Source organism: Dyella flava (assembly GCF_016904955.1).
Lineage (GTDB): Bacteria > Pseudomonadota > Gammaproteobacteria > Xanthomonadales > Rhodanobacteraceae > Dyella_B > Dyella_B flava.
Map to the genome: position 1 here is coordinate 1 of NZ_JADIKE010000036.1, position 57,671 is coordinate 57,671.

General features: G+C 59.6%; 44 protein-coding genes and 1 pseudogene (1 of these 45 running past the window's edge). 18 read left to right on the top strand and 27 right to left on the bottom strand.

The genetic code is table 11. The features are described 5' to 3' along the window. Positions 1–423 precede the first annotated feature (423 nt). The 8 genes from ISP19_RS11535 to ISP19_RS11570 form a co-directional block, all read right to left on the bottom strand. Positions 424–978, bottom strand: coding sequence for a hypothetical protein (locus ISP19_RS11535; protein ID WP_204682213.1), 555 nt, complete (start codon positions 976–978; stop codon positions 424–426). Then, positions 975–3,482 (bottom strand): RHS repeat protein, encoded by a 2,508-nt coding sequence (locus ISP19_RS11540; protein WP_204682215.1) that lies wholly within the window; start codon positions 3,480–3,482, stop codon positions 975–977. Before ISP19_RS11540 ends, ISP19_RS11535 begins: the two co-directional genes overlap by 4 nt. After that, positions 3,460–3,672, bottom strand: a complete 213-nt coding sequence (locus ISP19_RS11545) for a hypothetical protein (protein WP_204682217.1) — start codon at positions 3,670–3,672, stop codon at positions 3,460–3,462. The genes ISP19_RS11540 and ISP19_RS11545 overlap by 23 nt, the downstream gene beginning before the upstream one ends. 66 nt (positions 3,673–3,738) lie before the next feature. Further along, the gene (locus ISP19_RS11550; protein WP_204682226.1) at positions 3,739–3,984 is read right to left on the bottom strand and encodes an antitoxin Xre/MbcA/ParS toxin-binding domain-containing protein; all 246 of its coding nucleotides are present in this window, start codon (positions 3,982–3,984) and stop codon (positions 3,739–3,741) included. An 88-nt stretch (positions 3,985–4,072) separates the two neighbouring features. Then, positions 4,073–4,411, bottom strand: coding sequence for a hypothetical protein (locus tag ISP19_RS11555; protein WP_204682228.1), 339 nt, complete (start codon positions 4,409–4,411; stop codon positions 4,073–4,075). Positions 4,412–4,418: 7 nt separating this feature from the next. Beyond that, positions 4,419–9,839: an RHS repeat-associated core domain-containing protein gene (locus ISP19_RS11560; protein WP_204682231.1), complete on the bottom strand. Its 5,421-nt coding sequence runs from the start codon at positions 9,837–9,839 to the stop codon at positions 4,419–4,421. 59 nt (positions 9,840–9,898) lie between these two features. Continuing rightward, on the bottom strand, positions 9,899–13,951 hold the full coding sequence (locus ISP19_RS11565; protein ID WP_204682233.1) for a beta strand repeat-containing protein: 4,053 nt from the start codon (positions 13,949–13,951) through the stop codon (positions 9,899–9,901). After that, positions 13,951–16,716 (bottom strand): IPT/TIG domain-containing protein, encoded by a 2,766-nt coding sequence (locus ISP19_RS11570; protein ID WP_425489218.1) that lies wholly within the window; start codon positions 16,714–16,716, stop codon positions 13,951–13,953. Before ISP19_RS11570 ends, ISP19_RS11565 begins: the two co-directional genes overlap by 1 nt. A 260-nt stretch (positions 16,717–16,976) precedes the next feature. On the opposite strand from ISP19_RS11570, the gene ISP19_RS11575 reads away from it, so the two are divergent. Both ISP19_RS11575 and ISP19_RS11580 read left to right on the top strand, forming a co-directional pair. Then, positions 16,977–17,483, top strand: coding sequence for a hypothetical protein (locus tag ISP19_RS11575; RefSeq protein WP_204682237.1), 507 nt, complete (start codon positions 16,977–16,979; stop codon positions 17,481–17,483). A gap of 27 nt (positions 17,484–17,510) precedes the next feature. After that, entirely contained in the window at positions 17,511–18,575 is a 1,065-nt protein-coding gene (locus tag ISP19_RS11580) for a cytochrome-c peroxidase (protein WP_204682239.1), read from the top strand. A gap of 77 nt (positions 18,576–18,652) precedes the next feature. On the opposite strand, the gene ISP19_RS11585 is transcribed toward ISP19_RS11580, so the two are convergent. Then, the gene (locus tag ISP19_RS11585) at positions 18,653–19,570 is read right to left on the bottom strand and encodes a LysR family transcriptional regulator (RefSeq protein WP_239556751.1); all 918 of its coding nucleotides are present in this window, start codon (positions 19,568–19,570) and stop codon (positions 18,653–18,655) included. 105 nt (positions 19,571–19,675) lie between these two features. Between ISP19_RS11585 and ISP19_RS11590 the strand changes: the two genes are divergently transcribed. The 9 genes from ISP19_RS11590 to ISP19_RS11630 all read left to right on the top strand — a co-directional run bounded on the left by ISP19_RS11590 (position 19,676) and on the right by ISP19_RS11630 (position 30,150). Next, positions 19,676–20,662, top strand: coding sequence for a 2Fe-2S iron-sulfur cluster-binding protein (locus tag ISP19_RS11590; RefSeq protein ID WP_204682241.1), 987 nt, complete (start codon positions 19,676–19,678; stop codon positions 20,660–20,662). Between the two features lie 16 nt (positions 20,663–20,678). Beyond that, the gene (gtdA, locus tag ISP19_RS11595; RefSeq protein ID WP_204682243.1) at positions 20,679–21,725 is read left to right on the top strand and encodes a gentisate 1,2-dioxygenase; all 1,047 of its coding nucleotides are present in this window, start codon (positions 20,679–20,681) and stop codon (positions 21,723–21,725) included. Between the two features lie 4 nt (positions 21,726–21,729). Beyond that, a complete protein-coding gene (locus tag ISP19_RS11600; RefSeq protein WP_204682245.1) occupies positions 21,730–22,458 on the top strand; it encodes a fumarylacetoacetate hydrolase family protein in 729 nt (242 codons plus the stop codon). Then, on the top strand, positions 22,455–23,717 hold the full coding sequence (locus tag ISP19_RS11605; protein WP_204682248.1) for an aromatic ring-hydroxylating dioxygenase subunit alpha: 1,263 nt from the start codon (positions 22,455–22,457) through the stop codon (positions 23,715–23,717). Before ISP19_RS11600 ends, ISP19_RS11605 begins: the two co-directional genes overlap by 4 nt. Continuing rightward, positions 23,714–24,190, top strand: coding sequence for an aromatic-ring-hydroxylating dioxygenase subunit beta (locus ISP19_RS11610; protein ID WP_204682250.1), 477 nt, complete (start codon positions 23,714–23,716; stop codon positions 24,188–24,190). Before ISP19_RS11605 ends, ISP19_RS11610 begins: the two co-directional genes overlap by 4 nt. Before the next feature lie 2 nt (positions 24,191–24,192). Beyond that, complete coding sequence (locus ISP19_RS11615; RefSeq protein ID WP_204682252.1) at positions 24,193–24,519, top strand: non-heme iron oxygenase ferredoxin subunit; 327 nt, start codon at positions 24,193–24,195, stop codon at positions 24,517–24,519. 37 nt (positions 24,520–24,556) lie between these two features. Then, positions 24,557–25,621: a maleylacetate reductase gene (locus tag ISP19_RS11620; protein ID WP_204682254.1), complete on the top strand. Its 1,065-nt coding sequence runs from the start codon at positions 24,557–24,559 to the stop codon at positions 25,619–25,621. Positions 25,622–26,162: 541 nt separating this feature from the next. Next, positions 26,163–29,222: a sensor histidine kinase gene (locus ISP19_RS11625; RefSeq protein WP_204682256.1), complete on the top strand. Its 3,060-nt coding sequence runs from the start codon at positions 26,163–26,165 to the stop codon at positions 29,220–29,222. Positions 29,223–29,541: 319 nt separating this feature from the next. Next, the gene (locus ISP19_RS11630; RefSeq protein WP_204682870.1) at positions 29,542–30,150 is read left to right on the top strand and encodes a response regulator; all 609 of its coding nucleotides are present in this window, start codon (positions 29,542–29,544) and stop codon (positions 30,148–30,150) included. Between the two features lie 9 nt (positions 30,151–30,159). Here ISP19_RS11630 and ISP19_RS21495 read toward each other — a convergent pair whose 3' ends face one another. Next, complete coding sequence (locus tag ISP19_RS21495) at positions 30,160–31,077, bottom strand: AraC family transcriptional regulator (protein WP_204682258.1); 918 nt, start codon at positions 31,075–31,077, stop codon at positions 30,160–30,162. 280 nt (positions 31,078–31,357) lie between these two features. On the opposite strand from ISP19_RS21495, the gene ISP19_RS11640 reads away from it, so the two are divergent. Beyond that, positions 31,358–31,657, top strand: a complete 300-nt coding sequence (locus ISP19_RS11640) for a hypothetical protein (RefSeq protein WP_204682260.1) — start codon at positions 31,358–31,360, stop codon at positions 31,655–31,657. Between the two features lie 24 nt (positions 31,658–31,681). Here ISP19_RS11640 and glmS read toward each other — a convergent pair whose 3' ends face one another. The 5 genes from glmS to ISP19_RS11665 form a co-directional block, all read right to left on the bottom strand. Then, on the bottom strand, positions 31,682–33,511 hold the full coding sequence (gene glmS, locus ISP19_RS11645) for a glutamine--fructose-6-phosphate transaminase (isomerizing) (RefSeq protein WP_204682262.1): 1,830 nt from the start codon (positions 33,509–33,511) through the stop codon (positions 31,682–31,684). Positions 33,512–33,643: 132 nt separating this feature from the next. Then, complete coding sequence (locus ISP19_RS11650) at positions 33,644–35,014, bottom strand: pyridoxal-phosphate dependent enzyme (RefSeq protein ID WP_204682264.1); 1,371 nt, start codon at positions 35,012–35,014, stop codon at positions 33,644–33,646. A gap of 219 nt (positions 35,015–35,233) precedes the next feature. Continuing rightward, the gene (locus ISP19_RS11655; protein ID WP_204682266.1) at positions 35,234–35,461 is read right to left on the bottom strand and encodes an HP1242/YdcH family protein; all 228 of its coding nucleotides are present in this window, start codon (positions 35,459–35,461) and stop codon (positions 35,234–35,236) included. A 381-nt stretch (positions 35,462–35,842) separates the two neighbouring features. Continuing rightward, a complete protein-coding gene (locus ISP19_RS11660; protein ID WP_239556753.1) occupies positions 35,843–36,478 on the bottom strand; it encodes a hypothetical protein in 636 nt (211 codons plus the stop codon). Continuing rightward, on the bottom strand, positions 36,475–37,206 hold the full coding sequence (locus tag ISP19_RS11665; RefSeq protein ID WP_204682270.1) for a DUF4398 domain-containing protein: 732 nt from the start codon (positions 37,204–37,206) through the stop codon (positions 36,475–36,477). The genes ISP19_RS11660 and ISP19_RS11665 overlap by 4 nt, the downstream gene beginning before the upstream one ends. An 84-nt stretch (positions 37,207–37,290) precedes the next feature. On the opposite strand from ISP19_RS11665, the gene ISP19_RS11670 reads away from it, so the two are divergent. Further along, positions 37,291–38,406 carry a PilT/PilU family type 4a pilus ATPase gene (locus ISP19_RS11670; RefSeq protein WP_284384659.1) on the top strand — a complete coding sequence of 372 codons (1,116 nt, stop codon included), beginning with the start codon at positions 37,291–37,293 and terminating at the stop codon, positions 38,404–38,406. A gap of 253 nt (positions 38,407–38,659) precedes the next feature. Here the strand turns inward: ISP19_RS11670 and maiA are convergent, their stop codons facing one another. Then, positions 38,660–39,331: a maleylacetoacetate isomerase gene (gene maiA, locus ISP19_RS11675; RefSeq protein WP_204682272.1), complete on the bottom strand. Its 672-nt coding sequence runs from the start codon at positions 39,329–39,331 to the stop codon at positions 38,660–38,662. Positions 39,332–39,494: 163 nt separating this feature from the next. On the opposite strand from maiA, the gene ISP19_RS11680 reads away from it, so the two are divergent. Next, positions 39,495–40,673, top strand: a complete 1,179-nt coding sequence (locus ISP19_RS11680) for a phosphoglycerate kinase (RefSeq protein ID WP_204682274.1) — start codon at positions 39,495–39,497, stop codon at positions 40,671–40,673. After that, positions 40,673–41,338 (top strand): HAD hydrolase-like protein, encoded by a 666-nt coding sequence (locus ISP19_RS11685; RefSeq protein ID WP_204682276.1) that lies wholly within the window; start codon positions 40,673–40,675, stop codon positions 41,336–41,338. Before ISP19_RS11680 ends, ISP19_RS11685 begins: the two co-directional genes overlap by 1 nt. Before the next feature lie 185 nt (positions 41,339–41,523). Here the strand turns inward: ISP19_RS11685 and ISP19_RS11690 are convergent, their stop codons facing one another. From ISP19_RS11690 to ISP19_RS11715, 6 genes and pseudogenes are all read right to left on the bottom strand, one after another. Continuing rightward, positions 41,524–42,114, bottom strand: coding sequence for an alpha-ketoglutarate-dependent dioxygenase AlkB (locus ISP19_RS11690; RefSeq protein ID WP_204682278.1), 591 nt, complete (start codon positions 42,112–42,114; stop codon positions 41,524–41,526). Between the two features lie 28 nt (positions 42,115–42,142). Further along, positions 42,143–45,220 carry an error-prone DNA polymerase gene (locus tag ISP19_RS11695; protein WP_204682280.1) on the bottom strand — a complete coding sequence of 1,026 codons (3,078 nt, stop codon included), beginning with the start codon at positions 45,218–45,220 and terminating at the stop codon, positions 42,143–42,145. After that, positions 45,217–46,617, bottom strand: a complete 1,401-nt coding sequence (locus ISP19_RS11700; protein ID WP_204682283.1) for a Y-family DNA polymerase — start codon at positions 46,615–46,617, stop codon at positions 45,217–45,219. The genes ISP19_RS11695 and ISP19_RS11700 overlap by 4 nt, the downstream gene beginning before the upstream one ends. A gap of 147 nt (positions 46,618–46,764) precedes the next feature. Beyond that, positions 46,765–47,364: pseudogene (imuA, locus tag ISP19_RS11705) on the bottom strand (translesion DNA synthesis-associated protein ImuA); the annotation flags it as partial. After that, positions 47,364–47,984, bottom strand: a complete 621-nt coding sequence (gene lexA / locus ISP19_RS11710) for a transcriptional repressor LexA (RefSeq protein WP_204682287.1) — start codon at positions 47,982–47,984, stop codon at positions 47,364–47,366. The gene lexA and the pseudogene imuA, both read right to left, overlap by 1 nt. Positions 47,985–48,137: 153 nt before the next feature. Further along, positions 48,138–49,469, bottom strand: coding sequence for an APC family permease (locus ISP19_RS11715; RefSeq protein WP_204682289.1), 1,332 nt, complete (start codon positions 49,467–49,469; stop codon positions 48,138–48,140). A 362-nt stretch (positions 49,470–49,831) separates the two neighbouring features. Here ISP19_RS11715 and ISP19_RS11720 point away from each other — a divergent pair, with 362 nt between their 5' ends. From ISP19_RS11720 to ISP19_RS11730, 3 genes are read left to right on the top strand one after another with little or no spacing between them, the layout of a single operon-like run. After that, the gene (locus ISP19_RS11720; RefSeq protein WP_204682291.1) at positions 49,832–50,755 is read left to right on the top strand and encodes an ATP-grasp domain-containing protein; all 924 of its coding nucleotides are present in this window, start codon (positions 49,832–49,834) and stop codon (positions 50,753–50,755) included. 31 nt (positions 50,756–50,786) lie between these two features. After that, positions 50,787–51,893, top strand: a complete 1,107-nt coding sequence (gene dinB / locus ISP19_RS11725; RefSeq protein ID WP_284384658.1) for a DNA polymerase IV — start codon at positions 50,787–50,789, stop codon at positions 51,891–51,893. Then, positions 51,890–54,061, top strand: a complete 2,172-nt coding sequence (locus ISP19_RS11730; RefSeq protein WP_204682302.1) for an alpha-glucuronidase family glycosyl hydrolase — start codon at positions 51,890–51,892, stop codon at positions 54,059–54,061. Before dinB ends, ISP19_RS11730 begins: the two co-directional genes overlap by 4 nt. A gap of 21 nt (positions 54,062–54,082) precedes the next feature. Here the strand turns inward: ISP19_RS11730 and ISP19_RS11735 are convergent, their stop codons facing one another. The 5 genes from ISP19_RS11735 to lpdA form a co-directional block, all read right to left on the bottom strand. Beyond that, positions 54,083–55,093, bottom strand: coding sequence for a fimbrial protein (locus tag ISP19_RS11735; RefSeq protein WP_204682304.1), 1,011 nt, complete (start codon positions 55,091–55,093; stop codon positions 54,083–54,085). Positions 55,094–55,537: 444 nt separating this feature from the next. Further along, positions 55,538–56,095, bottom strand: coding sequence for a conjugative transfer signal peptidase TraF (traF, locus tag ISP19_RS11740; RefSeq protein WP_204682306.1), 558 nt, complete (start codon positions 56,093–56,095; stop codon positions 55,538–55,540). Positions 56,096–56,097: 2 nt separating this feature from the next. Next, the gene (locus tag ISP19_RS11745) at positions 56,098–57,111 is read right to left on the bottom strand and encodes a fimbrial protein (protein WP_204682308.1); all 1,014 of its coding nucleotides are present in this window, start codon (positions 57,109–57,111) and stop codon (positions 56,098–56,100) included. Between the two features lie 239 nt (positions 57,112–57,350). Further along, positions 57,351–57,482, bottom strand: coding sequence for a hypothetical protein (locus ISP19_RS21410; RefSeq protein ID WP_275577126.1), 132 nt, complete (start codon positions 57,480–57,482; stop codon positions 57,351–57,353). A 102-nt stretch (positions 57,483–57,584) separates the two neighbouring features. Further along, positions 57,585–57,671: the 3' end of a dihydrolipoyl dehydrogenase gene (gene lpdA / locus ISP19_RS11750; protein WP_204682310.1), read on the bottom strand. 1,722 nt of this gene lie beyond the right edge of the window; the window shows 87 of its 1,809 coding nt (coding positions 1,723–1,809); its start codon lies off the right edge, out of view — the gene reads right to left on this strand; the stop codon is at positions 57,585–57,587.

Here is a 57,671-nt window from a genome sequence, read left to right on the forward strand (position 1 = left end):
TGGCGCCTGCCTCGACTTCTTTGAGGATCCGGACAATCTGTTCTTCGTTGAACTTCGACTTTTTCATGCAGAGCTCCTTGGGGTGGAACTCTACTTCCAACTGGATCGAATCAGCGAGGACGCTTCAGGCTGACCTTATCCCCGTATTTGTAGCGGCCTAAGGTAGAGCCATCGGCAGTTTAGGAGTCATCCGCATCATCTCGGCAAACAGCGCTGGTGGGCTGTTTTCCAACGATGAGTGCGGCTTCCCTGCGTCTCCTGCACAGCGTTAGCACCGTCATACAAAAACTGCGTCGGCGCGCCGCCCTACACTGCTTTGCTGATGCGCCGGCCTAACGCGTCGTAGGCATAGCTCATCTGCGTTTTGCTGCCCTGCGTAATCGCTGTCAGCTGATTGCGTGCATTCCACGTATACGTATTGAACTATGACCACTTACCCCACTTATCCCTGCGCTTATAAACCGCACCAAACTTACCAGCCCGCATTCTCAACAGGCCACACAATCCTTGAAGATCATTAAGGCTATCGGTAAGCCTAAGAACTCGTTTTTCACTCGCATCATAAACCTCCAGGACCTCTTCACCTCGCCCACCCTGGAGCAAAACGATCTTTTTGATCTGATCAAAGCCTACCTTCTTAGCGCCCCATACCGTCTTAATTTCAATCCCACCATCATCGGCCGAAATACAAAAATCCTTCAAATATCTATAGCCGTAAACGAAGTAACAGGAAACAGCAGCAGCAACCAGTGCAACGATCAAAAACTGGATGCCGCTGACATTTGGCCACATCACCACAAGAATAACTAAGGCGGCCACAACAGGCACACCGGAGAAAACCAGCATCACAGGCGCCCAACCTGATTGATACCGGAACTCATCACCATTTCCACTATCGCCTCTGCTCGTTGATCGCATAACCAGCATGATCAACGGGAGAGCAATGGCAACTATCAAATAAGAAAGACCAACAATCATTGGTTACTCCCATCCTCCGCTCTATCAAGCGCAGAATATCCAGCATTACTCGCGCCAGATGCAACGCTACCAGCCCACGTCCCTGGCATCCCGAAGTCATCTGCAGAAAACGCCTGGTGTGCCGCACTCGACGCATCATCCGCAATGCTACCGGCGACGGCACCACCCACTGCATCACCCAAAACACTACCAAACATGGCACCAAGAATGTCGCGGTTTGAAAATTTAATACCGCATCCGTCTATACCTGACGTAACAGCCTCACGAGCAACCTCGGTTCCACCACTCAATACCGCACGCGCCGCTACGCCACCAACCAAACTCATTCCATCCGTCATACCAATCCAAAGTCCCGATGCAGCTCCCGCGCCGCCATCGGCGGCCAGTTTCTCTATCCCGGCCCATCCGCCATTACCCCAGTCGCCCGCTATCACGCCACCAATAATTCCGACAACGAGGCCGACACCAGCTCCAACCGCCGCTTCGGGTATGAACTTACCAGTGGGATCGCGGTACATGACCGGATTTCCTCCGGCGTAACCGTAAAACGTGAGCTGCCCACCAAAAAATCTAGCGGGATCTTCGCTAGTAAATCCGCCCATAAGCGGGCTGTAGTACCGCGCGCGGTAGTAGTACAGGCCTGCGGTATCGGCTTCCCTTCCGGTGTATTGATAGGGGTTCGTGAAACCCGTCGTCGTGTCACTCGGCGTCACGCTGCCATACGGGTCGTAGCTATATTGCTCTTTGACCGCCCCAGTCGGATCGGTCAACGCTATCGTGCTGTTGAGCCCGTCGGCGAGGAAGTACGTCCTTCCCGTCACATCGTTTCGTGCAAAGCGCTCGTCGATCGCCAACCCGGTGAGGATCGGATTGACTGCACTACCCTGAGTCTCCTGCACCGCATTAAAGCGATCGTAGAGGTATTGCATCGGCGTGCCACCCTGCACCGCCTTACTCGTTCTACGACCCATTGCGTCATACGTGTAATTCAGCTGAGCCACACCGTTCTGACTCACCTGCACCAATTGGTTTCTGGCATTCCACGTATACGTATTGGTGCCGTCAAAGGTCAGGTTACCGTCGGCGTCATAGTTCATCGCCGTACCGTTGAAGCTGGTCTCCCGGTCGTTGAGGTCAAAGGTCGGAGCTTGTGTGGTCGGGGTCGGCAGGGTGTCAGTCGCGAAAGTCCCTGTCTTGCTGTTGATGCGGCCGTCGCTGTCGTAGCCATAGACCAGATTGCCCAGCGTGTTGCCATTGGCCTGAGTGTAGGTGAGCCCGGTCAGCTCGCTGGCCACGTCGTAACCGTAGGCGACGCTGATGCCATTGGGCAGCGTCAACGTGGTGCGCCGGTTGTCGGTGTCATACGCCAGCTGCACCGTTTCGCTGCCTTGGGCGATGCCGGTCAAACGGTTGGCGTTGTCGTAGGTATAGCTCGCAGAGGCTTGCGCGGCGGGCGTCATACTGGTGCGCCGTTGCGCCGCGTCGTAGGTGTAGCTGACGTTGCCTTGCGGCGTCGTGGTGGCGGTGACATCGTCCAGGCCATCGTAGCCCCAGCTCAGCGTGCCGTTCGTGGAATCGGCCAGCCCCGTGAGGCGGTTACCGGCGTCGTAGCTGGCCTGGATGCCGGAACCGTCGGCATAGGACACCAAACTGCGTCGGTTGAGTGCGTCATAGCTGATATCAGTGGCCTGACCCTTGCGGTCGGTGTGGCTGAGCACGTTGTTCATGCCGTCGTAGGTCCACGACTCACTCTGGCTCATGGCATCGGTGCGCGTGATGAGCCGGTTGCGGGTGTCGTAGGTGTATTGGATGACCCCGGTATTGGGCAGGGTCACCGTCAACAGATTGCCGTTGCCGTCATAGGTGAGCGCCGTGGTTTGATTCAACGCATCGGTAACGGAAGTCACCCGATCGTTGGTGTCGTACTGAGTCAGCGTCACGTTGCCCAGCGGATCGCGGGTGGCAATACGGCGGCCCAACGTATCCACGGCATAGTTGACGGTGCGGTTCAACGGGTCGGTGATGCTTTGCAGGTCGTAGCCCTGGTAGGCGAAGCTGGCGGCGTTGCCCAACGCATCCTGCACGGCGGTCGGCTGGCCGGCCCCGTTGCACTGAATCGTCGTGCTGTTACCCAGGGCATTGGTGACCTGGGTCAGGCAGCCGTTGGTGTAACTGAAGCTGGTGGTATGGCCCAACGGATCGGTGACCGAGGCCAGCTGGCTGTAGGCGCTGGTGTAGGTAAAGTTCGTGGTCACGGCACTGGACGTACCGGACAGGCGCGTTACGCTCAGCACGTTGCCGAGGGCGTCGTAGGTGAAGGCGGTGGTACGGCCCAGCGCATCGGTCTCGCTGTCGATCAGGCCGGAGGGTTCGCGCACATACGTGGTGGTTTGCGCTAGCGGTGTGCCATAGGCTCGGGTATCCGAAGCCACGTAGCTGCTGACTGGATCGAATGCCAGCTGTTCCTGGTTGCCATTGGGATCAGTCACGGTGGTCGCTGTCACCACGTTGCTGCTGTTGGTGGTGTAGGCAAATTGTCAGCTCCGCAAGCACCTGGCGGTAACCCTCGATGCGCTCCTGGTTAGGGCAACCGCTGCGCGGCTCTTTCAGCAGCTCCGTCGTGATAAACCCGGCGCAGGCCGCCAGGATCTCTAACGCGGTCTCAAGGTTGATGGCGGGGGTCATGGAACTCATCGGCATGCTCCACGTGACATCGGTAGCGCGGCTCAGTTGCTACCGATGTCACGTGCTCGGCAGCACTCAACCCACGTAACCGGATTCGATCGAGGCGAGGTAATGCAACAGATCGTCGGTGCGACCGTCGCCGATCACGGCCAGCGGCGTCTTGCCATCAAACGTAGCAAGGGAGGCTTTCGTTAGCCATTCCAGCGCGCCGTCGTGGTTGCCACTCACCGCTTCGGCAGCGGCAACCACACGCTCTATGTTTTCCACGATGCCGGGTGTGGCGGCAAATTCGGGATGGTCGGCAAGGATGTCGCGATGCATGGGCCGATCATCTCAGTTTTCACATCCTTCGACATCAGAACAAACTGAACCTGGAACCATTATTTTTTCCGATCATCCGTGCCCACCCCTACTCGCTTTTTAGCCTTTCACGAACAAGGTGATCAAGCCTTTCTAACGCTTCGGATGCAAGAGCCCGCACACGAATATCAGCGGTCTCGTCATAGCTTGCAGCCACCCCCCGCTCCTTTCGATCAAGATCCGCTGCCCGCATAGTTTCGAGAGAGCCCCACTCACTGAGGAAATTTTCACTCCAATCATCACTCGGTGATTCCAGCGCTCGATGAAGAGCTTTCAGTCTCTTTACAAGATCACCCAATGAGATTTCTTCGCCTTTGAACAGGGCTATCTCACCAGCCATCATTTGCAGCTGACGCTGATTAAAATCGCTTTCTTCAAAGTTTTTCATAATATTCCTATTGCCTGATTAGTCCGCGCGATACCGTGATAACCCTTCCAGACGCAGTGTCAGTAATCACTGTTATGTTATTGGCTGCATCCAAATACGCAGTTGTACCGGCCTCTTTTCCTGCGACTGGCGCAACATTTTCCACCGCATTTTGAACAACTGACGGCATAATTCCATCACTCTGCATCTCGTCAAATGCATGACCGGAATAGTCGAGGTCACCAACTGATCCAGGTGCATTTGTACCGTCAGCCACATCCAGTGGATTTCCGGACCTTCCAATGGGAGTGGAGGCCGCCACATCTGCATCAGTATCAATAGCAGTGTCAGCAGCCAACTCTTCCCAAGCCGCTATATCACCAATCGGATCCTCAGGGCCACCCATAGCCATGATCATTGCCATAGCAGCCAAAGCCTTCCCAGCACCGCTGTTACCGCAACCACACGGTTGCGTGCACTCCGGAATCGGAGCAGAACAACCTGCCCATGCCGCCGTTGAGTTGTTGCTCATACCGCAAAATGATCGCGCGGACTCCAAGCCTGACGGATCAATGTTACCTACTGGATCGCTACCGCCATAAGCCGTGAAGCTAAGCTGCCCGCCACCAAAACCCAGTGGATCTTCACTAATAAATCCGCCCATCGGCGGGCTGTAGTAACGTGCCCGGTAGTAATAAAGACCGGGGCTATCCACTTCACGTCCCGTGTATTGGTACGGATTGGTAAAACCGGTGGTTGTGTCACTCGGTGTCACGCTACCGTAGGGGTCGTAACTGTACTGTTGCCTTATCGCTCCGGTCGGATCAGTGAGAGCGATGGTGCTATTCAGACCATCGCTTAGATAGTACGTGCGACCGATCACATCGTTGCGTGCATAACGCTCATCGATACCTAGACCAACCAAGATTGAATTGATAGCGCTTCCTTGCGTCTCCTGCACAGCATTGAAACCACTGTAGAGAAACAGCGTCGGCGCACCATTCTGTACGGCCTTACTTATTCTTCGCCCCGTTGCATCGTACGCATAGCTCAGTTGAACGACACCATTCTGGCTCACCTGCGTGAGCTGGTTTCGCGCATTCCACGTATACGTATTGGTGCCGTCAAAGGTCAGGTTACCGTCGGCGTCATAGTTCATCGCCGTACCGTTGAAGCTGGTCTCCCGGTCGTTGAGGTCAAAGGTCGGAGCTTGTGTGGTCGGGGTCGGCAGGGTGTCAGTCGCGAAAGTCCCTGTCTTGCTGTTGATGCGGCCGTCGCTGTCGTAGCCATAGACCAGATTGCCCAGCGTGTTGCCATTGGCCTGAGTGTAGGTGAGCCCGGTCAGCTCGCTGGCCACGTCGTAACCGTAGGCGACGCTGATGCCATTGGGCAGCGTCAACGTGGTGCGCCGGTTGTCGGTGTCATACGCCAGCTGCACCGTTTCGCTGCCTTGGGCGATGCCGGTCAAACGGTTGGCGTTGTCGTAGGTATAGCTCGCAGAGGCTTGCGCGGCGGGCGTCATACTGGTGCGCCGTTGCGCCGCGTCGTAGGTGTAGCTGACGTTGCCTTGCGGCGTCGTGGTGGCGGTGACATCGTCCAGGCCATCGTAGCCCCAGCTCAGCGTGCCGTTCGTGGAATCGGCCAGCCCCGTGAGGCGGTTACCGGCGTCGTAGCTGGCCTGGATGCCGGAACCGTCGGCATAGGACACCAAACTGCGTCGGTTGAGTGCGTCATAGCTGATATCAGTGGCCTGACCCTTGCGGTCGGTGTGGCTGAGCACGTTGTTCATGCCGTCGTAGGTCCACGACTCACTCTGGCTCATGGCATCGGTGCGCGTGATGAGCCGGTTGCGGGTGTCGTAGGTGTATTGGATGACCCCGGTATTGGGCAGGGTCACCGTCAACAGATTGCCGTTGCCGTCATAGGTGAGCGCCGTGGTTTGATTCAACGCATCGGTAACGGAAGTCACCCGATCGTTGGTGTCGTACTGAGTCAGCGTCACGTTGCCCAGCGGATCGCGGGTGGCAATACGGCGGCCCAACGTATCCACGGCATAGTTGACGGTGCGGTTCAACGGGTCGGTGATGCTTTGCAGGTCGTAGCCCTGGTAGGCGAAGCTGGCGGCGTTGCCCAACGCATCCTGCACGGCGGTCGGCTGGCCGGCCCCGTTGCACTGAATCGTCGTGCTGTTACCCAGGGCATTGGTGACCTGGGTCAGGCAGCCGTTGGTGTAACTGAAGCTGGTGGTATGGCCCAACGGATCGGTGACCGAGGCCAGCTGGCTGTAGGCGCTGGTGTAGGTAAAGTTCGTGGTCACGGCACTGGACGTACCGGACAGGCGCGTTACGCTCAGCACGTTGCCGAGGGCGTCGTAGGTGAAGGCGGTGGTACGGCCCAGCGCATCGGTCTCGCTGTCGATCAGGCCGGAGGGTTCGCGCACATACGTGGTGGTTTGCGCTAGCGGTGTGCCATAGGCTCGGGTATCCGAAGCCACATAGCTACTGACTGGATCGAATGCCAGCTGTTCCTGGTTGCCATTGGGATCAGTCACGGTGGTCGCTGTCACCACGTTGCTGCTGTTGGTGGTGTAGGCAAATTGGTAGGACGTGTTGTCGGCATAGGTCTGCTGAACGACACGTCCATTAGTGTCGTATTGATTGGTCACCCACACCGTCCCACGCCGATCCCGCATGGTCAGCATGTGCTTGTTACTGTCGTAGGTGTATTGCTCGGTGGTCTGGTCCGGATAGGTGACGGTAGCCAGACTGCCGGCGCTGTTGTACGCATAGCTGACAGTGCGACCACTGTTGTCCACCGCAGTCGACACACGGTTGCTGCTGTCGTAGTTGAGGGTGATGGTGCGGCCGCTGGGCGAGACGACCTGGTCAACCAGACCGCCGTTGTAGTTGAGCAGGATTTCATTGCCGAAGCGGTCCTGGATCCACTTCAGCTGGTTGGGCACGTCACTTTCGAAGCCGTATTCGGTGCCGTCCTTCATCGTGATCTGCCAGTACTCACCAATGGGCGTACCGGTGAAGAACTGTAGGGTCGCACCGTAGAACGCGGAGTTGGTGCCGGTGTGCTCCCACACATCGCCCGTGAGCGGCCAACTGGTGGAGTTACCAGCGATCTGGTTGAAGGCAATGGCCTCGCCGCAAGGAAGCACCAATTGTGGCGTAGTGAAGTTGCTGCTGGCGCTATACAGATGGATGCCAAAATTGGAGTTTCCGCCGACACCGAACATGTGCGAGTTGCTGTCGTCGGAGGTATAGGCCCGCGTCAGCGTCAATGGCAGGACGTCTTTGATCGCCAGGTCATTCCATTCATGGAACATGATGCCGGTTTGGAGATCGATAGGTTGACCCTTGGTGCAGTTGTTTGGTTTTTGCGTGGTCGGCGCATTCTGGTTACTGGTTGAAACACCCGCGCCCATCGCCCACACCAAGGCCACCCCGGGATCTGGCGCGATCTGCTTGGCATCACGCGTCACATGCCCGCCGCCATACATCTGCCACCCATCCTTGGCGCTGTACACCCAGAAGTCACTCGCCGTATTGGGCTTGTCGTGGCCGTAGTTCGGATACACCACCCGGATGCCCTTGGCCGCATCCGGCGTCAGCCCCTGTACCACCGCATCACCCGGCTGGATGGTGAAGTACATCGGGAAGTTGTCTGGCAGCGGGAACGGCGCGTGATCCACCGGCGTCGGCACGATGGCGATGTGCGTGAGCACATGGCCGTTGCGATCCTTGAACACGGCGCCAGCCGGGATGTGCAGTTCCAGCCCCGGCATATCCGGATGACGCAGCACCACTTCGCGCGTGGTCGGCGCGGGCAAGGTGATTTCATCGCGCGGCAGGATGCGCGGTAGATACATCACGAACGGCATGTGCGTGACGGTTTTGGCTTTCACATCCGCGCCGACCAGGAAGCGACCGTATTTGATGTCGCCATGACCGGCCGAACCGCCATCGACGAACACTTGTTGCCGACCCGCCGCAAGTCCCTTCAGCACGAACACGCCTTGCGCATCGGTCTTCACCACCTGGTCGCCGATGCTGACCTCGACATTGGCGACCGGGGTTTCATCGATCTGGCGAACCTGGCCGATGAGGGCGGTGGCACCTTTAGGTAGCGCGGCTTCTAATGCGTGTGTGTCGGGCAAGCTTTGGTACTTGGCGTACAAACGCCAGTGGCCCCCGGTGGCATCGGGCGCATTGTTCTGGCCCGGATAGAACGCGCCGTCACGCACGAAGCTGTGGGCGCGGCACAGTTGATCCTTGGGGTTGCTGCATGCCGCTGCTTGGCCGCTGCCGGCCATCAGGTACAAGGGCGGCTCGCCGGTCGTGGTGTCATCAGAAGTCGCAAGATGCGGGACTGGCAGGGCTCCCTGCCCAGCCATCACGACGCCGATGGCAGCAGTATGCGCCGTGGTGAAGCCGAGCACCGTATAGGGCACCGGTGCGCCTTGCACGGTGTGCAAGCCTTTGACGAACAACGTGTAGCGCGAACCGGGATAGAGATCGTCCGGCAATTGCACGAAGGCCTGGCGACCTTCGTTGGTGCCAACCACGCGGATCGGTACCGCACCTTCCGGACCGAGCAGCGTGACGGTCTTAGGGTTCAACGCACGCAGGTCCATCGCGGTGTTGAAGCGCAGCGTCAGCGGACCGGTAAGAGGTGCGGCCTGCGTGTCGACGCCGGGTAGCGAAGTGATGGCGGGTTTGACGGCGGCCGCCGTTGTGGCGGTCGCCGTAACGGTGTGGAACTGCTGCTGCTCGGGATCGAAACGCACAGCTGTCGACAGTGCCAAGCCTTTGGGATCGACACCGCCGCTGATGCGCACACTGCCATCGGGCTGCAAGGTCGCAATTGCCTCCATGCGTGGCGTCTGGACATCAGTCAATGGGGTGAGCTCGTGCGACTTCGGTTCCCACACCACGGACTGTGTGGCAGGTGTGCCATCGCTGGACCAACCGCCCGTCATCAGCAACCGACCATCGCTCAACACGGTGAGGGTGTGGCCCGCACGGGCGGGCAGACCCAGCACGCCGGTATGTACAAAACGGGCGCTCGCCGGATCAAACCACTCGCCGGCCTCGAACACTTGGCCGTGGTCGTCGATGCCGCCCCATAGCAGCACCTGTCCACCGGGAAGCACGGTGACGGAGGCGAAGCGGCGGCGTTCGGGCAGTGTCAGTGCGTGGCGTGTACCGCCATCCATCAGATAGGCCACGCCTTCGGCACCATGCAACTCAAAGGTGCGGCCGTCGGGGAGCAACACGTCACTGACTTCGGCAGACGGCGGCAGGAAGTAGGTGTGGTCGGCGCTGTGGATGCGTTCCGGCGTGGTAGCTGGGGGAAGCGCCAGTGCGATAGCGCTCAGCATGGCGATGCCAATCAGGCTGACCAGTCCCACACATCCGATGGTGATCCGTTCTGCCTTCATATCCCCTATTCCTTTTCAAAACACAATGGCGTTGCATCCGTTACAACAAACTGTCGTGACTACTGCGTGGCGTAGGAAAGCTGCGCACTGGCAGGAATGCCGGTGCCCGTCCGGATCACGGCGGTGTAGGTGCCGCTTACCGGCAGGTTCGTCAGGCTGAGGCTGTTGGAGCCGGACGTTTCGAAACTGCCGTAGGCATCGGCTGTGGTGATCTCGCCCACATCCGGCTCATACACATCCACATAGAGGTTCTGATTGGCCGGCGTGGTGCTGACACCGGCCAACTGCAGCACGATGTTGCCGCCCTGGTTGGCGTTGAAGGTCACGCGTTCAGCCTGGCCTGCTGCCAAGCTGATATTAGCTGCGGTGCCAGCACTCAAGGCTGGACCGACAAGATCGGGCGAGAGCTGCGCACTAAAGCTGATCGTCCCGCCGAAGACCGGCACAGCGGAAATGGAGTAAGTGCCTGCGATCAGATTCCAAAGCGGCTGCGCGCAGCTTGAACCAGGACTGCTTGCATAGCAGTAGAAGTTGGCAACTTGCGATCCATTGGGATCGGTCACAAATACTTCGAAGCCATTGGTGCTAGCACCCGATGCGTTGACGTTGCTTAGTGTCAGCTCCAAATTGGACCCGGCGGCAGCGTAGAACGTCATGGGTACCTCATCGCCCGCGCCACTTGCCGCAAAATTCCCTATGGAACCGGTTGTGGAAAGTGTTCCGGTCGTATTGGGCAACAGAGCAAGCTGTGCGGCGGCGGCAGGACCTGCCGTGTAAACGACAACGGTGTAAGTACCACTAGCGGGCAAATTCGTAAGGCTGATCGTTTGCGAGCTGCTTGTATTGAAGGTCGTGTAGTAGTTGCCGGTGGTGATCGCCCCTGTATCAGGGCGGTACACGTTGGCGTACACAGGACCGCCCGTCACTCCTGACAACTGCAGCGCATAGGTATCCCCGGCGTTGGCCGTGAAGGTGTAGCGCTCTACCTGGCCCGCGCCGAGATTGACGGTCACCGGTGTATTCGCCGTAAGCGCGGGACCAATGATATCGGGCTGAATTTGCGCACTAAAACTGACAACACCTGTCGACCCTGACGGGCTCACTACCACCGTGTAGGTACCAGCCGGCATGTTCCACAAGGCAAACCGGCAATCGCTAGAGAAGCACGGCTGCAAGCCACTGATATTGACACCACTTGCATTGTAGATATTGATCTCGAACTCCGAGCCATTCGTCACGCTCACATTGCTAAAATTGAATTCCAGGTTGTCGCCCTGATTAGCGTTGAAGGTCACATAGGCATCCTGATTGCCCACTGTGCCGGCAAAGTTCTCAATCGCGCCGCCACTGTTAAGCGTCCCCGCTGCACCCGATGTCAGCATCAACTGCGCGCTCGCCGCTGCCCCCCCGGAATAAACCACGACGGTGTACGTGCCGCTGACGGGGAGATTCGTCAGATTGATCGCTTGCGAGCTGCTTGTATTGAAGGTCGTGTAGTAGTTGCCGGTGGTGATCGCCCCTGTATCAGGACGGTACACGTTGGCGTACACAGGACCGCTCGTCACTCCTGACAACTGCAGCGCATAGGTATCCCCGGCGTTGGCCGTGAAGGTGTAGCGCTCCACCTGCCCCACCCCGAGGTTGACTGCCACGGGGGTATTCACCGTGAGTGCGGGACCAATGGTATCGGGCTGAACCTGTGCGCTGAAACTGATGGGGCCAGTCGAACCTACCGGACTTGCCACCACTGTGTACGTACCGGCTGCCAGGTTCCACAGGGAAAACCGACAGTTGCTACCTGCAAAGCATCCCTGCTCACCGCTGATATTGGCGCCACCTGAGTTGTAGATGTTGTAAAGAAACTCTGAGCCACCTGTCACACTGACGTTGCTGAAGCTCACCTCCAGATTGTCGCCCTGATTGGCGTTGAAGCTCACATAGACAGACTGCCCACTCACCGGGCTGGCATAGTTCTGAATTGCTCCGCCACTGGTCAGCGTCCCCGTTACACCCGGCGCCAACGTCAACTGCGCAGTAGCGGGAGTCCCCCAGGCCACTCCCCCGGTATAGATCACAACGGTGTATGTGCCACTGACAGGCAGACTCGTCAGATTGATCGTTTGTGAACTACCTGTGTTGAAGGTCGTGTAGTAGTTGCCGGTGGTGATCGCCCCGGTGTCAGGACGGTACACGTTGGCGTACACAGGACCGCTCGTCACTCCTGACAACTGCAGCGCATAGGTATCCCCGGCGTTGGCCGTGAAGGTGTAGCGCTCCACCTGCCCCACCCCGAGGTTGACTGCCACGGGGGTATTCACCGTGAGTGCGGGACCAATGGTATCGGGCTGAACCTGTGCGCTGAAACTGATGGGGCCAGTCGAACCTACCGGACTTGCCACCACTGTGTACGTACCGGCTGCCAGGTTCCACAGGGAAAACCGACAGTTGCTACCTGCAAAGCATCCCTGCTCACCGCTGATATTGGCGCCACCTGAGTTGTAGATGTTGTAAAGAAACTCTGAGCCACCTGTCACACTGACGTTGCTGAAGCTCACCTCCAGATTGTCGCCCTGATTGGCGTTGAAGCTCACATAGACAGACTGACCACTCACTGAGCTGGCATAGTTCTGAATTGCTCCGCCACTGGTCAGCGTCCCCGTTACACCCGACGCCAACGTCAACTGCGCAGTAGCGGGAGTCCCCCAGGCCACTCCCCCGGTATAGATCACAACGGTGTACGTGCCACTGACAGGCAGACTCGTCAGATTGATCGTTTGTGAACTACCTGTGTTGAAGGTCGTGTAGTAGTTGCCGGTGGTGATCGCCCCGGTGTCAGGACGATATACGTTGGCGTACACGGGGCCGTTCGTCACTCCTGACAACTGCAGCGCATAGGTATCCCCAGCGTTGGCCGTGAAGGTGTATCGCTCCACCTGCCCCACCCCGAGATTGACTGCCACGGGGGTATTCACCGTGAGTGCGGGACCAATGGTATCGGGCTGAACCTGTGCGCTGAAACTGATGGGGCCAGTCGAACCTACCGGACTTGCCACCACTGTGTACGTACCGGCTGCCAGGTTCCACAGGGAAAACCGACAGTTGCTACCTGCAAAGCATCCCTGCTCACCGCTGATATTGGCGCCACCTGAGTTGTAGATGTTGTAAAGAAACTCTGAGCCACCTGTCACACTGACGTTGCTGAAACCCACCTCCAGGTTATCGCCTTGGGTGGCGTTGAATGTCATGGTGACACTCTGGCCAGCACTAACCGAACTTTCACCTTGAGTCGCACCGCCAACCGCGAGTGTGGGCGTGCCATACGTCGGCGCCGCCCCGGCCGTATCGGACACCACGCTGAATTGCGCAGCGGCGGGCAACCCGTAGTTCGGCGACACGGTTACCGTATAAGTGCCAGTCGCCGGCAAATTCGACAGATTCACCGTCTGTGAGCTGCTTGGACTCAAGGAGGCAAAGGACGATGTGTTTGTTGTGATCGCCTGGCCAACGCCCGGGCTGTATACCGTAAACGTGACGGGTTGGCCTGAAGGTGTAGTCGTTACGCCTGATACGTCCAACACCACCGTGTCTCCGACGTTGGCATTGAACGTCAACCGATCAACCTGTCCTGCGCCCAAGCTGATGTTGGCTGTACTGCCTGTCGCTACCGCCGGGCCGATCAGATCGTCCTGCAGCAATGCATTGAAATTGATCGCGCCCCCGTAGTTCGGTGTGGCAACCACGGTGTAGGTACCGGCCGCCAGATACCACAAGTGTTGTATGCAGCTGGCACCCGGCGAGGTGCCCGAGCAAGAAAAGCCCGCAATCTGACTACCTGCCTGGTTATAGACATTCACGTAGAACTGATTGGAGCTTCCTCCGGTCACATTGACGTTGTTGAACGCCAGTTCCAGGTTCTCGTTCTGCGTCGCCGTGAACGTCATATACACGTTCTGACCTGACACATTGACTGCGTAGCTTTGTGACGCACTGTTGCTGACAAGTGTGCCCGTGTCGCCCGGTACCACACTGAACTGCGCCGTGGCTGGCAGCCCGTAGTTCGGCGACACAATCACCGTATAAGTACCGCTTACGGGCAAGTTCGACAGATTCACTACCTCTGAGCCACTTGGACTGAAGGAGGTATAGGACGATGTGTTAGTCGTGATCGCCTGGCCCACGCNGTACCGCTTACGGGCAAGTTCGACAGATTCACTACCTCTGAGCCACTTGGACTGAAGGAGGTATAGGACGATGTGTTAGTCGTGATCGCCTGGCCCACGCTCGGGCTGTATACCGTAAATGTCACGGCCTGGCCTGGCGGCGTCGTCGTGATGCCCGATACGTTCAAGGCCACCGTTTCGCCCACGTTCGCGTTAAACGTCAACCGCTCAACTTGCCCCGCGCCCAGACTGATGTTGGCCGTACCGCCCGTCGCTACCGCCGGGCCGATCAGATCGTCCTGCAGCAATGCATTGAAATTGATCGCGCCCCCGTAGTTCGGTGTGGCAACCACGGTGTAGGTACCAGCCGCCAGATACCACAAGTGCTGTATGCAGCTGGCACCCGGCGAGGTGCCCGAGCAGGAATAGCCTGCAATCTGGTTGCCTGTCTGGTTGTAGATATACACGTAGAACTGATCGGAACTTCCCCCGGCTACGCTGATGTTGTTCAAGGTCAACTCGAGGTTTTCACCCTGTGTCGCTGTGAAGTTCAGGTATGCATTCTGGCCCGACACATTGGCTGCGTAGCTTTGTGACGCACTGTTGCTGACAAGTGTGCCCGTGTCGCCTGGTACCACACTGAACTGCGCCGTGGCTGGCAGCCCGTAGTTCGGCGACACAATCACCGTATAAGTACCGCTTACGGGCAAGTTCGACAGATTCACTACCTCTGAGCCACTTGGACTGAAGGAGGTATAGGACGATGTGTTAGTCGTGATCGCCTGGCCCACGCTCGGGCTGTATACCGTAAATGTCACGGTCTGGCCTGGCGGCGTCGTCGTGATGCCCGATACGTTCAAGGCCACCGTTTCGCCCACGTTCGCGTTAAACGTCAACCGCTCAACTTGCCCCGCGCCCAGACTGATGTTGGCCGTACCGCCCGTTGCTACCGCCGGGCCGATCAGATCGTCCTGCAGCAATGCGTTGAAGCTGATCGTGCCACCACTATTGGGAGCAGCCACCACCGTGTAAGTACCGGCCGCCATGTACCACAAGTGCTGCATACAACTGCCACCAGGATTGCTTCCCGCACATGAGAAGCTGGCAATTTGGCTGCCGGCTGCGTTGTAGACATAGACATTGAGCTGGTTGGAGCTACTACCGGTCACGCTGACATTGTTGAGTGTCAGCTCCAGGTTCTCCCCTTGCTTGGCAGTGAATGTCAAATATGCGTTCTGACCTGACATATTGGTCGTATAGCTTTGGGACGTCGCGCTCAATGCACCTCCCACACCAGGCTCAATCTCCACTTGCATCGTGCCGGTCACCCCGCTGCCTGGCGCAACAATCACTTGGTATGTGCCACCCGTGGCCAAACTGCCGAAATTGATCACCCCCGTACTGGCCGTGGACGTACTGGTATAGCTCGCGCCGCTTGGCGAATAGACGGTGTAGGTGACGCTATGCCCGGACGGGTTGGTGCTGGTGCTGTTGATCAGGAAGGCCAGGTTCTGTCCCGCCGTGGCCTGGAACAATACGCGTTGGCTGGCTCCCGCCACCGAAGTGGCTACCGTGGCCTGCACACTGCTGGTCAACCACGCATTCGTTTGGACGCCCATCGTCAGCTGCGCCCCGGCACCGCTTGGCGTGAACAACGCCAGATAAGTCGATCCTGCCACCAGATGCGGCAGATGGATGGATGGCGAGGAGGTCGAGATACTGCCCTGCTGAACCACGGCGTTGCCCGGTCCATACACCGTGTAGCTGATGCTGCCAGCCGTCGTCGTGATCGCACTCGCCTGCAAGCTGACCCAACCACTTTGGGGCGCGATGAAGGTCATGGCGCCGATTTGACCTGACGCGCCGATGTTCAAATTGATACTCGCGCCATTGACAGTGGCGTTAGCCGTGCTGACTACGCTAGATGCACTGACCCCAGTGGGCAGCACAATCTCGGGTGTAGCACTGGTTGCTGTTCCATAAGGGGTTTCCACCGTCATGTAACCGCTGCTTGCATTACTTGGCACGGTGTACTGCAGCTGCGTCTCGGCGACTGAAGCCAGCACCATGCCCATGCCGTTCATCTGCAGTGTGGTGTTGCCCGAGACCGGGTTCAGGTTGGTACCGGTGACAGTCACTGTACTGCCGACCGATGCTACCGTTGGGCTGACCTGCGTAATGCTCGGCGGCACACCCGTGTCGTCGATCACGAAGGGGGTGGCACTGGTCGCCGTCTGACCATCCGCTGTCACACTGATCGGCCCAGTGGTGGCCCCACTCGGCACTGTCGTCACCAGCTGGGTTGCCGTGGCGGAAAGCACCGTTGCCACCGTGCCGTTGAAGCTCACCGTATCGTTGGCTACGTTGCTGTCGAAGCCTTGGCCTTGAATCGTAACTTGGGTGCCCGCTTCACCATGAGTGGGCATGAAGGCGAAAATGGCCATCTGTCCGGGCGCAAGCGGGGCACTGACCTGGCTGGTATGACCTAGCGTGTCATAGCCGTACTGGACGCTTGTCCCATTGGCCGAAGTCACCGCAACGACGCGACCGTTGGCGTCGTAGACATAGCTGGTGGATTGCGCCTGGACCGTACCGGCCCAGAGCAACGCGCTGCATAGCAGCCAAAGAGTCCAAGTGACCAGCGATAGCCCACCTCGCTGCTTCAAGCCGAATCCATGGAGATGGCCTCGACCTGCTCCGTTGCGCTGCGACTCCATACGCACGTCCCTTAGGCCGCTCACTCAGGAACGGCTGGCTATGTCACGCGTGATGCCCCTGTAGGCGCCGTTTGTCTTGCGGTGTGGTTAGCACCGCAGACACTGCGCCTTCTATACCATCACAAATCCGCGTGACGATTTTGTGAAGAAACACCTAGTAGCCATTTCTACCGTCCTTCGGCTCTAATGACATGCGTGGGTGTGAAAGCGAATGGATCCGACGGATTCATTTACAGGGGTCATTGCTTATGAGGGAACACATGATTCGGTCAGGACTGCTGGTTTGCGTAGGTGCGTTAGTGGTGGCATTAGCCGGTTGCAATCACTCGACTTCCACGAATGCTGGTTCAAACACGTCGGCTTCCGCGCCGAATGGACCGGCGAAGCCGGCGACCACGGCGGATGAAAATACTTGGGGTAACTACCTTGCTGCGCAGGGCAAGTTGCACGGCAAGGATGTGGGCATGAGGCCCTATATCTACGTCATTCCCGGGGGCGATAGCGTAGCGGCCAATAATCGGCGCCAGAACGAAACGGATTCGGTAGTGCACAGCATTGGGCCGATCCTGATGCCGGGCGGCATGTTGATCTTGGGTGGACCGGATCCTGCACAGACCACCGTGTTTATCACCGGTGTGTCCAAGCAGCTGAAGACAGATGTGCTCAAGGGCATCGTGGTGATGGTGGTGAGCGACCCATCCGAACAGGCTGCCGACACCGCTGCACTCAAGGTCAGTGGAGCTACCGTGCGTTTTGTCACCATGTAAGCCTGGTAGGTCTGCGCGGACTGCACGATGCCGGTCTATTCAACCTCGCGCATAATTCACCTGACAGGGTTCATTGCCCTGTCGGGGTGCGTCGTGCTGGGGGCGCTGATGATCCATCGCGCGTCAGGCCATTATTCCGATGCAGCAGCACTTACTGCACAACGCATTGCCTTGGGCAAGGCACTCTTCAACGACCCGCATCTGAGTGCCGATGGCACGATTCGCTGCGCGTCGTGCCATATTCCTGAGAAGGGCTACACCGATGGACGGCGGGTAGCGGTAGGTGTCGAAGGGCGCGCCGGAACACGCAACACACCCAGCTTGGTGACGATCGGCGTCGCACAGGAAACCTCCTTCTTCTGGGATGGCCGACGCAGCGCCCTGGACCAGGCCGTGCTCGACCCGCTGACCAACCCCGTCGAAATGGGATTGGATGACCAGACTGAATTGCTGCAGCGAGTGCAACAAAATGCTGGCGATAGACAAGCTTTCGCGCAAGCGTTTCCTGACGCCAAACAAGCTGTCACGCTTGAGCAAATCGCCACCGTACTCGCAGACTATGTGCAATCTCTGAAACTGCCGGAAAGCGCTTACGATCACTACGCCTTGCATGGAGACAAAACAGCCCTGAATCAGCGCGCCTTGCTGGGTCTGGCCATCTTCAAGGGCAAAGGGCGTTGCGCCGAATGTCACCTGCTGCAAGGCACGCCAGCCATGCTCACCGATCATGCGTTTCACCGTACCGGTATCGGCCTGGATGCCATCGCGCAGGACCTTCCACGCCTTACCCAGGGAGTGATCCAGCGTTCGCTGCAGGGTGCCGCGATTGGCAATCGAGTGGCTACGCATGCCGATGAAGCACAGCTGGGTCGCTTCAACGTTACCCAGGATCCAGCCGACATCGGTCTGTTCCGAACACCTTCGCTACGCGATGTGTCCCAGACCGCGCCGTATATGCATGACGGCAGCGTCGCCACACTGGACGAAGCCATTGATCGCGAGGTGTATTACCGCAGCTTGCAGGCCGGTCATCCACTGCAACTTACAGTAGAGGAAAGGAAAGACCTCAAAGCCTTTTTAGAAACGCTGTAAAAGCCCTACTGTGATTGGCATGACCTAATAAAAATCCAATCGGGGCTGCGCGGAAAAGTCGCGACATCGAAATTGCCTCACAGGCTCCCGCTTTCCGAATACATATCCGCAATCAAATTGCGCAACCATTGGTTGCCCGGCTCCTTGTGCGCCTTCGCGTGCCAGAAGATGTTGATGCCGATCCTCGGTAACTGGACCGGGTGCTTGACGTAGGTCAGCTTGAAGGGCTCCAGGCACGCCATGGCGTACTGTTCGGGAACGGTTGCGATCATGTTCGTCTTCGCGAGGATGTGCCCGACGGCGACGAAGTGCGGCACGGTCAGCCGGATGTTTCTGCGGATGCCTTTACGCTCGATGATCTCGTCCATTTTCGCGTGCCCGGTTCCCTCGGAGACCACCACGACGTGATCGGCTTCGGTGAACTGTTTGAGGGTCATCCTTTTCCCTTGCAGCGGGTGACCCTGGCGAAGCATGCAGACGTAGTCTTGCTGGAACAGGCCGCGCTGGAAAAATCCAGCCTTCAGTTGCGGCAGCAAGCCCATGGCGAGATCGACCTGCCCTGCTTCCATCGCATCCTTCAAATTGACCGCGGTGTTGCGCACCGTGCTCACGGAGACGCCGGGGGCAACGCGCGCGAGCTTGTCCATCAGCCTGGGCAAAAAATAGATTTCTCCCAAATCGACCATGCCAATGGTAAATTTTCGCGTGCTCGTAGCCGGGGCGAACTCAGCATGCTGATTCAATGAGTTTCGAATCGTGTTCAACGCGAAGCTGATGGGTTCGGCAAGCTGGCTCGCGTAGAGCGTCGGCTCCATCCCTTTGGGAGTGCGCAGGAACAGTTCGTCCTGCAGAAGCTTGCGCAAGCGGGCAAGCGCATTGCTTACCGATGGCTGAGTCAGATCCAGCTTGTCGGCCACTTTCGCCACACGGCGCTCGATGAGCAGTTCGTTGAAAACGACGAGCAGGTTCAGATCGATGTCATTCAATTCCATCATGTCATTCACCTTATGAATGTTGATAATTCATGACATTGCATTTACCAATGTTAGGCCGATTCGTAGGATTCATCTACCTAAGGATTTTCGGGTGGACCGAATCCCATGCAGCTGGTTATTCATCCCATTGATCGCACGCTGTCCGTATCGCCGGGCGCCAATCTGCTGGAGGTACTGCGCGAGCACGATGTGCCGATCTCCTACAGCTGCACGGCTGGGCGATGCGGCACCTGCCGCTGCAAGGTCACTCACGGCAGCGTGCTCGAATTGGGTTCACAAACGCAGGGCACCCGCGTGAATCAGGGCCAGCACGTGCTGGCCTGCATGAGCGTGTTGACGGAAAGCTGCGAAATTGAAGTACCGGAGCCCGATGAAGTCGTCATTCATCCGGCGAGGGTGCTGAAGGCCACGGTGACGGCGATCGAGGACATGACGCACGACATCAAGCGGATCGTGCTGCGGCCGGCAAAACCGTTGTCGTTCTCGCCCGGGCAATACGCACAGATTCAGTTCATGCCTGAGCACATCCGGCCGTATTCGATGGCCGGTCTTCCGTCCGATGAAGAACTGGAATTCCACGTGCGTCTCGTTCACGACGGCCGGGTGTCGGGTTATATCGCCTCCGAGCTTGCGGTCGGTCAGTCGGTGCGTGTGAGCGGCCCGCTCGGCACCGCCTATCTGCGTGAGAAACACACTGGGCCGATGTTATGCGTCGCAAGTGGAACCGGGCTCGCACCGATTCTTTCCATCGTTCGCGGTGCGCTGCAAGCGGGCATGACCAATCCCATTTATGTGTACTTCGGCGCGAGATCGCCGCGTGATGTCTATGGCATGCACTGGCTGGAAGAGCTTGCGCACGATCACCCCAATCTGTCGGTGCAGGTAGTCACGACCTCGGGTGCGACCGGGCAAATGCGCAGCGGCCTGGTGACCGAGGCGATCGCCAGTGACTGGGGCAACAACCTGAAAGATTTCCGCGCTTACCTGTGCGGCTCACCGTCCATGGTGGAGGCCGCCACCTTGCTCCTCAAGCAGCGCGGGATATCGCCCGAGCACCTTTACGCGGATGCGTTCTACCCGATCGGCCAATAATCCGGAGGCAAGCTGCATGCAAGCTCACAGCATAGAACCTGCACAGGCGCAGGCACGACGCGACTACTACGAGCGCATCGACAAACAGAACCTGACCCCGTTGTGGGAAGTGCTCGGCCGGCTGGTTACATCGACGCCGACGTCGCCCGCCGTGGCGGCGCTGTGGCGTTACGCGGAGATCCGTGAGCCACTGTTGGAAGCAGGTCGTCTGATCAGTGCAGCCGAGGCGGAACGTCGCGTGCTGGTGCTGGAAAACCCGGCATTGCGCGGGCTTTCCGCCATCACGCAATCGGTTTATGCGGGCCTGCAGCTGATCATGCCCGGAGAAGTGGCCGCTGCGCATCGCCATACACAATCGGCGTTGCGACTTTTGCTTGAGGGCGACGGCGCCTATACCGCGGTGGATGGCGAACGCACCACCATGCGCCGCGGCGATTTCGTCCTCACCCCTGGCTGGACCTGGCACGATCATGGCAACCCCGGCAAGCAGCCCGCCATCTGGCTCGATGGGCTCGACATACCGTTAGTGCGCTTTTTCGATGCGAGCTTCTCGGAGCATTCGAGCGTGGCTACCCAGATGCAGGCGAAGCCCGAAGGGGACAGCCTGAAGCGATACGGCACGAACATGCTGCCAGTCGATTACCAACCTGCCCGCGTTTCACCGAGCCCCGTATTCGTCTATCCCTATGAACGCTCCCGGGAAGCGCTGCTGGGAATTTCCCACGGCGAGCCCGACCCGCACCTCGGTTTCAAGCTGCGTTATGTGAATCCGGCCACCGGCGGCTCACCGATGCCGACGATCGGCGCCTATGTGCAGCGGCTTCCCCGAGGCTTCGAAACCCGGCCTTATCGCTGCACTGACGGCACCGTCTACGTCTGCCTGGAAGGCTCTGGCTACGCCGACATCAACGGGACCACGCATAGCTTTGGTCCCAACGACATCTTCGTTGTTCCTTCCTGGAACACGCTGCGCATCCATGCAACAGCGGATACGCACCTGTTTAGTTTTAGCGACCGTCCGGTTCATCAGGCGCTCGGCCTTTGGCGCGAAGCGCGGGAGTAGCAGTATGAAAATCGTCACCAACTTCGCCGTTTCACCTGCCCCGATTTATTCGCTGACCGTGCATGGCCGCGAGCAGCGCTTTCCGGTCAACCGCATCTTCTGTGTTGGACGCAACTACGCCGCGCATGCACGCGAAATGGGCAAGGATCCGGATCGGGACCCACCGTTCTTCTTCATGAAGCCGGCCAGCGCCACCGTGGACGCCGCGGACCCCACGTCGATCCCCTATCCGTCGAAGACCTCCAATTACCACTATGAGATCGAGCTGGTGGTGGCGATTGGCAAGGGTGGCTTTGAGATTCCGGTGGACCGCGCGCTTGAGCATGTATTTGGTTACGCCGTTGGTTTGGACATGACCCGACGGGACCTGCAGCTTGCCGCCCGCGACGCAGGGCGGCCCTGGGAGTTCGGCAAGAGCTTCAGCGATTCGGCGCCGATGGGTGCTTTGCATCCTGTTGAAGAAATCGGCCATCTGGACGCCGCGGCCATCGAGCTGACCGTCAACGGCGTGACGCGGCAAGCATCCGACATCGCAAAGCTTATCTGGTCGACCGCGGAATGCATCGCACACCTGTCGCTTTATGAAGCCCTGCGTCCCGGCGATCTGATCATGACCGGAACGCCCGAAGGTGTCGGCCCGGTGGTGACCGGCGACGTGATGCGCGGCCAGATCGACGGACTATCGGACGTGATCGTGACCGTGGTTCCGTACATCAAGGAGGCCGCGCCATGACGTCGACCGTATTCCCCGAGACCATCGAGTGGGAGAACGAAGGCACCAGCCGCATCCCGTTGATGGCGTACACCGACGAGGCGATCTACAGGAAGGAGCTGGAACGATTCTTCTACGGTAAGCATTGGTGCTATGTCGCACTGGAAGCGGAGATCCCGAACCCCGGCGACTTCGTTCGCACCTCGATTGGCGAGCGGTCCGTCATCGTGGTTCGCGGCAAGGACGGCAAGGTCAATGTGATCGAGAATGCATGCGCGCATCGCGGCATGGCATTCTGCAGGGCACGTAACGGCAACCAGAAAGACGGGTTTACCTGCCCGTACCACCAGTGGAATTACTCGCTGGAGGGCGATCTGCAGGGCGTTCCGTTCCGGCGCGGCGTGAAGCAGGACGGCAAGGTGCACGGCGGCATGCCGCCCGACTTCAGCATGCAGGACAACGGCCTGACCAAGCTGAAGGTCGCTACGCGCGGCGGGGTCATCTTTGCGTCTTTCGACCACGAGATCGAATCGTTCGAGGATTACCTGGGTCCGACGATCCTGCATTACTTCGACAGGACGTTTAACGGCCGCCAACTGAAAATTCTCGGCTATAACCGGCAGCGCATCCCGGGCAACTGGAAGCTGATGCAGGAAAACATCAAGGACTCGTATCACCCCGGTCTGCTGCATACGTGGTTCGTCACCTTCGGCATCTGGCGTGCCGACAACCACTCGGCGCTGAAGATGGATGCGCACCACCGGCACGCCGCGATGATCACCACGAGAGGCAATGCGCTCAAGGCGTCGGAAGTGTCGAAGGTTGCAAGCTTCAAGGAAGACATGCGGCTCAACGACGCCCGCATCCTGGATGTCGTGATGGAACCGTGGTGGGACGGTGCGACCACGGTGATGACGACCATTTTCCCGAGCGCCATCCTGCAGCAATCGGTCAACAGCCTCTCGATGCGACAGATCCAGCCAAACGGATTCGGCTCCTTCGATTTCGTCTGGACGCACTTCGCGTTCGAGGACGATTCCGAGGAGATGATCCAGCGACGACTGCGGCAAGCCAACCTGTTCGGACCGGCGGGCTTCGTTTCGGCCGATGATGGTGAAGTGATCGAATTTTCCCAGTCATCGTTCGAAACCAGGCCGTCTGAGCAGGCACTGGCCGTGCTGGGCGGACATGAGATCGGCGACACCGACCACATGGTGAGCGAAACGCTCATCCGCGGCATGTACCGCTACTGGCGCGAAGTCATGGAGGCATCGGAATGATGACGAACTTCAACGACTGGATGGCGCTCACCCGACTCTACGCGGACTATGCGAGCGCCGTGGACTCCGGCAACTGGAACCTGTGGCCGGAATTCTTCACCGAACAGTGCGTCTACCGTGTGCAGCCACGGGAAAACTTCGAGCGCGGATTTCCGCTGGCGACACTTGCCTTCGAAAGCAAACAGATGCTCGAGGATCGGGTCTACGGTATCCAGGAGACGCTGTTTCACGATCCGTACTATCAGCGGCACATAGTGAGCGCCCCACTTCTGCACAAGGTCGATGACGGCCGCATCTACAGCGAAGCCAACTACGTCGTGATCCGCACCAAGCTGAGCCAGCTGTCGACCGTGTTCAACGCGGGCCGCTATCTCGACGAAATCGTAGCGACGCCCGACGGGCTGAAGTTCGCCTCGCGCCTGGTGATCTACGACAGCGAGATGATTCCAAACTCCCTTATCTATCCGATCTGACCATGAATACCAACACAACTTCTTCGTGGCAGGACGCTATCGCAGTCGATGACGTGCCGGCCGATGATGTGGTCGGCGTGATCGTCGCCGGAAAGGATGTCGCCATCTACAGCGTGGACGGCGAGATCTTCGCCTCCAGCAACCTGTGCACGCACGGTAACGCCCGCCTTTGCGACGGCTTTCTTGAAGGCCACGAAATCGAATGCCCCTTGCATCAGGGAAAGTTCGACGTTCGCTCGGGCAAGCCGACTTGCGCCCCGGTGACCGAGGCTATCCGGACTTATCCCATCAAGATCGAGAACGGCCGCGTTTACGTCGCTTTTGAGTAGGCATGTGCTTCGCCCGGACACACACGAGAGGGTTTCGATGCCATCGCACTTTGATTTCTTCTGCCATTCGCCCACCGTCATGTTTGGTGCCGGCCGCGCGACCCAGGTGGCTGCACGACTGCGCGAACTGGGGCGCTCACGGGCGCTCGTCGTCACCACCGATTCGGGACAGCGGCGTTACGCGCCGGTGATCGAGTCGCTGCAGGACATGGCCAAGGCGAGCTTTGCCGGCGCGCAGCCACACTGCCCGATTGAGGTGGCGAATGCGGCGCTCGATGTGTTCCATCAACGAGCATGTGATGCCGTCATCACCATCGGCGGCGGTTCGACCATCGGCCTCGGCAAGTACATCGCGGTCGAAACCGGTGCGCCACATATCGCATTGCCGACTACGCTCTCGGGGTCGGAGATGACCCCGCTGTTCGGCGTGCTGGTGGACGGTGAAAAGCGCAATCGGCGCGAATCCAGGGCGCTGGCCAACACCGTCATTGTCGATCCGATGCTGGCGCAATCGCTACCGATCCGCGAGACCGCAACGACCGGCATGAATGCGCTCGCGCATTGCATCGAAGCACTCTATGTTCCCAAGAGCAATCCCCTGACCAGCCAGCTCGCGCTGACCGGGATCGACATGCTCTACCGCGCCCTGAAGCAACTGGCGATCGAGCCAAGCAGCCGGGAAGCCCGCACCCAGGCTGCCTATGGCGCAACGATTGGCGGCTTGATGGTCAACTCGGTGGGCATCGGCATGCATCACCGGATCTGCCACATACTGGGTGGGCGCTTCAAGCTACCTCACGGCGAGTCCAACTGCGTTGTGCTGCCGTATGTGCTGGCCTATAACGCGTCGGCAATCGCGGAAGCCTGCACGACGATGGAGTCGCTGATGGGCACTCATCCCGCCGTGGCGCTGCATCGGCTCGCGCGCGAGCTGCGGGTTCCCACCTCGCTACGTGAACTGGGCGTTCCGGCCGACAGTATCGCCGTTATAGCCGCCGAGTCTTTCCACCACATTGATCACAATCCGTTGCCTGTTGACGAGGCGGCTGTGTTGAAGTTGCTGCAAGCTGCATGGACTGGACAGGAGCCGTCCGTGATGTAAGCAAGCCGTTGCAAAGTGCGGAGGCCTATCCCCGCCTATGCGGGGATAGGCCTCTCGCGGAACGCGCCTCTTCTGTGGGATGGGGGATGGCAGAAGCGGCTCGTTCGTAAACAGCTCGTTGGATTGCATGTCCTGTCGTTGCATGCAACCCCTTCGCTATCGGTCCATGACCTTGCCTTGCTTAATGACTCGCCAGTCGATGGATGCACGACGCTGCGGGGCGTCCGGTACGGCACTTAGTTTGCCGTACCGCTCGCCATGGGTCTTGAGCAAAAGTGGCGACTTTTGTGCGAAATGCGCGGAAGCGCTGCCCTCCTCCCGGCATGCCATGCGTCTGCATACCCGGTTTACCCCCTCCAGCACTCGCAACGCCCTTGAAGCATGCGTTTGCACTTGATGACCAAGGACAGGTGAAATCTCTAAATCTTTGTAGTAAATGTTTGTAATACCTATGAGTTTCAGTCTGGCGTCGTGATCAGGGGCAAGCGTCGACACTTAACGGGCCGCTAACTACAACACGAAGACCCATTGGGAGTGGACGGTGGCGAATCGGATCCGGCTGGGTATGGTGTGCATGCTGTGCGAGGGATGGCTATGTGCTGTCGCCGCTATAACAGGAAGCACTGCGGCAGCTCATCCACCAAACAGCGAATCCGATGACTCCCATCGTGCGCTGCAACAGCGACTCGATCGTCCTTTAATCGACTTTTCCGACACGCTTTTCACCCCCCAGCAGGGGACCCCCACCGATATCGACCAAATCGCGCAGACACCAGACGGGTTCCTCTGGCTTGGTTGCGCGGAAGGGCTCGTACGATTCGATGGCGTCAATTTCGTCAGGGATTTCGGCACCACGCTGCCAAACCACGCCGTTTCCTCGATGTTCGTCGATAAAGATGGCGACTTGTGGGTGGGCTTTTTATACGGCGGCATCGTTCGCCTAAGCCACGGCAAGTTCGAGGCATTCGATGCGGGCCTGCCACCCGGGCACATCATTTGGTCAATCGTGCAGGATCAGCGCGGCGTTCTCTGGGCGACCTCCGGATTCGGGATCTATCGCCTGACAGGCCATAGATGGACCGAAGTGGGAAGCAACATAGGTCCGAGCACCCACTCCGTATACGGCCTGGCGGGGACGCTTAATGACGGCAGGCTGTGGGTCGCCAACAACAAGCGAATCTGGTTTCAAAAACCGGGCACCGATCAATTTGAGCAAGGCGACAAGGACACGTTGTGGAAATCGAAACTGGGCTTCGACTACACCAAGCTGCCGAAGGAATCGGCCGATGAGATCGAAAAAATCGTCGCGTCGCCGTCGGGCGTGGGCTTGCGCGCCGTTACGCTCGATGCGAGCGGGGCGCTGTGGTCCGCGTTTAAAGATCCATTCACGCGGTTCCGCTGGGTGACGTCCCCCGGCGGCAAAAAGGAATACGTGATGGAACCTTTGCCGCACGCCAACAACGCCATCTATACGCCGTTTGCGGATCGCGCGGGCAATATATGGCTTGGTGAAGTCGGTGGCCTTGAGCGACTAAGGCCCAATAAAGTGAACGTGCTCGCAGCACCGAACGACATCATCGGTGTGGAAATGAGTCCCGCCCCGGATGGCGCAATCTGGGTCGGTTCAAATCAGAATTATGGGGTTTATCAGATCAAGGGCGACTCAAGGGTCGCCTGGCCAGCCCTGGGCACGGGCTTGTCGGCCATAAACCTGGACAAGGCAGGAAATACCTGGTTTCTCAAAGCCACGCTGGATCCGGCCGAGGATGACATCCGCGTTTTGTCGAACGGAGTCATCAAGCGACTCTCCTATCCGGCGGGCGTCGCCGGCAGTACCACGATAGGTATCGTGGATGATCCCCTCGGGGGCCACCTGCTGGTGACATCAGTAGGCTTCTTCAGATTGAACGGCGACACATGGACACCTGGCTCAGGTCGGAGCGGACTGCCGAGCGATATGCCGAACCACGTCTATGAAGACGCAAACGGTCGAATCTGGTTGATGTACGCAGGCAACCGCCTGGCTGTAATCGACGGCGCACACGCTTTTACGTATACCGCTGCGGATGGCCTTGCTGTTGGAAACGTTTCCTCGGTGGATATCAAGCCCGATCATTTTTGGGTAGCTGGCGATGATGGTGTTGCGCGATGGGACGGCAAACGCTTTGTCGCGATCACGCTGGCGGGCAACATACCGTTGCGAAACGCAACGGGGGTAGTGGAAACCCCGCAAGGCGATCTTTGGGTAAACGCCGTAGCCGGTCTATACAAGATTTCCAGCGCCGAGCTCGACCGGGCGAAGGCCAACCGGGATTATCACGTCAACGCAAGCATGCTTGATCAAGATGACGGCTTGCAGGGTGGAACACAAAACCTGCAACACGGCCAATCGCTCCTGCAGGGCTCCGACGGCCGCCTGTGGGCCGCCCGGTCTGAAGGCGTTGCATGGATCGATCCATCGCGCATGATGATCAACCCAGTCGCACCTCAAGCCATCGTGCTGTCGATCAGCGCCGACGGACACGATGAGAGCATGGATGCCTTGTCGCTACCGGCTCTCACCCACGTTCTCCGCATTGCCTATACGGCCCCATCGTTGTCGATGCCGGAGCGCGTCACCTTCAAGTATCGACTGGATGGTGTTGACCAGGACTGGCAGGACGCAGGTACACGGCGAGAGGCCACCTATACCAATCTCAGATCAGGCAACTACCACTTCCATGTCATGGCGGCCAACGAGGATGGGATATGGGGCCAACAGGATGCCGTCATACGTTTTCACATCGCCCCCGCCTACTACCAGACCTGGTGGTTCATGGCCCTTTGCGTGATTGCGTCGGCGCTGCTTGCCTCGCTTCTTGTCGCATTCCGTATTCATCAACTACAAGCCAGGCTACGCTTGCAGCTCACTGCCAAGCAGGACGAGCGCGAGCGCATCGCGCGGGAGCTGCATGACACGCTCATGCAGGCCATGTATGCACTCGTACTGCAGGTGCAAACCTGGTCGGATAATAGACTTATCGATATCAAGCTTCGTGAAGACATGAGGCATGTCACCGACCTGACCAACAAAATGCTGACTGACGGCCGAGATCGCATCTTGGCATTGCGGGATTCATCGGAACTGGAATCCGATCTTGCGCGAATGTTGCGCGAAACCGGTGACGAATTATCTAGGCTCTTTTCCAGCAGATTTTCAATCAGAAAATACGGTAACAGCCTGGGTCTACGGTCAGACGTTTTGCACAACGCATTCGAAATTGGCCGGGAAAGCATCCGTAATGCGTTCCTTCACGCCGAAGCCGGCACCGTTACCGTCATCCTTCGCTTTGACAAGCGCAACTTGACGCTGGTTGTGTGTGATGACGGTATCGGCATCCCGGAGGACATCCTTGCTACCGGAGGCAGGGATGGTCATTGGGGGCTTGCCGGCATGCGCGAACGAGCACAGAGCATAGGAGGCAAGTTGAAGATTGCCCGTGGCAGTCATCGTGGCACGGAGGTGACATTTACCGTTCCAGCTCGCCACGCCTATGGCACGTTGACGGCTCGATTACGAAGGCATCTGCGTTGGAAACTCCGTCCAGGAGGCCCATCGTGATGGCCCTATCAAGCATTCAACTGGCGGTGTACCCGGAATTATTCAAGACTCGCCTGGTTAGTGCCAATTAGCAATAAGGCAGGCATCTGAGTTCGATAATCCTCATCAATTTTCACAAAATGTGCACGTATGTGACATAGATAACTCGTTGAGCCATATCGATTCCGCCTCCTATGGCACAACCTACCCGAAAGGGCTATTGCTCCGCCCTACCCCGTATACGATAGTTGCCCAAAACTCAATATCGGCCTGCATATCGCAGCCAACTTAAAGATGAGCAGAGCAACACGCCTTGGAGCAAGGTACGCACCCTATTCGAATTCTTATCGCTGACGACCATCCCATGATGCGCGATGGTCTGCGCAGTGCCATTACGCTTGAAACAGACATGGAAGTTGTCGGCGAAGCCATCGACGGCAACGAGGCCATTGCGTTATTCAAAACATTTCGGCCGGACGTTACGCTTATGGATCTGCAAATGCCGAATGTTGATGGCTTGCAGGCGATTACGGCCATTCGCCAATTCGCACCGGAAGCCTCGATTATCGTATTTACGGTATATCCCGGAGATGCTCGCGTTACGCAAGCACTAACACTGGGCGCGACATCTTATTTACTGAAATCCGCCAGCCGCCAGGACATCATCGTCGCCATACGCGCGGCGGCCGAAGGCCGGCAAATCATTGCCAAGGAAATCAGTGCCGATCTTGCAAATCACCGCGGCACTGCGGGGCTGACAGTGCGCGAACTGAGTGTCTTGCGGCTGGTCAAGTCAGGGATGAGCAATCGCGCCATTGCAGACTCACTGTTTGTGTCTGAGGACACCATCAAGTCGCACATGAAAAGCATCCTTTCGAAACTCGGTGCGTCGGATCGCACACATGCCGTGACCATCGCCGTCAAACGCGGGTTTCTCGATTCGCTATAAAAACAGGGACTAAGCCAACTGCGCACCGCGCGCTCGCCGGTAAGCACCCGGGCTGGCACCCATCCTGCGAGCAAAGATCCGCGTAAAGTGACTTTGGTCTGCGAATCCCGCCGCTAGCGCAACGTCCGCCAACGACAGCTCTTGATCATCAAGCAGTTCAACCGCGCGCTCTACACGCCGGGTCAATAACCATTGGTGTGGCGTAATACCCAAGCTCTTCTTGAAGGCGCGCACAAATGCGCTAGGTGATAAGCGGCAGGCGTCCGAGATCTTTGCCAACGAAACGCCTTCTACAAGATTCTCACTCATAAGCTCCTTCGCGGCCCGCTGTTGCCACGGCGCCAATCCACAGCGCCTCGCTACCAGGCCCCGGCGCACCCCGCCGTAAGTCAGCAGCAGGTGACCCCGCAGCGCGAGCAGCAAAGAATCGACCACCAGACCATAAGCACGACCGACACAACCGAAATAGGGAGCAAGTGATAAGCCTATGTTTCGTATGATGGCGTCGTCTGCAACCTGCCCTTGGCGGATGTCCAGCCTCTTGGGGATCTTCCATGAATCGCCATCATCCAGACCCGATAAGGATGCTCGCGGCACATGGAAGTAAATGGCATGAAACGGTTCGTCAAAATAAAGAGCCGGCCCCTGGGCAAGGTCATAGAAGCAACTGTTGCCGCCACTGATGGATGCCGAATGAGTCAAGCCATTCCGCAACCAGACCTCGTGATGACGTAAATTCTTTAGATGCAGCGCAATCAGGTAGGCGTCGTCATCACCGACGCGACCGGTAAGCCCGAGACGATAATTATCGATGCGAATTTCCGTCGCAGCGAGGCCAAACTCTCCTGGGCCTTCGCTGACTAGCGTAGGTGCATCATTCAGACCGAACGCGCGCGCCAACCGCGCCCCATAGGCACCCTCAACCACGATCGTAACCTCCACATTCGAGACGAAGGTCTAGCCATACCCCTGACTTCGCAAAGGCGAGTCTATGTTGAACTTACCGACAGCCGTGAGTAACCACTCAATAGGGTGAAATTAGATGGAACGTAAGCCGTGAGTAACCACACGCAACCTAATGCCATCTGCGGCCATCGATAATCCGGCGCCCCCCGAAATCGGGTAATAACTCCCAAAAAATGCAATACATGTGCGCAGGATATTTATAGCGTGATCTGCACGCCTATAACGACAAAGGTTATCCGCCATGCACGAGGACGTTCGCCTTTCCAGGGCGCTTGAACGCGTTATTCAAGCGCAACAGACTCTCGAAGAAGCCGAATTCTCTTCGTTTTTGGTATTCGAATCATGCCACTCCATGCTTGCACAAGCACTCGCGGAGTGGATGGGCGACAAGAAAAAGGCGGCCCATTGGATGATGATTCGCCGCAGCACTTTCCAGGGAAAGTCCGGTTTCGAATTAATCATTGAAGGCGATATCGACAGACTATGGGAGCACGTCAATGTCGCAACCGCCCTGCAATGCAGATCGTATAAGGCGTATTAATGCATCGAAACACCAATGCAATCGTTATTCCACCGTCACCGATTTCGCCAGGTTACGCGGCTGATCCACATCAGTACCGCGCAACACGGCAACGTGATACGCAAGCAACTGCAATGGCACGGTAAATACCGCCGGCGCGATGAACTCGCCGCCACCGTCGATACGCAGGATGGCGCCGCGCGTGGCATTGCCATCAATGTGCGCAGCAGTGTCGGCAAACACGATCAGCTCGCCGCCACGGGCGCGCACTTCCTGCAAATTGGACTTGAGCTTGTCGAGCAGCGGACCGTTCGGCGCGACCGCGATCACCGGCATGTCTTCGTCGACCAGGGCTAGCGGGCCGTGCTTGAGCTCGCCGGCCGGATAGGCTTCGGCGTGGATGTAGGAGATTTCCTTGAGCTTGAGCGAGCCTTCCAGCGCCACCGGATGATGCGCGCCACGACCGAGGAAAAGCGCGTGATTGCGATGCACGAAACGCTCGGCCAGCTCGATGATTTGCGGCTCCAGCTTCAAGGCATCGTCGATCGATCGTGGCAGATGCAGTAGTTGCGCGCACAGATCCTGATAACGCGCATCATCCATGCCGCGCTGTTTGGCCAGATGCAGCGTGAGCAGCGCCAGCGCGCTGAGCTGAGTCGTAAACGCCTTGGTGGACGCGACGCCGATTTCCGGGCCGGCACGGGTCATCAGCTTCAGGTCGGCTTCGCGCACCACCGATGATTCGGGTACGTTGCAGATGGCCAGCGTGCCGAGATAGCCACGGCGGCGTGATTCGCGCATCGCGGCCAGGGTATCGGCGGTTTCGCCGGATTGCGAAATGGCGATGAACAGCGTGCCTTCCGGCACCACTGCTTCGCGATAGCGGTATTCGCTGGCGACTTCCACGTTGACGGGCAGGCGCGCGTGTTCTTCGATCCAGTATTTGGCCACCATGCCGGCGTGGTAGCTGGTGCCGCAGGCGATGATGTGCAGGCCCTTCACCTTGGTCAGCAGTTCGTCGCCGCCGACGCCGAAGATATTGGGCAGCACGCCATTGGCATGGATGCGTGCTTCCAGGGTGTCGGCCACCGCGCGCGGTTGCTCGAAGATTTCTTTCTGCATGTAGTGGCGGTATTCGCCACGCTCTACCGCATCGGCGGAAAGTTCGCTCTCGTGCATGGCGCGTTCGGCGGGCTTGCCGTCGAGCGTGTAGATGTGCGCGCTTTCGCGAGTGATCTCCGCCACATCACCTTCATCGAGATAGATGATCTTGTTGGTGACCTGGACCAGCGCCTGCGCATCCGAACCAAGAAAGTGTTCGCCGATGCCCACGCCGATCAGCAGCGGCGCACCGCGACGCGCACCGACGACGCGACCCGGTTCATCGCGGCTGATCACCGCGATGGCATAAGCGCCGTCGAGCTCGCGTACCGTAGCAAGTACGGCTTCGCGCAGGCTCATGCCCTTGTCGAGGTTGACGTCGACCAGTGCGGCCATCACTTCCGTATCGGTTTCGGAAGCGAAGACATAGCCCTTGCTTTGCAGCTCCACACGCAGGCTTGCGTAGTTTTCGATGATGCCGTTATGCACCAGGGTCACGCGGCCGACCATGTGGGGATGCGCGTTGACTTCGCTGGGTACGCCATGCGTGGCCCAGCGCGTATGCGCGATACCGGTACCGCCCGGGAAGGGTTCGGCCAGATACAGGGCTTCCATCTCGCGCACCTTGCCCTTGGCGCGCACGCGGTGGACCTGCCCGCCTTCCAGCACGGCCAGACCGGCCGAATCGTAACCGCGGTATTCCAGGGCCTTGAGTCCGGCGATCAGCAGCGGTGCTACATCACGTTGAGCGGCGGCGGCGACGATTCCACACATGGTGATTCCTTAACGACAGCGATGCAAAACGGCGACTGTGCCGGCCTGCCGTTTCGACAGGCTTTCTTGCCACGGGTTCCGGAGCAAGCCCGGGCGTTTGCACCCTTACTGCTCGCCCCTGGCTCCCTGCCCTCAATGCACTTTGCGGCGCAGGTAATTCAACAGGTCGATGCGCGTGATCAAACCCAGGAACTGCTCCCCATCCATCACGATGGCGACGTGGCCGCGGTCGAACACCGGCAGCAGGGACTGGATCGGCGAGCGCACATCCAGTATTTGCAGGTCGCTGATCATGGCCGTGGCCACCGAGTCACGGAAGCGCGCTTCGTCGGCATGCACATGCATGAGCACATCCGATTCGTCGAGGATGCCGACCAGGCGACTGCCATCCATGACCGGCAACTGCGATACGTCGTACAGCTTCATGCGCGTGTAGGCGGTCATCAACAGTTCCTTCGGCCCCACCACCACGGTGTCGCGCTGGGCGAACGGACGCAGCAGCAGATCACGCAGGTCACCGTGCTGCTCGCGTTCGATAAAGCCGTTATCGAGCATCCAGTAGTCGTTGTACATCTTTGACAGGTACTTGTTGCCGGTGTCGCAGACCAGGGTGACCACGCGCTTGGGCTCGGTCTGTTCGCGGCAATACTTCAACGCGGCGGAAAGCAGGGTGCCGGTGGAAGAGCCGCCCAGCACACCTTCTTTCGCCAGCAATTCGCGTGCAGCCAGGAAGCTTTCCTTGTCGGAAATCGCATAGGCTTTTTTGACGCGGGTGAAGTCGCTGATGGTGGGCAGGAAGTCTTCGCCGATGCCTTCGACCATCCAACTGCCGGACTTGGTCGAGAGCACGCCTTCGTTGATGTATTGCGCGAGGATGGAGCCGACCGGATCGGCCAGCACCAGTTCGGTGCTCGGCGAAGCTTCGGCAAAATATTTGGAAAGACCGCTGAGCGTGCCGGAGGAGCCGCAACCCACCACGATCGCGTCGACCTTGCCGTCCATCTGCCGGAGGATTTCCGGTCCGGTGGTTTCGATGTGCGCCTTGGGGTTGTCCGGGTTGCCGAACTGGTTGATGAAATACGCGCCGGGTGTTTCGCGCGCGATGCGCTCGGCCATGTCCTGGTAATACTCCGGATGACCCTTGGCGACATCGGAACGCGTCAGCACCACTTCGGCGCCCATGGCCTTGAGATTGAAGATCTTCTCGCGGCTCATCTTGTCCGGCACCACCAGGACCAGGCGATAGCCCTTGGCCTGCGCCACCAGCGCCAGCCCCAGACCGGTATTGCCGGCGGTGCCTTCCACCAGCGTCGCGCCGGGCTTGATCTTGCCGGCTTTTTCCGCCCCCTCGATCATCGAAAGGCCAATGCGGTCCTTGATTGAACCGCCCGGATTGGCGCTTTCCAGCTTCAGGAATAGCTCGCAATGCCCGGTATCCAGGCGCTGGGCCCGCACCATGGGGGTGTTCCCGATCAGCTCGAGGACGCTTGCGTTGACCGTCATGAAAACTCCGTGCTTGAGGTCTGTGGTGCGATATGAAGCGTAATCATAACGGGAATGGGGGTAGCGGTAGGTGGGCCGGTCAGGGATGAGGGGCCAGTGGTGACGGCGCATGCTCGTAGTCTCACGTCTGTGCGCGAACCTGCGCCCTCGCCCCCATAAAACGCCAACGGCCCCGGCAGCTTCCGCTGCGGGGCCGTGTGTCATGTCAAAACCAGCAGATCAGTTGATGTGATGCGTCCGGCTGTCCCACATGCGCTGCAGCTTCTCCTTCGCGTACAACTTCTCTTTCTTCATCCCTAAAAGTGTCACATCGTCAATGGGAAGCACGCCGATTTCGGCATCGTGCACCTTGCTGTCGAGTTCCTTGTGATGTTGGTAAAGCCGACGAAACTCTGCATCGGCCTTCATAAAGGCTTCGACAGCATCACGCTGCTGATCTTCGAACATGATTCAACCTCCTCGCGGTAAGACTGCGGGCGCAATGACGAGCGTCCGCGAACAGAAGTGAATCGCACGCATAACTACGTCCCAGGCCCTTGATACAGGACACGGGTGCGGGAAGTAGGAGGGGTATGCGCATGATTCAGTCGGTAAGCCGCGACGGCATTGGGGCCGCGGCGACTTCGACCCTACTCCCGGTCGCAGGGGGGCACAAGGGCCCCTCGGGAAGCCGCATGGGAGCGTGGCTGGTAGTCAAAAACCTGTAAAACGGGGTGTTTTACGTCGGGCCGGTTTCAGCTTGCCGCCCGCGGCCAGAGTGCTTGCCCACACTGGCCGGCCCTCCCGCTCCTCCCCGCGTACCTCTTAGCGGAGAGGGCGAGAAAGTGCTCAGTTACCGCCGGGTTGCTGCGCCGGCTGGCTGTCCTGCAGTGCCTTGGCGGCCTGGGCAGCCTTGGTGGCGAGCGCAGCCTGACGCTTGGCGGCCTGGGCAAGCCGGGATTGGGCCGCAGCCAGCTTGCGCGCCTGGTCTGCCTCGGCCTGGGCCTGGGCGGCCTGGGCGGCAGCTTCCTGACCCTGTGCCTGCAGGCGTGCGGTTTCCTGCTGCGCCAGCTGGTATTGCATGCGCTGGATATCGAGCTGCTGCTGCGCGGAGTTGGCGTCGATGCGGCTGCGGTCGAGCTGCAGCTGGGCGTTGTCCTGATCCAGCTGATTGAGCTGGCGCTGCGCAACCTGCAACTCCGCCTCGGCCCTGGCCTGATCGACCCGGCGTTCGGCGATATACAGCGCATGCGGCCGCTCTCGCGAGCCGGACTGGACCAGCTGGCTGATGGCCTCGCGCGCCAGCGCCTGGTCGGCCTGCGCGTAGGTGCCCAGGGTCGGATCGCTGGCCAGCTGATTCAAGCTATTGTTCAATCGGTCGACATCTATGTCGTCCTTGTGCGCCTGAACGCCCGCACTGGCCAATACCGCCAACAAAGAAACGGCAGTGATCGACAGATACTTCATGGAAACGGGCTTTTTCATGGCTGGCCTCCTTGGTTCTGCTGGCCAGAATCAGGCACGGTCTGGAAACCGCCCTGCCCCTGCTGCTGGGTGGGTTGCTGCTGCGTGGGCTGCGGATTCGGGTTGCCGAGTACCGAGGACGACGGCGCGGGCATGTCCTGCTGCACCGGCGCCTGGGCCGGAAGCGCCGGGGCGCTGGATGCCGGCACGGGCGAGGTGGCCGACGAAGCCGGGTTGCCGCCGTTGTCGTCCGAATTGTCCGGATTGTCGCCAGCGGCCTGCTGCTGCATGGAGGCCTGCTGCGCGGCCAGCTGAGCCTTCTGCTGCTGGTAATGCTGATCGTTCTCGGACTGCGCTTCGGCGTTCTGCGCGCGCAACTGACTGTTTGCGTCCGTTTTGGACTGAATTTGGGCACGCGCCGCGGCCAGCATGGCCTTGGTGCGCGCAAGCGTGGCGTCAGCCCGCGACTCATCGGCCAGGTCGGCGGCCTGCGCATATTTGCGGTCAGCCATCGCTACCTGCGCCTGCTGGAACTTGTCCTGGGCGAAGCCGAAATCGACCGGATCGTAGGTATCCGCCCCCGCATCGCGAGCGGACTGCAGCTGCGCCTGGGCCTGATTCATCGCGCTATCCGGCGGGGGAACGCTGGCGCAGCCGCCAAGACTTAACGACACTGCCAACAACAACGCCGGAACCACCGCACGGGTACGCCCCTTGCGTACCTGTAACGGGGAAAATGTGTGCACCATCACTCATTCCTCTCGGAGGATCACGGCGTATTGTGAGCGGGCATAATCCTTGAATGCAATGCATAAAAATCTGGGGTCTTTAAGGTGGATATCGGTTACTTCCTCAAGCTGATGGTGGATAAGGGCGCGTCGGACATGTTCCTGACGACGGGGGCCCCGGTGAACATCAAAGTCGAGGGCAAGCTGTACCCACTCGGCAATACCGGGCTGCCCAGCGGCATGGTGAAAAAGATCGCCTATTCGCTCATGGACGAGGGCCAGGTACCGCAGTTCGAGCGTGACCTGGAACTCAACATGGCGCTGGCGGTGAAAGAAGCCGGCCGTTTCCGTATCAACGTTTTCAAACAACGCGGCGAAGTGGGCATGGTGATCCGCGCGATCAAAAGCGAGATCCCCAGCATCGACCAGCTGCAACTGCCGCCCATCTTCCGCGACCTAATCATGGAACCGCGCGGACTGATCCTGGTGGTGGGCGCCACCGGCTCGGGCAAGTCGACCACGCTGGCGGCCATGCTCGACCACCGCAACAGCAATACCCCCGGTCACATCCTCACCATCGAGGATCCGATCGAATACCTGCACCGCCACAAGAAGTCGATCGTCAACCAGCGCGAAGTGGGCCTGGATACGCACACCTATCACGAGGCCCTGCGCAACGCGATGCGCGAGGCGCCGGACGTGATCATGATCGGCGAAATCCGCGACACCGATACGATGGAAGCGGCCATCGCCTTCTCCGAAACCGGTCACCTGTGCCTGGCCACGCTGCACTCCAACAACGCCGACCAGACGCTGGAGCGCATCCTCAACTTCTTCCCCGAGTCGGCCCACAAGAACGTGCTGATGAACCTCGCCCTCAACCTGCGCGCGGTGATCAGCCAGCGCCTGGTGACCGGCAAGGATGGCCGTCGCCTGCCGGCGGTGGAAGTGCTGCTCAATACGCCATTCATTCGCGACATGATCCGCCGCGGCCAGATCCATGAAGTGAAAGAAGCCATGGACCGCAGCCTGCAGGAAGGCATGCAGACCTTCGACCAGTCCTTGTACAGGCTGTATAAGAATGGCCGTATCGAGCTGGAAGAAGCCTTGTCGAAGGCGGACTCGCGTGATGGCCTGGCGTTGAAGATCCGTCTGTCGGAAGGCGGGAATACCGAGAATGCGGAGCTTGCGGGTAACGATCCGTACGGGCTGGGGTTTTAAGGCCGTGGCCTGAGGCTACCCTGGAAGTGATCCGGGGTAGTTCGAGGGGTCGGATTAGTGGGTCATCTTGCCGGCAGCTGCATCGGAGCCGCGCTTTGATGGCGCTACCCGGCAAGTGCGTCCCCCTCACCCCAACCCTCTCCCCGGAGGGGAGAGGGAGAAAAGCTGGTGCGCGTAATCCTGCTCTACTCCCCCTCCCCTCCGGGGAGAGGGTTGGGGTGAGGGGCCCGCGCTTGCCAGCAACTTCAAACTTCTATGCACTCGGTGGTGGCTGCGCATCCGGCTGCTGTTCCGGCGTCGCATCGTGGAACGCCTGCAATGCCGCGCACGCGGCATCGATGCGCAGAATGGTTGGGTAATCGCCCAACGGCACCTTCCAGCGTCGCGCGTTGTACACCTGCGGCACCAGGCATACATCCGCCATGCCCGGGGTGTTGCCATGGCAGTAATGGCCAGTGTGCTTGCTGTTGGCCAGCATGATTTCAAGCGCACGCAGGCCGATGGATACCCAATGACGCATCCACGCGGCTTTCTGTTCGTCGCTGGCGCCAAATTCCTTGCCGATCGCCTGCAAGACGCGCAAGTTGCCGATCGGGTGAATATCGCATGCCACCGCCTGCGACAGCGCACGCACACGCGCCCTGCCTGCCGGGTCGGCCGGCAGCAATGGCGGCTGCGGGTGGGTTTCTTCCAGGTATTCGAGTATCGCCGGGGACTGCGTCAACACCAGCCCGCCGTCAATCAAGGTCGGCACCAGTTCCTGCGGATTGAGAGCCGCGTAGGCGGGCGAGTGCTGCTCGCCACCGTCGCGCGTCAGGTGGATTGCCCGCGTTTCGTAACGCAAACCCTTTAGATTCAGCGCAATGCGTACGCGATAGGCAGAACTGGAGCGCCAGTAGTTGTAAAGGACGAGGTCGGAGGCCATTAGCCGTTCTCTGATTGAGACGACGTAAGTGTAAGAGCCTGCCTGTCGTCTTGGGATAGCAGGCGTCCTCGAAAGCCTGCCGTTTGCATCAATGCGATGCTGACGGGAAAATATGCGGTTCCGGCCTCGTGGCCGACCTTCTAAAGCTGCCAGGAGTTTTCCCGTGACTGTCACCCGCATGAGCGACCTCGACCTGCGCGGCAAGCGCGTGCTGATCCGCGAAGACTTGAACGTGCCGATCGAAAACGGCCGTATCACCTCCACCCAACGTCTGGATGCTTCGCTGCCGACCATCAAGGCCGCGCGCAATGCCGGCGCCAAGGTCATGGTGATGTCGCACCTGGGACGTCCAAAGGAAGGCCAGTTCGATGCGGAATCCTCGCTCGCGCCGGTGGCGAAGTGGCTGGGTGAGCATCTTGGTACACCGGTGCGCCTGATCGCCGATTACCTCGGCGGTGTCGATGTCGCCGAAGGTGAAGTGGTGGTGCTGGAAAACTGCCGCATGAATGTCGGCGAGGGCAAGGACGATGAAGCGCTCGCGAAGAAATATGCAGCGCTGTGCGACGTGTTCGTGATGGATGCCTTCGGCACTGCACACCGCGCCCAGGCATCAACCCATGGCGTCATCAAATTCGCGCCCATCGCCGCTGCCGGTCCGCTGCTGTGCGAGGAGCTCGACGCACTCGGCAAGGCCCTGGAACATCCGGCCCATCCGTTGCTTGCCATCGTGGCCGGCTCGAAGGTGTCCACCAAGCTCACGCTGCTTGAAAACCTGATCGGCAAGGTCGATCAGCTCATCGTCGGCGGCGGCATTGCCAACACCTTTATCGCCGCCGCCGGCCATTTGGTCGGCAACTCGCTGTACGAACCGGATCTGCTGCCCGCCGCCAGGAAAGTGCTGGCCATTGCCAAGCGCCGCGGTGCCGAAGTGCCGATGCCGGTGGACGTGATCGTCGCGCCGGAGTTTTCCGCGCACGCGTCGGCGACGGTCAAGCCGGTGGATCAGGTGAAGGATGGCGAGATGATCCTCGACATCGGCCCGGAGACCGCCAGGCGCTACGCCGAGCTGATCGCCAAGGCCGGCACCGTGGTATGGAACGGCCCGGTGGGCGTGTTCGAATTCGATGCTTTCGGCAAGGGCACGGAAGTGTTGGCGCATGCCATCGCCGACTCCAAGGCCTTCTCGATTGCCGGTGGCGGCGACACGCTGGCGGCCGTCGACAAGTACGGCATTGCGCAAAAGGTGTCCTACATCTCCACCGGCGGCGGCGCCTTCCTGGAATTCCTGGAGGGCAAGGAACTGCCCGCGGTTGCCGCACTCAAGGCACGCGCGGCCAAGTAATGCTCTGTCTTTTCGACCTGGATGGCACGCTGATCGATTCCGAGCTGGGTGTCACCGCGTGCATCCGACACGCATTGACCAAACTGGATGTGCCCACGCCTGCCGATCTGCGCCCGTGGATCGGCCCGCCGCTGCGCCAGAGCTTTGCGCCGCTACTGAATGACGATGCAGCCCTGGTCGAAATGGCCGTGGATTATTACCACGAGCGTTTTGCCGACATCGGTTGGCGCGAATACGCGATCTACCCGGGCATCGCGGAGCTGATCGACACGCTGCAGGGCGCGGGACATCAGCTCGCCGTCGTCACCAGCAAACCGCACCGGCACGCGCAGCCGATCATCGATGCGCTACCGTTCGGCAATCGCTTCAAGAAACTGTACGGGCCGCATCCTTCCAGTCCGCATAGCGAAAAAGCCTCGATGATCGCAGAGGCGCTCGCTGACTTCGGCGCCTCGCCGCAAGAAACGCTGATGATCGGCGACCGCCGTTACGATATCGAAGGTGCTGTAGCCAACGGTGTGATCGGCATCGGCGTGCTATGGGGTTTTGGCAGCCGTGAAGAACTGGAACTCGCTGGGGCGCAGGTGGTGATCGAGCATCCGCAACATTTCGGTGCATTGCTTGATTCTGCACGCTGGTTTACTCCTGCCTTGATCCGGGAGTAACTCAACAACGCCTCGTCGTTTCGTGGAGTGTGTCGGGTTAGGCGGATGTACGAACTAGACACATGGGTAACACGTGCGCCAAGCGTAGGTTGGGTAGGTTGGGTTAGCGCAGCGTAACCCAACGGAATTCCATCGAAGCGACAAACATCGTTGGGTTACGCTGCGCTAACCCAACCTACCCAACCTCACTCGTCGCCGTTGCGCTTGGGCCGCACCCGGAACGCCACGCTGATCCTCGGTCCCACCGGTCGCCGCAGCTTGGGAATGCCGTGGTCGTAATGCAGCTGCGCATTCCATCCCATCAGCAACAGGCTGCCGGCCTCCAATTCAAGTTCCGTCTTCAGGTGCGGCGGCGTTTTGCGGCGAATCACCATGGTTCGCGTCGCACCCAGCGATAAAAGCACAATCGGCTGGTTGGGCATCAGTTCGTGCAGCTTGTCGTTATGCGGCGCCACGCTGTCGTGCTCGTTGCGATAAAAATTCAGGCCGATGCTGTCGAATGGCGCGCGCACTTGCGCCTTGACCACATCGAGCGCATTCGCAAGCACCTGGGGCAAGGACGGATCGTCAGCCGCATAGTGGCAGTGCAAACGCGGCACTTCCACCATGCGCTCGTACATCATGCGTGAACCCGAATGCCAATCGACGCCTTTCAGCAAGGCGTCAAACCAGCTTGCCGCCAGCTCGGGCGTTATCACGTCCGGTTGATAAGTGATCGGCCCGGTCTGTTCGTCGGCAATCCGTTGCACGCCCGTTTCGAAAAGTGAGGATTGCATGATGGGTATGCCGGTTTGAACCATCGACTCAATGGAAATCTCGTGAACGCGCATCCAGCTCGCTGAGCATGCTGCTGACATCGTGCAGGCGGCGCGCAATCAGATGACTTACGCCGTCGACCGCCTCCCATCGTCCCTCGACGGCCAACAGGCGCGCTTCCAGATAAGGCCGGCGCTGGCTTTGTGCCACATGGTTCCAGACCACCACATTCACGTAGCCGAATTCATCTTCGATCGTGATGAAAGTAACGCCGCTGGCGGTCTGTGGTCGTTGCCGCTGCGTGACCAGGCCTACTGTGCGCACCTGCGTGTCGCGTGGCTGCTTTTGCAGGCGGCGCGAATCCATAAAGCGCGCTGCGTGCAAGCGAGTGCGCAGCAGCTTCAATGGGTGCGGGCCAAGGGTCAGCCCGCTGTGCGCATAATCGGCCGTGAGGTTTTCCAGCGGCGTGGGCAGCGGCAGCACGATATCCTGCTCACGCGGGCTTTCGCGGCCGAACAGCGGCAAGGATGTTTCCACGCCGGAGGTCAGCCATAGCGCGCGATGGCGATGCCCCGCCAATCCACGCAAGACACCCGCATCGGCCAGCAGATCCTGATGACGCGGATCCAGTCCGGCCCGCGCGCATAGATCGACAACGTCGCGGAACGGTTGCGCTTTACGCGCATTTGAAATCCGCAGTGCGACATCCTCGCGGCAGCCGCGCAACTGGCGCAGGCCGAGCCGGAGCGCCAGGCCGCCCTTGCTGCGCGCATCCATTTCCAGCGTGCAATCCCAGTCGCTATGGCGCACATCCATCGGCCGCACGTTGATGCCATGCCGCTGCAAATCCTGCACGATCTGGCTTGGGCTGTAGAACCCCATCGGCTGCGCATTGAGCAAGGCGCAGGCATAGGCAGCCGGTTCATGGCATTTCAGCCAGCTGCTGACATAGGCGAGATTGGCGAAGCTGGCCGAATGGCTTTCCGGAAAACCATAGCTGCCGAAACCCTTGATCTGCTCGAAAATCTGCGCGGCGAATGCTTCGCTGTAGCCGTTTTTCAGCATGCCGCTGGTAATCCGTTCGCGATGCGCCTCCATGTCGCCATGGCGCCGCCACGCTGCCATCGAGCGGCGCAACTGATCGGCCTGACCAGGCGTGTAACCGGCAGCGACTATCGCCAGCTTCATCACCTGTTCCTGGAACAGCGGCACTCCCTTGGTGCGCTCAAGCACCGGCCTTAATGCCTCCGACGGATACTCGACGGGATCTTCGCCATTCCGCCGCCGCAGATAGGGATGCACCATGCCGCCCTGGATCGGGCCGGGACGCACGATCGCAATCTGGATCACCAGGTCGTAGTAATTGACCGGTTTCAAGCGCGGCAACATCGACATCTGCGCACGGCTTTCGATCTGGAACACACCAATGGTGTCCGCGCGCTGGATCATCGCGTAGGTATCACGATCACCATGCTCGATCGTCGCGATATGCCATCGTTTGCCACGCTGCTCATGCACGAGATCGAAACACTTGCGCAGGCACGTGAGCATACCCAGCGCAAGACAATCGACCTTGAGCAGACCCATGGTGTCCAGGTCATCCTTGTCCCACTGGATGATGGTGCGATCCGGCATGGCCGCATTTTCCACCGGCACCAGTTCATGCAAGGGCGCGTTGGCAATGACAAAACCGCCGACGTGCTGGCTGAGATGGCGCGGCATACCGATCAGCTGCGCGGTCAAGACCAGCACCTTGCGCAGCAAGGGAGCTGCCGGATCGAAACCCTGCTCGCGCAGGCGTGCATCCAGCGACTCCTCGCCATCCCACCACGCCAGTATGCGGCTGAGTTTGTCGATCTGATCGTCAGGCAGACCCAGTGCCTTCGCCACGTCACGCACGGCGCTCTTGGCGCGATAGCTGATCACCGTCGCTGCCAGCGCGGCGCGCGTGCGTCCATATTTCCGATAGATGTACTGGATGACTTCTTCGCGGCGCTCGTGCTCGAAGTCGATATCGATGTCCGGCGGCTCATTCCGTTCTTCGGAAATAAAACGCTCGACCAGCAGATCGACTTTCTCCGGATCGGCATGCATCACGCCCAGCGTATAGCAGACAATGGAGTTGGCCGCCGAGCCACGCCCTTGGCACAGGATGCCTTCGCCTTGCGCGAAGTGCACGATGTCGTACACGGTAAGGAAATACGCCGCGTAGTTTTTCTTTTCGATCAGCCTGAGTTCGGTGTCGATTTTTTCCGCGATATCCTGCCGAATGCCGTTCGGCCAGCGCCACGCCACACCCTTGGCGACGAGCTGGCGCAGCCACTGCATGGGGGTATGGCCGTCCGGCACCAGTTCGGCGGGGTACTCGTATTTCAGTTCGCTGAAGCTGAAGGTGCAGCGCCTGGCGATGCGTACGCTTTCAGCCAGCCAGTCTTGCGGATAAATATCCTGCAATACCGAACGCCGACGCAGATGCCGCTCGCCGTTGCGGAACAGCACGGCGCCTGCGTCGGCCATGCCCAGGTGATGACGAATGGCCGTCATGGTGTGCTGCAGCGGCAAGCGGCTACGCACGTGCATGTGCACATCACCGGCTGCAACACGCGGCAGTTGCAGGTGTTCGCCGAGCACGTCCAGTTCGGACATGCGCGCGTGGTCATCGACATCGCGATGCAATTCCACCGCCAGCCAGGCACGCTCGCCGAAAGTGTGTTTTACCCAGGCGCCTTGCTCTGGATCCGGCTCGCGCTCGGGAATCCACAGCGCCAGGGTGCCGGGTGCGCCGTCCACAAGGTCCGACCTGGAGAGGCGGTAGTTGCCCTTGGTCGAAGCGCGCCGTCCTTGGGTAATCAGGCGGCACAGCGCGATGTAGCCCTGCTTGGTTTCCGCCAGCAGCACCAGCTTGGGGCCATCGCTCAGCTGGATTTCCGTGCCTACGATCAACGGCATTTTGGTATCGCGGGACGCCTCGAAGGCACGCACGATGCCGGCGAGCGAGCATTCGTCGGTGATGGCCAGCGCGGCATAACCGCAATCGGTGGCGCGCTCGAACAATTCGCGCGCACTGGATGCGCCGCGCTGAAACGAGAAATCGGAAAGGCAATGCAGTTCGGCGTAGTCGGTCATGCGAACCACCCGTGCAGCATCCAGCCCGATTGTTCGCCCGGTGCGCAAAACGCCCAGGCGCGCTGGCCCAGTTCGGTTTCCAGGATGTAGTAATCGCGCCGCGTGTCGCCGCCGTCCCACCAGCCGGTTTCCAGCCGTTCGGGACCGGAGATCACGCGCAAGGCGCCACGCAGCGGAATCGGCCGTTCCAGCAGCCAGGTGGGACGCGGACGCGGTTCGAGCGGCGCATCGTCCTGCGCGGCGATGCGCTGCGAATGTTCCGGGCGTGGATCGATGGTGCTGCCCCATTGATAAACCGCGCGATCGCCCAGCCGTGCACGCAAACGTTCGCGCAATTGCTCGAACGGCAAGGCGTTGGCGGGGCGCTCGTCGAACAGATCGCGACCGGCGGGCACGAAGCCGGGCAAATCGTCGGCAATCAGGCGCACGGTGAGCACCGGTGCGGGCAACTGGATTCGCTCCAGGCGACCACGCGCAGCATCGAACAGCACATCCGCATTGCGCTCGGGCGAGAGCATGCTGATGACCACCTCGGTCGCGGCGAGATCACGATGCTCCAGCTTCAAGAGGAAACGCTGCACGCCGCCATCGCGTCCCGACAGATACGCCGCCAGATCGCCGGTCATGCGCTTAAGCGGAAAAATCAGTGCCGCGACGTTTTCCACTTCATGCGACAGCTCGATGGTCCAGTCGACCGCATCCGGCGGCATGTACAGATCGAGCCCGGCGGGCAGATCGCCGATCAGGCGATCCATCGCCTGCAGCAGCTCTGCACCGAAGCGGCGCTGCAAACCATCACGCGGCATGCCGAGCAGTTGCCCGAGACGGCGCACACCCATGCGTGGAAGCGCATCGATCGCTTGCGCCGGCAAGCGGCTCTTGCCCAATGGCACATCGTCGAGGCGTTGCCGCAAACCTTGATGGCTGAGCGCTGTCTGCCCATCGCTCATGCCCGCCAGGACGTAGGCACCATGCGGCGTCGGTGCCGCCGCAATGCGGTAGCGAAAACCCAATGCGGCAAAATCGGTGCGCAGCCGATGTTCCATCATCGCCCACGACCCGAACAGACTTTGGCTTTTGCTCACTTCGAGCACGATGGCATGCGGCAGCAAGGCCACCTGCGAGCTGTAGCGATAAGCCACGCTGGCGAGAAACTGCTGCCAGCGCGCGACATCGGCGGCGGCGTATGGAACCGCTTCGAATCGCGCCAGCAAGGCTTGCGCGGCGGTCAGCCGTTGCCCGATACGCAGGCCGGCCTCGCGGGCCGAAGCATTGACCGCCACCACGGTGCGCGCATTGGCCGGGCCATCCACCAGGACCAGTGGACTGTTATCCGCGCGACCGCGAAGAACCCCATCCAGCGCCAACTGCGGTAGCAATAGGCAGGCCCACAACATAGACCGACCTCACGCGCTTGGCTTCTCTAGCGCGTAATTCCCGCGAAGGCCGGAATCCACGGCGCCATGCATATGCTGATGAACCACATGCATTACCGCCATCGGATTCCAGCCTTCGCCGGAAAACCGTTGCGCTTGATTAAAGGGAATCGCTTGCGCCGGCGTATTGCCGCCGCGGCATTTGCGTATCCAGAGGGATGCGTGCGGCATGCCGGCAAGTTCCAGCCGCAGCGAAGCCGGCGAAGCATTTGCCAGATGTTTGCGATCGCGGAATACGAAAGCGAGCGCACGGCCGGTGTCGGCCGCCACCTGCAGACGGCGCAGGCTGCGGTCATCCGCCTGTTGCGGCCAGGCCAGCACCGCAGCACAACTGCCGGAACGCAGACATTGCTCGGCTGCCCACAGCACCTGTTTTTCGTCGGCATCGACGATCTCCAGGCGCTGCAGATTCACGCCTTGCTGTCGCCAGCCCATGGCGCAGGGCGCATACGGCGGCGCGATCAGGACGACGGGTCGATCGCCGCGCGTCAATCGCGCCAGGGTCGGCAGCAGCAGCCGCAATTCGCCGATGCCATCGGCCGGCAGCAGGATTTCCGTCAGCGCGGCATCCGGCCAGCCACGGGTTGGCAGCGCGGCGTCGAGCATCGCCCAGCCGGTCGGCTGCTCGCCTTCGACCAGCGGCGCTGCGCGTCCGCGCCATACCTGCCGCGCATCCAGCAGATTCGAGAGGGCCACGACTGCGCCCATCAAGAGCCCCTCACGAGACCTGCAAACAATCCTTCGATGGCAAAGTCTTCGGTCGGATCGGGATCGATCGGTTGATAGCCGGGACTGTTGGGCAGCAGGCGGATCACATCGCCCTGCCAGTACAGGCGCTTGATGGTGAAGCGCTCGCCTTCCACTCGCGCCGCCACCACCTGTCCGTGGCGCGCGACAGGCGTGGCATGCACGGCGACCAGGTCCCCGTCGAGAATGCCTTCATCGCGCATCGAATCGCCGATCACGCGCACCAGGTAATCCGGCTTCAGGCGGAACAGCCAGCGCGATACATGCAGACTGCGCTCCACTCGCGATTCGGAAAAAATCGGTTCACCGGCTGCGATGCGGCCGATCAGCGGCAGCTCCAGCGTGTCGGCCGCAAGCGGATCGGCTTCTTGCACCAGGCGGATGCCGCGTGCCCGATTGGCTTCGATCACCAGCCGGCCCTTGGCTTCCAGCGAACGCACGTGCTTGAGCACGGCGCTTACATTCGGCAGGCCCATCGCCAGTCCAATTTCCTCCAGCGTAGGCGCCTCGCCGTCACGCTCCAGGCGCGCCCGGATAAAGGCAAGGATGTTGGATTGGCGGCTGGTGAGCTGTAGGGTCATGGCGGGTCTATTTTCACCTTTTTTGGTGAAAATGAAATAGCTGGCTACACACTGAAAATCTTCGTGGACAATCAGTGACTTGCCAGACACAGGCCGCTGCCGCCGGCGCTTTCAGCGTGCGACAGGGCCTGATCAGGGATTGAGACGACCCACTCAGCCGGCGCGGCGTTTTTCCCAATACCGCCACAGCCCGTACACCGGCACGCCGCAGGCAATGATCACCAGACTCATGCCGGCATCGCCGGGCGTACCGATGGCCGTGGCAACGATGACGCCCAGCACCGTGCAGACAAAGATAAAAGGCAGCAGTGGATACAACGGTACCCGGTATGGCAGCGGCTGATCGGCGAAGCGGCGCCGGTACCAGAACAGCGTGGCGATGCCGAACGCATGGCCAAGCCACTCGCCAACCGTGGTGTAGTTCATCAGCTGCCCGAACGTGCCGGACAAGGTCAGCACGATCGCCCAGATACCCAGCACCGCCAAGGCCACCTGGGGTGCACGCCAGCGTGAGTCGATCTGCCCGACCGCGTGGAAGAACATGCGATCGGCGCCCATCGTCTGCAACACACGCGCGCCACCGGCGATGGCGATACTGCAATAGCCAAAGGTGGAACAAGCAATGCCAATCGCCATGATGGTGGCGCCGTGCGCACCGAACACATGGCTCATCACATCGGCTGCCGGTGCGTCGCTCGCCGCCAATCCTGCATGCCCCAGGCCGACCAGGTAAGCGACATTCACCAGCAGGTAGCACAGGATCACACCGCCCATGCCGAGTGCCAGCGCACGCGGCAAGGTTCGCTGCGGATCGCGCACTTCACCGGCCATGTCGTTGAGGTAGTGAAAGCCACCGTAGGCAAACAGCACCGGCAGCAATGCGCCGATCCATGCGCCATGCGGAACAGCGTGCGTCGTATCCACCGTCATGACGCTGCCCAGATGTCCATGCGCAAGCGCCAGCCCCACCACGATCAGCATGGTGATCGCCGCCAGCTTCAGCACGGTGAACACGTTTTGCATCCAGGCACCGGCGCGGATACCAAAAAAGTTCACGCCGACAATAAACGTGATCGCTCCCACCGCCAGCGGCTTCACCCACCAGCCCGGCAAACCGGCGGCACGGCTGGCGTAATCGGCGAAGGTGGTGGCCACGGCCGCCACGCTGCCTGGATAGTTGATCAAAGCCATGGTCCAGCCGAACAGGAACGCCGGCAACGGACCGAATGCCTCGCGCAGATAGATGTAGATGCCGCCTGCCTGCGGACGCCGCGCACCGAGCTCGCCATAGCAGAGCACGCCAGCCAGCGTTAACAGACCACCGATTGCCCACAGTGCCAGCACGGGCAGACCGGAAGCAGTGCGCTCGGCCACCGTGGCCGGCGTGCGGAAGATGCCGCCACCGATCACGCCACCGATGACAATGGCGGCGCCGTCCCAGATGCCGAGCCGACGAAGATAGGAGTGGGAAGTATCGTTGGTCATAGATGCCGACATTAACCTGTCTTGGCATCAAAATTTCGATCCTATGTCCTATGGCATAGGATCGATGACTGACCGGTCGAGCCTGTCGTGCCATCCCGACGCTCGCTTTTGCAGTAAATCCCGCGAGCAATCATCCACATGGATGGCGGACGCTCGACGCCCTTCCCGCATGACCGCAGTGCGTGGCGAGCATTGACATGCCGGAGTCCGGATCGGGATACTTCGTGCCGCACACGCCATGAAGGTTTCGATGGCGTTTCGGCCCCGAGGGGTGCTGCAACGGATCCCGTATCCGCTACGCTCGGTTCGCCGACCACTCACAACGATCAAGGGCGCCCACCCCATTTATTGGAGGTGTAGCCATGTCAGCGTCCCATTCCGGTTTTCGTCTTGCGATCGCCACCTGTGCACAGTTTCCGGCGCTCCATCCGGACGACGTGTATTTTGCTTCGGTGCTGGAGCGTCTCGGCATCACGCCGGTTGTCTGTATCTGGAATGATCCGTCGCTGGACTGGACGGCGTTCGACGCGGTGCTGATCCGCACCGTGTGGGATTATTTTCGGCATTACCGCGCCTTTCTCACCTGGCTGGACACGCTTGACCGGCTTCGCATACCTGCGATCAACGATACGCGCCTGATTCGCTGGAACAGCGAGAAGCGCTATCTGCTCGATATCGAGCAACAGGGCGTACCGATCATTCCCACGCGCGTCGCACCCGCAGGACGCTTGCCGGAAATATTGGCTGCAGCGGCAAACGATGAAATCGTCATCAAGCCGAGCGTGAGTGGTGGCGCCTGGCACACCCTTCGCGGCGTGGCCGGCAGCGAGGCGCTTCGGCAGGCTATCGCGAAACTGCCTGCGGAGCTCGATTTTCTGGTGCAGCCCTTCTTGCCTGAAATTGCCGCCCATGGGGAATGGTCCCTGCTCTATTTTGCCGGCAGCTATAGCCATGCCGTGATCAAGCGCCCCGCTTCCGGCGATTACCGCGTGCAGGAAGAGCATGGTGGCTTCACTACCGAGGCCACTCCGGATGCCGTCATCATCCAGGCTGCCGACCAGGCGCTGGCCGCGATAGCCGCATTGGGGTACGACGAACAAACCTATGCTCGCGTGGATGGCGTGGTCGTCGATGGGCAATTCCGGATCATGGAGCTGGAATTGATCGAGCCTTCATTGTTCCTGGCAATCCGTCCGGACGCCGCCGAGCGCTTTGCAGCAGATGTCCTTGAACGGCTGCACCATCTGGCCAAAAGGAACACTGCAGCGGTCGGCAGTACGTCCTAGAATCGCACCGTTATCCCCACCCCGCACAAGTGTGCCTACCTCGCCACCACGCAAGATCCTGCATGTCGACATGGATGCGTTCTACGCATCTGTGGAGCAGCGTGACGATCCGTCGTTGCGCGGCAAGCCGGTGGTGGTGGCGTGGCGTGGCGCGCGCTCGGTGGTGTGCGCCGCCAGCTATGAAGCCCGCAAGTTTGGTGTGCGTTCGGCGATGCCGGCGGTACGCGCCGAGCGGCTCTGTCCGCAGGCGATTTTCGTGCCGCCGGATTTCACTCGCTACAAGGCCGTTTCGCGCCACGTGCGCGAGATCTTTGCCCGGCATACGGATCTGATCGAGCCGCTATCGCTGGATGAAGCCTACCTGGATGTAACGACCACCAAGACGCAGCTGCCTTCGGCGACCGCGACAGCGGAGGCCATACGCTCGGCGATTCGCGAGGAGACCCAGCTCACCGCATCGGCCGGCGTCGCGCCCAACAAATTCCTGGCGAAGATCGCATCGGACTGGAACAAGCCGGATGGCCTGTTTGTCATCCGGCCACATCAGGTGATGGCCTTTCTCTCACCCCTGCCGGTCGGCAGGCTGCCTGGCGTGGGCAAAGTGATGGAGGGCCGGCTGAAAGAACTCGGGATCACCACCGTCAGCGAGTTGCGCACGCAGTCACTGTTTGAGCTCGAGCAGCGCTTTGGCCGCTGGGGCCGGCGCCTGCATGAACTGTCATTGGGCATAGACGAACATGCAGTGCAACCGAATCAACTCACCTTGCAGGTTTCTTCCGAAGACACCTTCGAGCACGACCTCACCTTGGACGAACTTGAACCGCACATCCAGCGTCTGGCGGAAAAAACCTGGGCTGCGCATCAGCGTGAAGCGCAACGCGGCCGTATCGCACGCACTGTCGTGCTGAAGCTCAAGACCGCCGACTTCCACACGCTTACTCGCAGCCTTACCCTCTCCTCGCTACCGCGCTCGGCCCAGGAACTGGCCGATGTGGCCTGCGCACTACGCGAGCGGGTGGAACGCCCTTCCGATAGTCGTTACCGTCTGGTTGGCGTGGGGCTGTCCGGATTTGTGGACCAGGATAGTTTGATCACCCAAAGCGATCTGTTCGATCACACGATGGCGCACCTGACATGAAGACATGCCTGCGTATCCTGGCGGTGTTCACGCTGACCCTGGCGACGCTACTGTGCATGGCGCCGGCACATGCTGAAGACGGTTATGAGCTGTGGTTGCGTTATCACCCGCTCACGCCCGGGCAGGCGGTGCTTTACCGCGGCCATACAGCCGAACTGATCATCGGCTCAACGACGCCCACCCAGATCGCCACTCGCAACGAATTGCAGCGTGGCTTGAGCGGATTGCTTGGCCAAGACTTGCCGCTATCAGAGACCGTTACCCGCGATGGCGCGATCATTGTCGGCACAGCGGCATCATCGCCGCTTATCGCGAAGCTTCGGCTGGACATACAAAGCCTCGGGAGCGATGGCTATGTCATTCGCAACGTCATCGTGGATGGCCACCCTGCCACCGCCATTGTCGGCGGCAGCGACATCGGCGCACTGTACGGCAGCTTTCATTTCCTGCGCCTGCTGCAGACCGGACAGGCCATCGATCATCTCGATCTGCACGAATCGCCACGGATAAAGCTACGCGTACTCGATCACTGGGATTATCTCAACGGCCAGATCGAACGTGGTTATGCCGGAGCCTCGATCTGGGATTGGTGGAAGCTGCCGGATTGGCGTGCTCCGCGCTATACCGACTATGCGCGAGCCAATGCATCGATCGGCATCAATGGCACGGTACTCAACGATGTCACCGGCGGCGCGACCATCCTCACCACTACTTACTTGCAAAAAGTCGCCGCACTGGCCGACGTTTTTCGTCCTTATGGCATTCGCGTGTATCTCAGCGTGCGTTTCAGCGCCCCCATCGAAATCGGTGGACTGAAGACGGCCGACCCGCTCGATCCGCAGGTGCGGGCATGGTGGCGCGCCAAGGCGGATGAGATCTACCAGCTGATTCCGGATTTCGGCGGCTTCCTGGTGAAAGCCGATTCGGAAGGTCAACCCGGCCCTCAGGATTACAAGCGCACGCATGCCGATGGCGCAAACATGCTCGCCGACGCTTTGGCACCGCACGGTGGCATCGTGATGTGGCGCACCTTCGTCTATTCGCAGGCCAACAAGGATGATCGCGCCAAGCAGGCGTATGAGGAGTTCAAGCCGCTGGATGGCCAGTTCCACGCCAACGTGCTTTTGCAGACCAAGAACGGCCCGATCGACTTCCAGCCGAGGGAACCGTTCCATCCGCTGTTTGGCGCGATGCCGAAGACACCGCTGATGATGGAGTTTGAAATCACCAAGGAATACCTGGGCTTTGCCACGCACCTGGTCTACCTCGGGCCGCTGTACGAAGAAGTGTTGTCGTCCGACACGATGGAACGCGGCATGGGCTCGACCGTGGCAAAAGTGATTGACGGGTCGTTGGAAGGCCATGCGCTGTCAGGCATGGCAGGTGATGCGAACATTGGTGCCGATCGCAACTGGTGTGGCTCGGATTTCAATCAGGCCAACTGGTATGTGTTCGGCCGGCTGGCCTGGAATCCAACACTGTCATCGCGCGCCATCGCCGAGGAATGGGTGCGGATGACATTCACCAATAACGAGGCGTTCGTCAAACCGGTGGTCGACATGATGATGGGCTCGCGCGAAGCTGCGGTCGACTATATGACGCCGCTAGGTCTGCTACATCTCATGGGTCCTGGTCATCATTACGGCCCTGCGCCCTGGGACGCCAGTGAATCGGAAGCGGATTGGCGACCCGTGTATTACCACCGCGCGGATCGCCAAGGCATCGGTTTCGATCGCAGCAGCACCGGCAGCAATGCGGTTGCCCAATACGCGCCGGCCATTGCGGCGCAGTTCAACGATATGGCACAAACTCCCGAGCGGTTCCTGCTCTACTTTCACCATGTCCCCTGGGACTACCGCATGCGCTCCGGCCAGACGCTGTGGTACGAATTGGTCGCGCACTACACGCAAGGCGTCGATGACGTAAAGCAGATGCGCGCAACCTGGAGTCATCTGCATGGCTATATTGACGAGGAGCGTTATCAGCAGGTCGCCACGTTTCTTGCCATCCAGGAAAAGGAAGCGCAGTGGTGGCGCGATGCCTGCATCGCTTATTTCCAAAGCATCTCCGGCCGGCCGCTGCCGCCGGGCTACGCACCACCGCAGCGCTCGCTCAAGTATTACGAATCGCTGACGTTCCCCTATGTACCGGGCTACTCATCATGGTGAATGGCACATGCAAGGGAGCCATCAGCGATAAACGACCATCACCGTGATCGGCTTGCTGAATTCGCCCGAGGTCAATGGTGCCGTGGTACGTTCCAGACGCGCGCGAAAATCGTAGGAGTCGCCGGTCAACTTGCCTGGAAAGGTACGCGTGCCGCCCGGCACCATGGAAGCATTGGCGCCATCGTTGGTTGACAATGCGATGCCGAGTCCGGTTGGTCCTCCCGTATTTATTGAAAACAATTTCGGATTGTTCGAATCCTGATCCACCTGGCTGCCAAAAGTAATATCAACCAGCACACTAGGATCGCCGCAATCTGCCACCGTCAGCTTGAAGGGTACCCACGGTGTGGAGCTCCCGGGATTCTGCAGATCCTTGATCGAATGGCTGCCCAGGTTGACCGTCTGATTCATCGAGCCCACATCCATGGCACACGACGGACGCACCAACACGATGCTCCCGATACGGACAGTCTGATAGGGCCCGGGGCCGCCTATCTCCCCGGTACCGTTATAGAAGTTGGATCCACCAATCGTTGCCGCATCGGCCTGGCCATAGACAATGGAACTTGACGTGCGCACCAGCTCGGCTTTCACCGTATCACTCTCGGAATAGGCTGGACTACCGGAGCTGAGCGTCAATTGCCGTGCTATCGGCATCGGTGAAAGATCGCCGCCGTTGATGCCCATATAAAGACGCACACCTACACCGGATCGTTGGCCGCCCACGGTCAACTCGTAAACATCACCATTGGTTTGCGCGCCTTGGGCGATATTGGTCTTGAGGTAGACAGGACTTGGGCCCGTACAGTTGAGCCTCCATGGATTAGGGAAGGTATATTGACCCTGCCTGCCAAGCGACGCCCCGGGCGCGGCATTGCTGTCGACAATCACGGGAGCCGTCTGGTCGATAATGTAATCCTGCACCGAGTTGCCAAGGAAGCAAGCAGCTTCAGCCTTCCCCGTCTTCAACGCGGCTATTGCCAGCACGGCCAATGAAAGTGCTTTTCCATATGTCTTGACAACGCTTTGCATGAAGTTTTGACTCAACAAGATTAAAACAAAAAATGGGAGTGAAGCGTCGCTCCCGCTATTTCCGCTGTTGCAGCACGACATTCATGTCGATGACATGCGTGCGTCATGCGCATTAAGCCATTGCGCTCGCGGATAAGCGTGGTATCGGAATAACGCGTGATTGCGTGCATTGCAGATGGCCGTTCTTGAATCGGCCGTGCCGAGAAGCGTCTCGTTGATGGACGGCAAAATTCACGACTGAAGATTATTTCGTGATGGTCACGGTTTGCGTGATTTCTGGTTGCAAGCCATGCGGGGTAAACGCATCAAATCCGCCATGCTGCCCAACTTCGTCAATGAAGCCGCGAGCGAATGAGATGATGGGCCATACTGCGTCGGCAGACACGGCTTGGTGCGGTCACGTCACGACGGCAACCCGCAGCACAATCAGCCGGACGTTCCAGCTTATTTCCAGGTCAGTACAGGACGAACGATCTCAACCACCCATGCACGATCAATCGGGCCAAAATAACGACTGTCAAACGAATGATCGTTGGTGTCGGAGATGACCCATAGCTGCGCGGGCTGCAAAGCGTAGTGCGACTGGCCGGGTTTCGGCAGCGGGCGCCCTGCCGGATCGGCCTGCCAGCGTGCACTGAGTGGTACAAACCTGCCATTGATCCACGTGCCTGCATCACTGACTTCTACACTGTCGCCCTGCATGCCTCCGACTCGCTTGAGCATAGGGCTATAACCGCTGGGGCAGTAACCAGTCCCCAGATATCCCCTCTCTCTGGCCATCGCAAACGCACCCTCGGCAGGTGGGCAGAATCGCACATAAGCCCCATGCGTAATCGGTTGATGGATGGCCCAATACACACCAAGCGGCAAGCTCGCGGTCAAATTGAGACGGGCGCCCAGCACACAGAGCAACCCCATCAGCAGCAACAGTGAGATGGCTGCTATCGCCAGTTTGCGGCAGATGCGCGGCCATCCACGACGGAAGCGAGCCTGCTTTTTCACGCTCAGCGGTAATTGACCAGGACGGTCACCGGCCGATCAAACTGGCCAGCCGTCAGTGCTACCGGTGTACGCTCCAGGCGCGCGCGAAAATGATAGGAATCACCCGTCAACTTGCCCGGAAACGTACCGATGACACCCGGCAGCATCGAAGCATTGCTGCCGTCATCAGTTGACAAAGCGATGCCCAGACCAGCCGGGCCACCCGTGCGTAGCGAAAACAGATTAGGGTTGTGCTGATCCTTATCTTCGGCGGAGCCAAAGGTGATATCCACCAATACATCAGGGTCACTGCACTGGGCCATGGTGAGCTTGAACGGAATCCATGGCGTGGTACTGGCGGGATCTTGCAGATCCTTGGTCGAGTAGCTGCCCAGATTCACGGTCTGGTTGAGCGAACCCACGTCCATCGCGCAGGCGGGTCGCACCAGCTTCATGCTGCCCGTGTGCACCGTTTGATACTGGCCAGGGCCACCCACCTCACCCGTTCCGTTGTAGAAATTGGATGCCCCGACGCCCAAGCCCTGATCAACCGCGCCATACACAACCGGACTTGCGGTGCGCACGAGTTCCGCCTCAATCGTATCGCTCTCGGTGTAGGCCGGACTACCTGTACTCAGCGACAACTGCCGCGTTATCGGCATCGGCAGAAAGTCGCCGCCATTGATACTCATGGCAAGACGAATACCAACCCCTGAACGCTGGCCGCCGACCGTGAGCTCATAGACATCACCGCTGGTTTGGGCGCCTTGCGCAATGTTTGTCTTGAGATAGATGGGACTGGTCCCGGTGCAATTGAGTTTCCAAGGGGTGGGAAACGTGTACTGCCCTTTACGCCCAAGCGACGCACCGGGCGCAAGACCGCTGTCGACGTACACATCGGAAACCTGCTGGAGGATGTAGTTCTGTACGTTATTTCCAAGACTGCAAGCCGCCTGCGCGGAACCCGACTTCAACACGGCAAGCGCGATCAAGCCGAAAGGAAGCACCTTGGCATATGTTCTTACAATCTTTTTCATGAACTCCTGATCCAATGGAAATGAAAGCAAAGCCCATGCGTTAACGCGGCGCCGCATTCATCCCTTTTGCTACCCGGGACGATAATCACCATCAACCACCTGAGTGGCGTAATGAGCATCGAGCCATTGCGCCCATTCGTAAGCGCGATAACGCAGACAGGCTCGATGGCGGGCGCTATGGATCAGCGTACGCGAATGATAATTCGCGGCACGCGTCCAGATATCCCCGGCGTTATTTTTCAGATAATTACGTAGTCGTCACGGCGCAACTGATACGGATAACATCCCGAACCAGCCACGACGTCCGGCGTCATGCCGTAACGCGCGAGGAAGATGGCGGACGCCACCGGCGTTTCGCTGACGCGACTCATTGAACGCAAGTCATGGGCATGCAGTCGCACGATGGATTCATATCCAAAGAAAAAGCCCGGAGCATTGCTCCGGGCTTTTCGCTTTACCATTTATAAGAAACCTTACTTCTTCTTTGGCATGTACAGGTCGGTGATGGTGCCTTCATAGGCTTCCGCCGCCATGCCTACCGATTCGCTCAAGGTCGGATG

What these genes read in the sequence shown, in the direction of transcription:
- ISP19_RS11535 (WP_204682213.1), bottom strand. Translation starts at nt 978, where the DNA reads ATGATTGTTGGTCTTTCTTATTTGATAGTTGCCATTGCTCTCCCGTTG.
- ISP19_RS11545 (WP_204682217.1), bottom strand. Translation starts at nt 3,672, where the DNA reads ATGAGTTCCATGACCCCCGCCATCAACCTTGAGACCGCGTTAGAGATC.
- ISP19_RS11550 (WP_204682226.1), bottom strand. Translation starts at nt 3,984, where the DNA reads ATGCATCGCGACATCCTTGCCGACCATCCCGAATTTGCCGCCACACCC.
- ISP19_RS11555 (WP_204682228.1), bottom strand. Translation starts at nt 4,411, where the DNA reads ATGAAAAACTTTGAAGAAAGCGATTTTAATCAGCGTCAGCTGCAAATG.
- ISP19_RS11560 (WP_204682231.1), bottom strand. Translation starts at nt 9,839, where the DNA reads ATGAAGGCAGAACGGATCACCATCGGATGTGTGGGACTGGTCAGCCTG.
- ISP19_RS11575 (WP_204682237.1), top strand. Translation starts at nt 16,977, where the DNA reads ATGATTCGGTCAGGACTGCTGGTTTGCGTAGGTGCGTTAGTGGTGGCA.
- ISP19_RS11580 (WP_204682239.1), top strand. Translation starts at nt 17,511, where the DNA reads ATGCCGGTCTATTCAACCTCGCGCATAATTCACCTGACAGGGTTCATT.
- ISP19_RS11585 (WP_239556751.1), bottom strand. Translation starts at nt 19,570, where the DNA reads ATGATGGAATTGAATGACATCGATCTGAACCTGCTCGTCGTTTTCAAC.
- ISP19_RS11590 (WP_204682241.1), top strand. Translation starts at nt 19,676, where the DNA reads ATGCAGCTGGTTATTCATCCCATTGATCGCACGCTGTCCGTATCGCCG.
- gtdA (WP_204682243.1), top strand. Translation starts at nt 20,679, where the DNA reads ATGCAAGCTCACAGCATAGAACCTGCACAGGCGCAGGCACGACGCGAC.
- ISP19_RS11600 (WP_204682245.1), top strand. Translation starts at nt 21,730, where the DNA reads ATGAAAATCGTCACCAACTTCGCCGTTTCACCTGCCCCGATTTATTCG.
- ISP19_RS11605 (WP_204682248.1), top strand. Translation starts at nt 22,455, where the DNA reads ATGACGTCGACCGTATTCCCCGAGACCATCGAGTGGGAGAACGAAGGC.
- ISP19_RS11610 (WP_204682250.1), top strand. Translation starts at nt 23,714, where the DNA reads ATGATGACGAACTTCAACGACTGGATGGCGCTCACCCGACTCTACGCG.
- ISP19_RS11615 (WP_204682252.1), top strand. Translation starts at nt 24,193, where the DNA reads ATGAATACCAACACAACTTCTTCGTGGCAGGACGCTATCGCAGTCGAT.
- ISP19_RS11620 (WP_204682254.1), top strand. Translation starts at nt 24,557, where the DNA reads ATGCCATCGCACTTTGATTTCTTCTGCCATTCGCCCACCGTCATGTTT.
- ISP19_RS11640 (WP_204682260.1), top strand. Translation starts at nt 31,358, where the DNA reads ATGCACGAGGACGTTCGCCTTTCCAGGGCGCTTGAACGCGTTATTCAA.
- glmS (WP_204682262.1), bottom strand. Translation starts at nt 33,511, where the DNA reads ATGTGTGGAATCGTCGCCGCCGCCGCTCAACGTGATGTAGCACCGCTG.
- ISP19_RS11650 (WP_204682264.1), bottom strand. Translation starts at nt 35,014, where the DNA reads ATGACGGTCAACGCAAGCGTCCTCGAGCTGATCGGGAACACCCCCATG.
- ISP19_RS11655 (WP_204682266.1), bottom strand. Translation starts at nt 35,461, where the DNA reads ATGTTCGAAGATCAGCAGCGTGATGCTGTCGAAGCCTTTATGAAGGCC.
- ISP19_RS11660 (WP_239556753.1), bottom strand. Translation starts at nt 36,478, where the DNA reads ATGAAAAAGCCCGTTTCCATGAAGTATCTGTCGATCACTGCCGTTTCT.
- ISP19_RS11665 (WP_204682270.1), bottom strand. Translation starts at nt 37,206, where the DNA reads ATGGTGCACACATTTTCCCCGTTACAGGTACGCAAGGGGCGTACCCGT.
- maiA (WP_204682272.1), bottom strand. Translation starts at nt 39,331, where the DNA reads ATGGCCTCCGACCTCGTCCTTTACAACTACTGGCGCTCCAGTTCTGCC.
- ISP19_RS11685 (WP_204682276.1), top strand. Translation starts at nt 40,673, where the DNA reads ATGCTCTGTCTTTTCGACCTGGATGGCACGCTGATCGATTCCGAGCTG.
- ISP19_RS11690 (WP_204682278.1), bottom strand. Translation starts at nt 42,114, where the DNA reads ATGCAATCCTCACTTTTCGAAACGGGCGTGCAACGGATTGCCGACGAA.
- ISP19_RS11695 (WP_204682280.1), bottom strand. Translation starts at nt 45,220, where the DNA reads ATGACCGACTACGCCGAACTGCATTGCCTTTCCGATTTCTCGTTTCAG.
- ISP19_RS11700 (WP_204682283.1), bottom strand. Translation starts at nt 46,617, where the DNA reads ATGTTGTGGGCCTGCCTATTGCTACCGCAGTTGGCGCTGGATGGGGTT.
- lexA (WP_204682287.1), bottom strand. Translation starts at nt 47,984, where the DNA reads ATGACCCTACAGCTCACCAGCCGCCAATCCAACATCCTTGCCTTTATC.
- ISP19_RS11715 (WP_204682289.1), bottom strand. Translation starts at nt 49,469, where the DNA reads ATGACCAACGATACTTCCCACTCCTATCTTCGTCGGCTCGGCATCTGG.
- ISP19_RS11720 (WP_204682291.1), top strand. Translation starts at nt 49,832, where the DNA reads ATGTCAGCGTCCCATTCCGGTTTTCGTCTTGCGATCGCCACCTGTGCA.
- ISP19_RS11730 (WP_204682302.1), top strand. Translation starts at nt 51,890, where the DNA reads ATGAAGACATGCCTGCGTATCCTGGCGGTGTTCACGCTGACCCTGGCG.
- ISP19_RS11735 (WP_204682304.1), bottom strand. Translation starts at nt 55,093, where the DNA reads ATGCAAAGCGTTGTCAAGACATATGGAAAAGCACTTTCATTGGCCGTG.
- ISP19_RS11745 (WP_204682308.1), bottom strand. Translation starts at nt 57,111, where the DNA reads ATGAAAAAGATTGTAAGAACATATGCCAAGGTGCTTCCTTTCGGCTTG.
- ISP19_RS21410 (WP_275577126.1), bottom strand. Translation starts at nt 57,482, where the DNA reads ATGAGTCGCGTCAGCGAAACGCCGGTGGCGTCCGCCATCTTCCTCGCG.